The 54550-nt window shown below is 68.9% G+C and carries 58 protein-coding genes and 1 tRNA gene (2 of these 59 cut by a window edge); 38 read left to right on the top strand and 21 right to left on the bottom strand.

Going from position 1 to position 54550, the window contains the following annotated elements:
- The 5 genes from ACFVW6_RS07370 to ACFVW6_RS07350 all read left to right on the top strand — a co-directional run.
- Positions 1-113, top strand: partial view of an SDR family oxidoreductase gene (locus ACFVW6_RS07370; protein ID WP_355270825.1) — the 3' end only. The gene continues 664 nt to the left of window position 1, outside the view; the window shows 113 of its 777 coding nt (coding positions 665-777); its start codon lies beyond the left edge, outside the window; it ends in the stop codon at positions 111-113.
- 28 nt (positions 114-141) lie between these two features.
- Complete coding sequence (locus tag ACFVW6_RS07365; protein ID WP_378825227.1) at positions 142-1056, top strand: SDR family oxidoreductase; 915 nt, start codon at positions 142-144, stop codon at positions 1054-1056.
- A gap of 201 nt (positions 1057-1257) precedes the next feature.
- Positions 1258-2523, top strand: coding sequence for a hypothetical protein (locus ACFVW6_RS07360; RefSeq protein WP_378825229.1), 1266 nt, complete (start codon positions 1258-1260; stop codon positions 2521-2523).
- 11 nt (positions 2524-2534) lie between these two features.
- Complete coding sequence (locus tag ACFVW6_RS07355) at positions 2535-3050, top strand: ImmA/IrrE family metallo-endopeptidase (RefSeq protein ID WP_019044757.1); 516 nt, start codon at positions 2535-2537, stop codon at positions 3048-3050.
- A complete protein-coding gene (locus ACFVW6_RS07350) occupies positions 3047-4081 on the top strand; it encodes a hypothetical protein (RefSeq protein WP_378825231.1) in 1035 nt (344 codons plus the stop codon). Before ACFVW6_RS07355 ends, ACFVW6_RS07350 begins: the two co-directional genes overlap by 4 nt.
- A gap of 130 nt (positions 4082-4211) precedes the next feature.
- Here the strand turns inward: ACFVW6_RS07350 and ACFVW6_RS07345 are convergent, their stop codons facing one another.
- Complete coding sequence (locus ACFVW6_RS07345; protein ID WP_019044759.1) at positions 4212-4628, bottom strand: helix-turn-helix domain-containing protein; 417 nt, start codon at positions 4626-4628, stop codon at positions 4212-4214.
- Between the two features lie 365 nt (positions 4629-4993).
- The gene (locus ACFVW6_RS07340) at positions 4994-6157 is read right to left on the bottom strand and encodes a steroid 3-ketoacyl-CoA thiolase (RefSeq protein ID WP_355270832.1); all 1164 of its coding nucleotides are present in this window, start codon (positions 6155-6157) and stop codon (positions 4994-4996) included.
- Between the two features lie 132 nt (positions 6158-6289).
- Here ACFVW6_RS07340 and ACFVW6_RS07335 point away from each other — a divergent pair, with 132 nt between their 5' ends.
- A complete protein-coding gene (locus tag ACFVW6_RS07335; protein ID WP_355270834.1) occupies positions 6290-7588 on the top strand; it encodes a cytochrome P450 in 1299 nt (432 codons plus the stop codon).
- A 60-nt stretch (positions 7589-7648) separates the two neighbouring features.
- Here ACFVW6_RS07335 and ACFVW6_RS07330 read toward each other — a convergent pair whose 3' ends face one another.
- Genes ACFVW6_RS07330 through ACFVW6_RS07310 form a run of 5 tightly spaced genes read right to left on the bottom strand, consistent with a single transcriptional unit; the run spans position 7649 to position 12127 of the window.
- A complete protein-coding gene (locus tag ACFVW6_RS07330; RefSeq protein WP_378825236.1) occupies positions 7649-8071 on the bottom strand; it encodes a nuclear transport factor 2 family protein in 423 nt (140 codons plus the stop codon).
- Positions 8068-8958 (bottom strand): TIGR03619 family F420-dependent LLM class oxidoreductase, encoded by an 891-nt coding sequence (locus ACFVW6_RS07325; protein WP_378825238.1) that lies wholly within the window; start codon positions 8956-8958, stop codon positions 8068-8070. The genes ACFVW6_RS07330 and ACFVW6_RS07325 overlap by 4 nt, the downstream gene beginning before the upstream one ends.
- Positions 8955-10124, bottom strand: coding sequence for a thiolase domain-containing protein (locus tag ACFVW6_RS07320; protein ID WP_355270839.1), 1170 nt, complete (start codon positions 10122-10124; stop codon positions 8955-8957). The genes ACFVW6_RS07325 and ACFVW6_RS07320 overlap by 4 nt, the downstream gene beginning before the upstream one ends.
- Positions 10121-11146 carry a thiolase domain-containing protein gene (locus ACFVW6_RS07315; RefSeq protein WP_357346265.1) on the bottom strand — a complete coding sequence of 342 codons (1026 nt, stop codon included), beginning with the start codon at positions 11144-11146 and terminating at the stop codon, positions 10121-10123. The genes ACFVW6_RS07320 and ACFVW6_RS07315 overlap by 4 nt, the downstream gene beginning before the upstream one ends.
- Before the next feature lie 9 nt (positions 11147-11155).
- A complete protein-coding gene (locus ACFVW6_RS07310) occupies positions 11156-12127 on the bottom strand; it encodes a Zn-ribbon domain-containing OB-fold protein (RefSeq protein ID WP_378825242.1) in 972 nt (323 codons plus the stop codon).
- 61 nt (positions 12128-12188) lie between these two features.
- Here ACFVW6_RS07310 and ACFVW6_RS07305 point away from each other — a divergent pair, with 61 nt between their 5' ends.
- Positions 12189-13223, top strand: coding sequence for an LLM class F420-dependent oxidoreductase (locus tag ACFVW6_RS07305; RefSeq protein WP_378825244.1), 1035 nt, complete (start codon positions 12189-12191; stop codon positions 13221-13223).
- Between the two features lie 67 nt (positions 13224-13290).
- Positions 13291-14826: an acyl-CoA synthetase gene (locus tag ACFVW6_RS07300; protein ID WP_357346267.1), complete on the top strand. Its 1536-nt coding sequence runs from the start codon at positions 13291-13293 to the stop codon at positions 14824-14826.
- Between the two features lie 13 nt (positions 14827-14839).
- Here the strand turns inward: ACFVW6_RS07300 and ACFVW6_RS07295 are convergent, their stop codons facing one another.
- Positions 14840-15838, bottom strand: coding sequence for a sigma-70 family RNA polymerase sigma factor (locus ACFVW6_RS07295; RefSeq protein ID WP_378825247.1), 999 nt, complete (start codon positions 15836-15838; stop codon positions 14840-14842).
- A gap of 153 nt (positions 15839-15991) precedes the next feature.
- Between ACFVW6_RS07295 and ACFVW6_RS07290 the strand changes: the two genes are divergently transcribed.
- Entirely contained in the window at positions 15992-16408 is a 417-nt protein-coding gene (locus ACFVW6_RS07290) for a VOC family protein (protein ID WP_355270848.1), read from the top strand.
- Positions 16409-16460: 52 nt separating this feature from the next.
- Here ACFVW6_RS07290 and ACFVW6_RS07285 read toward each other — a convergent pair whose 3' ends face one another.
- Complete coding sequence (locus tag ACFVW6_RS07285; RefSeq protein WP_355270850.1) at positions 16461-17243, bottom strand: crotonase/enoyl-CoA hydratase family protein; 783 nt, start codon at positions 17241-17243, stop codon at positions 16461-16463.
- A gap of 60 nt (positions 17244-17303) precedes the next feature.
- On the opposite strand from ACFVW6_RS07285, the gene ACFVW6_RS07280 reads away from it, so the two are divergent.
- Positions 17304-18947: an acyl-CoA synthetase gene (locus tag ACFVW6_RS07280; RefSeq protein ID WP_378825251.1), complete on the top strand. Its 1644-nt coding sequence runs from the start codon at positions 17304-17306 to the stop codon at positions 18945-18947.
- A 60-nt stretch (positions 18948-19007) separates the two neighbouring features.
- Here the strand turns inward: ACFVW6_RS07280 and ACFVW6_RS07275 are convergent, their stop codons facing one another.
- A complete protein-coding gene (locus ACFVW6_RS07275) occupies positions 19008-20186 on the bottom strand; it encodes an FAD-dependent monooxygenase (protein ID WP_378825253.1) in 1179 nt (392 codons plus the stop codon).
- 99 nt (positions 20187-20285) lie between these two features.
- On the opposite strand from ACFVW6_RS07275, the gene ACFVW6_RS07270 reads away from it, so the two are divergent.
- Genes ACFVW6_RS07270 through ACFVW6_RS07260 form a run of 3 tightly spaced genes read left to right on the top strand, consistent with a single transcriptional unit; the run spans position 20286 to position 21490 of the window.
- The gene (locus tag ACFVW6_RS07270; RefSeq protein WP_378825255.1) at positions 20286-20891 is read left to right on the top strand and encodes a TetR family transcriptional regulator; all 606 of its coding nucleotides are present in this window, start codon (positions 20286-20288) and stop codon (positions 20889-20891) included.
- A 33-nt stretch (positions 20892-20924) separates the two neighbouring features.
- A complete protein-coding gene (locus ACFVW6_RS07265; RefSeq protein WP_189029939.1) occupies positions 20925-21122 on the top strand; it encodes a hypothetical protein in 198 nt (65 codons plus the stop codon).
- Positions 21119-21490, top strand: coding sequence for a type II toxin-antitoxin system death-on-curing family toxin (locus tag ACFVW6_RS07260; protein WP_378825257.1), 372 nt, complete (start codon positions 21119-21121; stop codon positions 21488-21490). The genes ACFVW6_RS07265 and ACFVW6_RS07260 overlap by 4 nt, the downstream gene beginning before the upstream one ends.
- Positions 21491-21565: 75 nt before the next feature.
- On the opposite strand, the gene ACFVW6_RS07255 is transcribed toward ACFVW6_RS07260, so the two are convergent.
- Together ACFVW6_RS07255 and ACFVW6_RS07250 are read right to left on the bottom strand one after the other, a co-directional pair.
- On the bottom strand, positions 21566-22663 hold the full coding sequence (locus ACFVW6_RS07255) for an acyl-CoA dehydrogenase family protein (protein WP_378825260.1): 1098 nt from the start codon (positions 22661-22663) through the stop codon (positions 21566-21568).
- 22 nt (positions 22664-22685) lie between these two features.
- Positions 22686-23879, bottom strand: coding sequence for an acyl-CoA dehydrogenase family protein (locus tag ACFVW6_RS07250; RefSeq protein ID WP_378825263.1), 1194 nt, complete (start codon positions 23877-23879; stop codon positions 22686-22688).
- 188 nt (positions 23880-24067) lie between these two features.
- Between ACFVW6_RS07250 and ACFVW6_RS07245 the strand changes: the two genes are divergently transcribed.
- The 12 genes from ACFVW6_RS07245 (at position 24068) to ACFVW6_RS07190 (ending at position 35610) form a co-directional block, all read left to right on the top strand.
- Positions 24068-24256, top strand: coding sequence for a ferredoxin (locus ACFVW6_RS07245; RefSeq protein ID WP_019044780.1), 189 nt, complete (start codon positions 24068-24070; stop codon positions 24254-24256).
- Positions 24257-24299: 43 nt separating this feature from the next.
- Complete coding sequence (locus ACFVW6_RS07240; protein ID WP_355270861.1) at positions 24300-25202, top strand: 3-oxoacyl-ACP reductase; 903 nt, start codon at positions 24300-24302, stop codon at positions 25200-25202.
- Between the two features lie 324 nt (positions 25203-25526).
- Positions 25527-26291: an ABC transporter permease gene (locus tag ACFVW6_RS07235; RefSeq protein WP_355271716.1), complete on the top strand. Its 765-nt coding sequence runs from the start codon at positions 25527-25529 to the stop codon at positions 26289-26291.
- A gap of 5 nt (positions 26292-26296) precedes the next feature.
- Positions 26297-27148: an ABC transporter permease gene (locus tag ACFVW6_RS07230; RefSeq protein WP_355270863.1), complete on the top strand. Its 852-nt coding sequence runs from the start codon at positions 26297-26299 to the stop codon at positions 27146-27148.
- Positions 27149-27152: 4 nt separating this feature from the next.
- Entirely contained in the window at positions 27153-28358 is a 1206-nt protein-coding gene (locus ACFVW6_RS07225) for an MCE family protein (RefSeq protein ID WP_378825267.1), read from the top strand.
- Positions 28355-29383 carry an MCE family protein gene (locus tag ACFVW6_RS07220; protein ID WP_378825269.1) on the top strand — a complete coding sequence of 343 codons (1029 nt, stop codon included), beginning with the start codon at positions 28355-28357 and terminating at the stop codon, positions 29381-29383. The genes ACFVW6_RS07225 and ACFVW6_RS07220 overlap by 4 nt, the downstream gene beginning before the upstream one ends.
- A complete protein-coding gene (locus ACFVW6_RS07215; RefSeq protein WP_355270868.1) occupies positions 29376-30443 on the top strand; it encodes an MCE family protein in 1068 nt (355 codons plus the stop codon). The genes ACFVW6_RS07220 and ACFVW6_RS07215 overlap by 8 nt, the downstream gene beginning before the upstream one ends.
- Complete coding sequence (locus ACFVW6_RS07210) at positions 30440-31705, top strand: MCE family protein (protein ID WP_378825271.1); 1266 nt, start codon at positions 30440-30442, stop codon at positions 31703-31705. Before ACFVW6_RS07215 ends, ACFVW6_RS07210 begins: the two co-directional genes overlap by 4 nt.
- Positions 31702-32928 (top strand): MCE family protein, encoded by a 1227-nt coding sequence (locus ACFVW6_RS07205; RefSeq protein ID WP_378825273.1) that lies wholly within the window; start codon positions 31702-31704, stop codon positions 32926-32928. Before ACFVW6_RS07210 ends, ACFVW6_RS07205 begins: the two co-directional genes overlap by 4 nt.
- The gene (locus ACFVW6_RS07200; RefSeq protein ID WP_355270873.1) at positions 32925-34328 is read left to right on the top strand and encodes an MlaD family protein; all 1404 of its coding nucleotides are present in this window, start codon (positions 32925-32927) and stop codon (positions 34326-34328) included. Before ACFVW6_RS07205 ends, ACFVW6_RS07200 begins: the two co-directional genes overlap by 4 nt.
- Positions 34325-35125 (top strand): hypothetical protein, encoded by an 801-nt coding sequence (locus ACFVW6_RS07195; RefSeq protein WP_378825275.1) that lies wholly within the window; start codon positions 34325-34327, stop codon positions 35123-35125. Before ACFVW6_RS07200 ends, ACFVW6_RS07195 begins: the two co-directional genes overlap by 4 nt.
- Complete coding sequence (locus ACFVW6_RS07190) at positions 35122-35610, top strand: h domain protein (RefSeq protein WP_378825277.1); 489 nt, start codon at positions 35122-35124, stop codon at positions 35608-35610. Before ACFVW6_RS07195 ends, ACFVW6_RS07190 begins: the two co-directional genes overlap by 4 nt.
- A gap of 39 nt (positions 35611-35649) precedes the next feature.
- Here ACFVW6_RS07190 and ACFVW6_RS07185 read toward each other — a convergent pair whose 3' ends face one another.
- From ACFVW6_RS07185 to ACFVW6_RS07170, 4 genes are all read right to left on the bottom strand, one after another.
- A complete protein-coding gene (locus tag ACFVW6_RS07185; RefSeq protein WP_378825280.1) occupies positions 35650-37101 on the bottom strand; it encodes an ATP-binding protein in 1452 nt (483 codons plus the stop codon).
- Entirely contained in the window at positions 37098-37814 is a 717-nt protein-coding gene (locus tag ACFVW6_RS07180) for a response regulator transcription factor (RefSeq protein ID WP_355270880.1), read from the bottom strand. Before ACFVW6_RS07180 ends, ACFVW6_RS07185 begins: the two co-directional genes overlap by 4 nt.
- 67 nt (positions 37815-37881) lie before the next feature.
- Entirely contained in the window at positions 37882-39417 is a 1536-nt protein-coding gene (locus ACFVW6_RS07175; protein ID WP_355270882.1) for a trehalose-6-phosphate synthase, read from the bottom strand.
- Between the two features lie 66 nt (positions 39418-39483).
- Entirely contained in the window at positions 39484-39642 is a 159-nt protein-coding gene (locus ACFVW6_RS07170) for a hypothetical protein (protein ID WP_019044795.1), read from the bottom strand.
- A gap of 172 nt (positions 39643-39814) precedes the next feature.
- Between ACFVW6_RS07170 and ACFVW6_RS07165 the strand changes: the two genes are divergently transcribed.
- The 3 genes from ACFVW6_RS07165 to ACFVW6_RS07155 all read left to right on the top strand — a co-directional run bounded on the left by ACFVW6_RS07165 (position 39815) and on the right by ACFVW6_RS07155 (position 41204).
- Positions 39815-40648 carry an alpha/beta hydrolase gene (locus ACFVW6_RS07165; RefSeq protein WP_355270883.1) on the top strand — a complete coding sequence of 278 codons (834 nt, stop codon included), beginning with the start codon at positions 39815-39817 and terminating at the stop codon, positions 40646-40648.
- 120 nt (positions 40649-40768) lie between these two features.
- Positions 40769-41005, top strand: a complete 237-nt coding sequence (locus ACFVW6_RS07160) for an MbtH family protein (RefSeq protein ID WP_022565839.1) — start codon at positions 40769-40771, stop codon at positions 41003-41005.
- 124 nt (positions 41006-41129) lie between these two features.
- Positions 41130-41204, top strand: a tRNA-Thr gene (locus ACFVW6_RS07155).
- Between the two features lie 19 nt (positions 41205-41223).
- Here ACFVW6_RS07155 and ACFVW6_RS07150 read toward each other — a convergent pair.
- Entirely contained in the window at positions 41224-42579 is a 1356-nt protein-coding gene (locus tag ACFVW6_RS07150; protein WP_378825284.1) for a tectonin domain-containing protein, read from the bottom strand.
- Between the two features lie 284 nt (positions 42580-42863).
- Here ACFVW6_RS07150 and ACFVW6_RS07145 point away from each other — a divergent pair, with 284 nt between their 5' ends.
- The 4 genes from ACFVW6_RS07145 (at position 42864) to ACFVW6_RS07130 (ending at position 45121) form a co-directional block, all read left to right on the top strand.
- Positions 42864-43085 (top strand): hypothetical protein, encoded by a 222-nt coding sequence (locus ACFVW6_RS07145; protein ID WP_378825286.1) that lies wholly within the window; start codon positions 42864-42866, stop codon positions 43083-43085.
- A gap of 206 nt (positions 43086-43291) precedes the next feature.
- Positions 43292-43702, top strand: coding sequence for a DUF4189 domain-containing protein (locus tag ACFVW6_RS07140; RefSeq protein WP_355270887.1), 411 nt, complete (start codon positions 43292-43294; stop codon positions 43700-43702).
- Positions 43703-43832: 130 nt separating this feature from the next.
- Positions 43833-44051 (top strand): hypothetical protein, encoded by a 219-nt coding sequence (locus ACFVW6_RS07135; protein ID WP_355270888.1) that lies wholly within the window; start codon positions 43833-43835, stop codon positions 44049-44051.
- 137 nt (positions 44052-44188) lie between these two features.
- Positions 44189-45121 (top strand): SMP-30/gluconolactonase/LRE family protein, encoded by a 933-nt coding sequence (locus ACFVW6_RS07130; RefSeq protein ID WP_378825290.1) that lies wholly within the window; start codon positions 44189-44191, stop codon positions 45119-45121.
- 14 nt (positions 45122-45135) lie between these two features.
- Here ACFVW6_RS07130 and ACFVW6_RS07125 read toward each other — a convergent pair whose 3' ends face one another.
- Together ACFVW6_RS07125 and ACFVW6_RS07120 are read right to left on the bottom strand one after the other, a co-directional pair.
- Positions 45136-45561, bottom strand: a complete 426-nt coding sequence (locus tag ACFVW6_RS07125) for an HIT family protein (RefSeq protein WP_357346286.1) — start codon at positions 45559-45561, stop codon at positions 45136-45138.
- Positions 45562-45575: 14 nt separating this feature from the next.
- Entirely contained in the window at positions 45576-45953 is a 378-nt protein-coding gene (locus ACFVW6_RS07120; protein WP_355270903.1) for a PH domain-containing protein, read from the bottom strand.
- Positions 45954-46169: 216 nt separating this feature from the next.
- On the opposite strand from ACFVW6_RS07120, the gene purD reads away from it, so the two are divergent.
- Positions 46170-47444, top strand: coding sequence for a phosphoribosylamine--glycine ligase (gene purD / locus ACFVW6_RS07115; RefSeq protein ID WP_355270904.1), 1275 nt, complete (start codon positions 46170-46172; stop codon positions 47442-47444).
- A 10-nt stretch (positions 47445-47454) separates the two neighbouring features.
- Here the strand turns inward: purD and ACFVW6_RS07110 are convergent, their stop codons facing one another.
- Together ACFVW6_RS07110 and ACFVW6_RS07105 are read right to left on the bottom strand one after the other, a co-directional pair.
- Complete coding sequence (locus tag ACFVW6_RS07110) at positions 47455-48270, bottom strand: HEAT repeat domain-containing protein (RefSeq protein WP_378825293.1); 816 nt, start codon at positions 48268-48270, stop codon at positions 47455-47457.
- 89 nt (positions 48271-48359) lie between these two features.
- The gene (locus ACFVW6_RS07105) at positions 48360-49262 is read right to left on the bottom strand and encodes a M23 family metallopeptidase (protein ID WP_387791035.1); all 903 of its coding nucleotides are present in this window, start codon (positions 49260-49262) and stop codon (positions 48360-48362) included.
- A 520-nt stretch (positions 49263-49782) separates the two neighbouring features.
- Here ACFVW6_RS07105 and ACFVW6_RS07100 point away from each other — a divergent pair.
- The 5 genes from ACFVW6_RS07100 to ACFVW6_RS07080 all read left to right on the top strand — a co-directional run.
- Positions 49783-50898, top strand: coding sequence for a pyridoxal phosphate-dependent aminotransferase (locus ACFVW6_RS07100; protein WP_378825718.1), 1116 nt, complete (start codon positions 49783-49785; stop codon positions 50896-50898).
- 156 nt (positions 50899-51054) lie between these two features.
- Positions 51055-51708, top strand: coding sequence for a TetR/AcrR family transcriptional regulator (locus tag ACFVW6_RS07095; protein ID WP_218718730.1), 654 nt, complete (start codon positions 51055-51057; stop codon positions 51706-51708).
- Between the two features lie 6 nt (positions 51709-51714).
- Positions 51715-53136 (top strand): adenylosuccinate lyase, encoded by a 1422-nt coding sequence (purB, locus tag ACFVW6_RS07090; protein WP_357346290.1) that lies wholly within the window; start codon positions 51715-51717, stop codon positions 53134-53136.
- A gap of 96 nt (positions 53137-53232) precedes the next feature.
- Positions 53233-53655, top strand: coding sequence for an HIT family protein (locus ACFVW6_RS07085; RefSeq protein WP_378825300.1), 423 nt, complete (start codon positions 53233-53235; stop codon positions 53653-53655).
- Between the two features lie 164 nt (positions 53656-53819).
- Positions 53820-54550: the 5' portion of an alpha/beta hydrolase family protein gene (locus tag ACFVW6_RS07080; protein WP_355270922.1), read on the top strand. 202 nt of this gene lie beyond the right edge of the window; only the first 731 of its 933 coding nucleotides appear in the window; the start codon lies at positions 53820-53822; its stop codon lies off the right edge, out of view.

Here is a 54550-nt window from a genome sequence, read left to right as displayed (position 1 = left end):
CCGCGCTGTTCCTGGCCTCCCCGCTGGCCGCGCACGTCAGCGGCGCCACCCTGCTCGTCCACGGCGGCGGCGAACGCCCGGCCTTCCTGGACGCCGCCAACGCCAACCACTAGACCCACCGATAGACACAGGAGCTTTCACATGGACGACCAGCAGTTGATCTGCGCGGGCCGCACCGTCATCGTCACCGGCGCAGGCCGCGGGATCGGCCGCGCGCACGCGCTGGCCTTCGCCGCGGCGGGCGCGAAGGTGGTGGTCAACGATGTCGGCACCGCGCTCGACGGCGCCGCGACCACCGAGACCCCGGCCCAGCAGGTGGTCGACGAGATCGTCGCCGCCGGTGGCGAGGCCGTCGCCAACTACGACGACGTCGCCGACTGGGACGGCGCCCGCAACATGATCCGGCAGGCCATCGACACCTTCGGTGGCCTGGACGTGCTGGTCAACAACGCCGGCTTCGTGCGCGACCGGATGCTGGTCAACCTGGGCGAGGACGAGTGGGACGCGGTGGTCCGCGTGCACCTCAAGGGCCACTTCGCCACCATGCGGCACGCGGCCGAGTACTGGCGCGGCGAGGCCAAGGCCGGTCGTCCGGTCGACGCCCGCGTCATCAACACCAGCTCCGGCGCCGGTCTGCAGGGCAGCGTCGGCCAGGGCAACTACGGCGCGGCCAAGGCGGGCATCGCCGGTCTCACCCTCACCGCCTCGGCCGAGTTCGGCCGCTACGGCGTGACCGTGAACGCCATCGCGCCCGCCGCCCGCACCCGGATGACCGAGACGGTCTTCGCCGACACCATGGCCGCCCCCGACGCGGGCTTCGACGCCATGGCGCCGGAGAACATCTCCCCGCTCGTCGTGTGGCTCGGCAGCACCGAGTCGGCGGGCGTGACCGGCCGGATGTTCGAGGTCGAGGGCGGAAAGGTGGCGCTCGCGCAGGGCTGGCGCCACGGCGCCCCGGTCGACCGCGGTGCCCGCTGGAACCCCGCCGAGCTGGGTCCGGTGGTGGCCGAACTGATCGAGAAGAGCACTCCGCCGGAGCCGGTGTACGGCGCATAGCAAACTCTATGAGCGCAGGCCGGGGAAACCTCCCCGGCCTGCGCTTATGGCATGTCACACACGTTCAGGGGGCTGGACGACTCTTGCTCTCTTCTGCGTGGAATCAGGGGTGGGTTTACTATGGGCTACTGTTCGTCGATCCCGGAATGTGTCGCGACCGGGGGTAATGCTGCGCTGAAAAACTAAGGGGATGACAAGCGCATGGCCGTTGGTCGCATCTTGCGCGTACTTGCCGCTGCGAGCGTGCTGGCCGGTTCCGCTCTACTGGGGCCGGCGGTAGTCGCCGTCGCCGCACCGGAGAAACCGCCGACCCCCGCCGCGCAGGCGCCCGGGAGCGGCAGCAGCGGCCAGGACGACAACGGTCCCAGCAACGGTGGTCAGAACACCGGCAAGCCCACCGAACTGCGCCTCCCCAGCGGTTCCGGTGCCGGCACGCAGGGCAACGACAACGGTCAGAGCGGCACCCCCGGCGAGGCCGACGGCACCAACGCGAATGGCCCGGCCGATCCGCAGCACCCCGCGGGTGCGCCGGTCGCCGGCGAGGGTGAGTGGCAGCCGCTGACCATCCCCGGCCAGGTCGCCCAGGACATCCCCAAGAAGGAAGTCGCCGGTTCCGGTTCTGCCGCGGGTTCCGCGGCCGCCGGTTCGGCGGCGGGTTCGGCGGCCGCGGGCACGGGCTCGGCCGGTCTCGGCCTGCTGCTCGGTTCCGGTTCGGCGGGTGTCGGCGCGATTCTCGGCACCGGTTCGGCGGGCGTCGCCGCGGTCCTCGGTACCGGTTCGGCGGGCGCGGGCGCGGTCCTCGCGACCGGTTCGGCCGGTGCGGCCGCGGTGCTCGGTACGGGTTCGGCCGGTGCGGCCGCGGTGCTCGGCACCGGTTCGGCCGCCGTCGGCTCGGCCGCGGCGGGCACCGGGTCCGCCACCCTCGGCCTCGGCTCCGCCCTGCTCGGTACCGGTTCGGCGGCGGTGGGCTCGGCCGGTATCGGCTCGGCCGCCGTCGGCTCCGCGGGCGTCGGTTCGGCCGCGGTCGGTTCGGCTGCCGTCGGTTCCGCCGCGGTCGGTTCCGCCTCCCCGCTGCTGTTGTTGCTGCTGCTCCAGGTCCCTTCCGTCCCGGCCGCGCCTGCCCTGCCCTCGATCGCGATTCCACCCGCGCCCGGCGCGCCGTCGGTCTCCGCCCCGAATATCGCTGTGGCGGCACCGGTTCCGGCGGCGGCTCCGCCCGCCGTCGAAGCGCCCGCCGCGCCGCCCGCGGCCGCCGCGCCGGCGCCCGCGGCCAAGCCGAACCCCGAGTTCAAGCCGACCAGCGACAACAGCGGTCTGCCCGAACCGAAGCTGCTGTCGGTGATCGGCGGCCTGATCGCGTTGACCCTGGCCGGAACCGGTTCGGGCGCAGTGAGTTTCCAAGGTGCCGCGGCCGCCCAAGCACGGGTGAACGCGGCGCGTGCCGAATTCTTCGGACCGAGGTCGTGAGGGGATCTTCGATGAGCAAGAGCAAGACCCAGAGCACCTCCCGGTCTTATCGCCGCGTGGCCGCCGCCGTCGACGCGGTGTGCGCGGTCGCCGCCGACTCCGACGCGACCACCCTCGATGAGGTGGTCGCGGCGATCTCGCTGGAGCGGCAGCGCGAAATCGAGATCACCAGCGCGCAATTGGGCCCGGGCGTGTGCGGCCAGCGCCGGTTCTACCCGGAACGCGACATCATCGTCCTGGCCGACGCCCTGCCGAGCCGGGATCACACCCTCGCGCACGAACTCGGCCACATCGTCTTCGACCACGAAGGTGCCCCCGCGGTGGAGACGACGCTCGAGGTCAGCGACGACCTGATCGCCTACATGCTCAGTCAGCGCGCCCACGCGCAGATCGTCGACGACGGCGCCGACGATCTCGCCGAGTGGGAGGCCGAGACCTTCGCGGCCATGCTCATGACCCGGCTGCGCGTCTTCAACAACCGGGGCGCAGGCGTCTCGGTCCTTCGATTCGATGAGGCACTCGGATGACACTCTGGTTGACAGCCCTGCTGGTCTGGGTTGCCGCGGGTGCGCGAGTGGGTCGCGTGCTGGTGAAGCCCGCGACGACCGCCCGCGTCGCCATCGTCGTCGCGGTCGCCGCTGTCGCGCTCGCGTCGACCGTCGCGATTCCCGATATCGCGGTGGCCGTCGACAATCTGTTGCCCGGCGGGGTGCGTAGCGGGTGGTTGTCCACCGGCATCGTGGCTTCGGCGTGGATTCTGTTCACCACCGCCACCTCGGTGGTCGCCTCGGCCGCGTGGCCGGTGGTCTCGCGGCGCAATCTGCGCCAGATCGCGATGGTGGTCTACGGCATCGGCGCGCTCGCCATCGCGATCACGCTGGGGTGGTCGTTCACCTTCGGCTGGATCGTGGTCGCGCTCGGCGCGGTGTTCATCGTGACCACCGGTCTGCGCAATCTGGATTGGACCACCCTGGGTCGCGGCATCGCGATCTACACGGCGGGAACGGCTTTGGTCGCCGTGCTCGCGGTCGCCAACGCCGGCCGCGCCTTCCAGCACGCCGAGCCGTCCCCGCCCGGCGAGCCGACCTGGGGCTGGCAGGCCTGGGAGATCGCGAGCCTGCTGATCGCGTTCGGCGCGGTGTCGATCGTGGTCGAGTTGTGGTGGCGGGCCCGGATTCTGCTGCGCCGGATCCGGCCGTTGCACAAGCTGATGGTCGGCCGCTTCCCCGATGTGGTCGCGCCCGAGCAGAACGCCACGTCGACACAGCTCAAGGCGTCCGACCACGTGGCCCAGGTGATGGACGCGCTGTACCTGCTCTCCGGCAGCGGCATCGTCATCCCGGCGGCGGGCGAGCCGCCCGCGTCGGTACCGGAGCGGGCCGCGGTCGTCGCCGAGTGGGTGCGAGATCCGTTGGGGGACTTGTTCGTCGACGCGCGCTGGATCGCGCCCCCGCCCGGGGTGAGTCCGCGCGGCTGGGTGCTGGCGATCGCGTCCGAGTACGACTCGGTGGTCGCCGCTGCCGGCTCCGCGCCGAAGAGCGCCGCCGCTTCGAGCTGAAACGAGTACAGAGAACGGGCCTGAGCTGGTGGATCACACCGTCTCAGGCCCGTTCACTGTGCACGTATCCGTCTGTCACGGCCGGTCCCAGGACACCATCAGGTGCGTCAGGCCGACCGCTCTGTGGTTCCTATTCCGTTCCGTCCGGCGGAATTTCGGGCAAACCTTCGCTCGCCCGCAACTTCTCCGCCATGGAGGTGAGCAAATTCTGTGATTCTTCCGAGAGGTCGAATGCCCTGCTGGACAGTCGACGCAGCCCGTAGCCCTGCAGCTGCGCGAGCAGCTCCAGGTCGTGATCGATCTTGGCCGCGTAGATGTCGTTGAAGAAGTAGTCAGGCTTGACCTTGAAGAACTTCGCCAGGGCGGCCACCGTCTCGTCGGACGGGTTCGTTCGTTGTCCCGACCGCAGCTGCGAGAGATACGGCTTCGAGATCGGATGCCCGGAGGCAGTCAGCGCAGCCGCAACCTCTGCGTTGGTGTGCGGCTTGCGCCCCGGGGGATGCACGGTTTCGAACAGCTTGTTCAGCCGCGCCGCGAAATCAGCCATTGTGAGCCGCCCAATTCCCTTCACTGTACTAACAGTCGTTATCTCGGATACGTATCATTGATATTAGCGGCTCAGTAACTGAAAACCTACGCCTGATTCAGGATTTCTCTACGGTTTCCGACGCTCACCTGCGTGCAGGGGCCGCGACGGTCGCGTTTGCGGGTCACGCCAACGACTCTTGTGGAGCCGGAGGGTGCCCGGGTTCGTGCCCGTCGCGGGGTTCTTCAACCTTAGGTCGATGGTAGCCCAAAGTTAGCTGATGTCTCATGTTCCCCCTCGCCCCCTGGATTGTGTGGCGTACGACACGTTCCGGGCGCCCTGGGATGAATGTTCAACCTGGGCGCCCGGTTTCGGTGATCGTCAGTCTACAGGCGTTCGATGATCGTTCCGGTGGCGAGTGCGCCGCCTGCGCACATGAGCACCATGGCCGTGCCCTTGCCCGTTCGCTCCAGCTCGTGCAAAGCCGTCGTGATGAGCCGGGAGCCGGTGGAGCCGACCGGATGCCCGATTGCGATCGCACCGCCGTTGACATTTACCCGGTCCATGTCCGGCTGATGTACAGAAGCCCACGAAAGTGCGACGGAGGCGAATGCTTCATTGATCTCGAAAAGGTCGATATCCGAAATCTTCATTCCGGAGCGCTCGAGTAGCCGGGTGCACGCCTGCACCGGGCCGTCGAGGTGGAACTCCGGCTCCGCGCCGACGAGCACCTGGGTGCGGATGCGGGCCCGCGGGCGCAAACCCTTGTCGCGCGCGACGGTTTCGTCCATCAGCAGCACGGCGGCGGAGCCGTCGGAGATCTGCGACGAGGTGCCCGCGGTGTGGATGCCGTCGGCGACGACCGGCTTGAGCGCGGCCAGGCCCTCGAGCGTGGTGGCCCGCAGGCCCTGGTCCCTGGTCATCTCGAACTTCTCGCCGGTGGCGTTGCCCTCGCTGTCGAGCACCGGCGCCGAGACCGGGAGCACCTCGCGGTCGAAGCGGCCCTCGGCCCACGCCTGCGCGGCCAATTGCTGTGAGCGCAAACCGAATCCGTCGATATCGGCGCGGGTGATGCCGCGCCTGCGGGCGATTCGCTCGGCGGCGCCGAACTGGTCGGGCAGGTCGATCGACCACGACGCGGGCCGACGCGGGCCCGCCTCGGTGCCGACGTTCGCGCCCAGCGGCACCCGGCTCATGGCCTCGACGCCACACGCCATGCCGACGTCGATCGCGCCGGTCGCGATGAGGCCGGCGATGAGGTGGTTGGCCTGCTGGGCCGAGCCGCACTGGGCGTCGATGGTGGTGGCGCCGGTCTGCCAGGGCAGGCCCGCGTGCAGCCACGCCACCCGGGTGACGTTGTTGGACTGCTCGCCCGCCTGGGTGACGCAGCCGCCGATCACCTGCTCGACCTCGGCCGGATCGATGCCGGCCCGGTCGAGCAGCCCGCGCTGTGCCAGGCCGAGCAGTTCGGCCGCGTGCAGTCCCGAAAGCTGTCCGCGGCGCTTACCGATCGGAGTACGCACGGCCTCGACGATGACGGGTGTGCCCATCTGATTCTCCCTCGTAACTGCAACAAGTTCTGTTCCTGTGCCCAGGGTAAAACCGCGTGGTTCTTCCGTCACGGCAACCCCTGTGCTTGAATGATTGTAGAACGTGTTTCAGTTTGTCGAAGGAGACATCTGGTGGTAGATCCGCGCACCGAACACGCCGGCCCCGGTCACGCGACGGGTACCCGGCCGAACCTGCCGGACGGGTTCGACGTCACCGACCCCGATATCTACGCCGAGCGTGTCCCGGTGGAGGAGTTCGCCGAGCTGCGGCGGGCCGCCCCCATCTGGTGGAATGCGCAGTCGCCCGACGTCGGCGGTTTCCATGACGACGGCTTCTGGGTGGTGAGCAAGCACGCCGACGTGAAGGAAGTGTCGCGACGCAGCGATGTGTTCTCCACCTACGAGAACACCGCGATCCCGCGCTTCAACGACGACATCCAGCGCGAGCAGATCGAGCTGCAGCGATTCGTCATCCTCAACAAGGACGCGCCGGAGCACACCAAGCTCCGCAAGCTGATCGCCAAGGGCTTCACCCCGCGCGCGGTCAACGGCCTGCGCGCCGAGCTGTCGGACCGGGCCGAGAAGATCGTCAAGGCCGCCGCCGAGGCGGGCTCGGGCGACTTCGTCACCCAGGTCGCCTGTGAGTTGCCGCTGCAGGCGATCGCCGAGCTGATCGGCGTGCCGCAGGAAGACCGGATGAAGGTCTTCGAGTGGTCCAACGACATGACCGGCTACGACGATCCCGACAATGTCGACATCGATCCGGTCGCCGCGTCGATGGAACTGCTGGGCTACTCGTACCAGATGGCCGAGGCGCGCAAGGCCAACCCGACCGACGACCTGGTCACCACGCTGATCGAGGCCGACGTCGACGGCGAGGCGCTCACCCCGGAGGAGTTCGGCTTCTTCGTCATCCTGCTCGCGGTCGCCGGTAACGAGACCACGCGCAACGCCATCAGCCACGGCATGGTCGCCTTCATGGAGAACCCCGACCAGTGGGAGCTCTTCAAGAAGGAGCGCCCGTCCACCGCGGTGGACGAGATCATCCGCTGGGCGACCCCGGTCACCTCCTTCCAGCGCACCGCGCTCGAGGACACCGAGCTCGGCGGCGTGCAGATCAAGAAGGGGCAGCGTCTGGTGATGCTGTACCGCTCGGCCAACTTCGACGAGGACGTCTTCGAGAACCCGGAGAAGTTCGACATCATGCGGGCCGACAACCAGCACCTGGCCTTCGGCGGCACCGGCGCGCACTTCTGCGTCGGCGCGAACCTGGCCCGGCTCGAGGTCGACCTGATCTTCAACGCGATCGCCGACCACCTGCCCGACATCACCAAGGTCGCCGACCCCAAGCGCCTGCGCTCGGGCTGGCTCAACGGCATCAAGGAACTGCCGGTCGACTACAAGACCTCCGGGTGCCCGGTAGCGCACTGATATCCCGGAAACGAAACAGCCCCGGACCGAAAGGTCCGGGGCTGTTCTCGTCGGTGCGGTTCAGGAAACCTTGCGGGTGGTGGCCATGGCGCGGTCCACCTCCCAGAACGCGCGCAGGGCGGCGATCTTGCCCTCGGCGTCGACCTTGTAGGTGAACACGCCCTCGGCATCGATCACGTGACCCGCCATGGTGGTGCGGATCCGGCCGGTGAAGGCGATCTCGCTGCCGCAGGCGAAGGAGTCCTCGAAGAGGAACTCGATCGACTCGGTCAGCGCGATGGCCTTGTCCCAGAACGCGCCGATCGCCTCGTGGCCGCGATGGCCGACGCCCTCGGGGTCGAAACCCGAAGGGCCGACCGGGTCTTCGACGATCCCGTCGGTCGCGAACAGGGCGACCCAGGCCGCCCGGTCCCTGGCCCGCACCGCGGCCTGGGAGGCCAGGCCCGCCGCGCGTGCCGAACGATCGACCACTGTCTCGCTCATGCCTCGTCCTTCCCGATGATGGGGTCGGCGATGTACTTCGCGGCGAACTTGCGCAGCGAGTCCTGCTTGGCCGCCAGCTCGCCGTCGAAGCCGATGCCGTCGGACAGCCACGGCACCACGATGGTGTCGGTGACGCCGGCGTCGGCCAGGTCCTGGTAGCCGTCGCGGCCGAACTTGTCGATGCACACGGCCTGGATCTCGAACGGCACGTCGGACCGGTCGTACTCCGCGCGCAGCTCGCGCAGGCTGGCGATGGTGGTGACCAGGTCGTCGAACTTCATCATCGCCGAGGTCCAGCCGTCACCGATCTTGGCGGCCCGGCGCAGCGCCGGGCCGGTGTGCCCGCCGACGTAGAACGGCACCCGCTCGCTCGGCGCCGGGCTGATCTGCAACTCGTCGAAGTCGAAGAACTCGCCGTGGTACTCGACCATGCCGCCGTCGAGCACCAGCCGGATGATCTCGATCATCTCGTCGACCCGGGCGCCGCGGCGGGCGTAGGGAACCCCGCACCACTCGAATTCCTCCGGGGCCCAGCCGATCCCGATGCCGAAGCCGAAGCGGTTGCCCGACATGTTGGCGATCGAGCCGACCTGACGGGCCAGCAGCAGCGGATTGCGCGAGCCGAGCTTGAGGACGTTGGTGTAGAACCGCAGCGTCGTGGTCACCGCGGCCATCGAGGCCGCGGCGATCAACGGGTCGACCCACGGCGTCTCCGGACCCCAGAACCGGCTGCCGTCCGGGGTGTACGGGTAGTCGGCCGCCTGGGACTTCATGTAGAACAGCGAGTCGGGCAGGCCGATCGAGGCGAATCCGCATTCTTCGGCCGTCTTGGCCAGCTCGGTGAGCTGGTCGAGCGGGCTCAGTGCGACACCGAGGGTGAACTTCATTCCGGTCGCTCGCTTCCCACGACCCACATCGAGAAGTACTGGGAGCCACCGCCGTACGCGTGGCCCATCGCCTTGCGGGCGTTCTCGACCTGGTAGTCGCCCGCGCGGCCCATGACCTGCTTGGCCGCTTCGGCGAAGCGGATCAGGCCGGAGGCGCCGATCGGGTTGGAGGAGAGCACGCCGCCCGACGGGTTCACCGGAATCCGGCCGCCGATCTCGGTCTCGCCCTTGTCGGTGAGCTTCCAGCCGTCGCCCTCGGCCGCGAAGCCCAGGTTCTCCAGCCACATCGGCTCGAACCAGGAGAACGGCACGTAGATCTCGGCGACGTCGATCTCCTCGAGCGGGTCGGTGATCCCGGCCGACTTCCACAGCGCGGCGGCCGCGTCCCGGCCCGCCTGCGGATTCACCTGGTCGCGGCCCGCGAAGGTGGTCGGCTCGGTGCGCATCGCGGTGCCGTGCACCCAGGCGACCTTCTTGCCTTGGGCCTCCACCACCGCGGCGGCCTCGGCGTTGCCGATCACCAGGGCGCAGGCGCCGTCGGAGGACGGGCAGGTCTCGTCGAACCGGATCGGGTCCCACAGCATCTGCGAGGCCAGCACCGATTCCATGGTGATGTCGGGCTGGTGCAGATGGGCGAGCGGGTTCTTGGCGCCGTTGCGCCGGTCCTTCACCGCGACCATCGCGCCGATGTGCGCCGGGGCGTTGGAGCGGCGGATGTAGGAGCGCACGTGCGGGGCGAAGTAGCCGCCCGCGCCCGCGCCGACCGGCATGGTGAACGGCACCGGAATCGACAACGCCCACATGGCATTCGACTCCGACTGCTTCTCCCACGCGATCGCGAGCACCTTGCCGTGCACGCCCGCCTGCACCAGGTTGGCGGCCACGACACCGGTGGAGCCGCCGACCGAACCGGCGGTGTGCACGCGCAGCAGCGGCTTGCCGACGGCACCGAGGGCCTCGGCGAGATACAGCTCCGGCATCATGACGCCCTCGAAGTAGTCGGGCGCCTTGCCGACGACGACGGCGTCGATGTCGTCGATGGTCAGGCCCGCGTCGTCGAGCGCGCGATCGATCGCCTCACGGCACATGCCCGCCATGGACACGTCCGCACGCTTCGTCACGTGATGAGTTTGGCCGGTGCCGAGCACCGCCGCGGGGAAGCTCATCGTGCCTCCGATTCCAGAACGGCGACCAGGTTCTGCTGCAGCGCGGGGCCGCTGGTCGCATGAGCGAGGGTCCGGTTCGCGCCGCCGGAGATGATCGCGGTGGCGGCATTGCCGATCCGCTCCAGACCGGCCGCGAACATCGGGTTGGCGGCGAGTGCGCCGCCGGACGGGTTGATCGTGGTCCCGGCGGGCAGGCCGATGGCCTCGGCCAGGATCAGCTGCTGATGACTGAACGGCGCGTGCAGCTCGGCCAGGTCGAAGCCGGTGGTGTCGCCCCGGGTGGCCGCCGCGGCCGCCGCGGTCGCCGACGGCGCGCGGGTGAGGTCGCGTCCGCCGAGCGCCTGGGCATCGATGTTGTGCGCGATTCCGGTGATCCACGCCGGGCGCTCGCACAGCTCCCGGGCCCGATCGCCGACCGCGAGCACGATCGCGGCGGCACCGTCGGTCACCGGCGCGATGTCGTGGGCGCGCAGCGGATCGGCGACATACGGCGCGGCCAGCAGCGCGTCGATGTCACCGCCTGCGACGGCGGCCATCTCCTGCTCGGTCCAGCGGCCCGCGTCCAGCCCGGCCCTGGCCTGCAGACCCGCGATCGACACGGCGTCCGGCCACAGCGGCCCGACCAGGTACGGATCGAGCTGCATGGTCAGCACCTGCTGGATGGACGCCGCGGCCGAGGACTTGCCGAAGCCGTAGACGAGCGCGGTCTCGGCCTGGCCGGACAGCAGCTTCACCCACGCCTCGTACAGCGCCCAGGCCGCGTCCATCTCGACGTGCGACTCGTTGATCGGCGGCACGGCGCCGATCGCGTCGACCGCGGAGATGAACGAGAAGGCGCGGCCGGCCAGGAAGTCCGACGACCCGGAGCACCAGAAGTCGATATCGGACTTGGTGATGCCGAGATCGGCGTAGAGCTGCTGGAAGCACGGCACGAGCATCTCGACGCCGTTGGTGGTGCCGAAGGTCTCCGGCACGTGCGGTGCGTGGGCGAATCCCACCACCGCGATTTCTGGTGTACTCAACGTCGCCTCTCAGAGGTGGTGCTGGTAGGACTCGTACGGGGCATCTGGCTCGCCGGACGGCCGGAAGTGATCGATATTGGCCAGCGCGTGGCCCCATTCCTCGCGGGGTTTCCACACCGCCTCGACCCGCATACCCATCCGCACCTCCGCGGCATCGCAGCCGAGAACCAGGTGCAGGAACGGGATGTCGGCGCCGTCGAGTAGCACGTAGGCGGCCACATACGGCGGCTTGATGCGCTGGCCGAGGAACGGCACGTTGACGATGCAGAAGGTGGTCACCGTGCCCCGGTCGGGCAGTTCCACCAGATCGTCGGTGGGCGTACCGTCGGTCGGGTTGGCCCCGCGCGGCGGGAAGTACACCTTGCCACCGGCCTCGGACCGGCCGCCGATCAGTTTGCCTTCGGCCAGACCGCGCAGGTAGACGCTCTCCTGAGGGGACGCGGTGTGCTTGTAGCTCAGATCGACGGGGGTGGTCAGCACGGTCACCGGCTCGGCGGGGTCGCCGGCGGGTGCCGCCTGCTCGACGGTCTCGCCCGGCTCGAAGCAGGCGATATCGGTGATGCTGCCGGTCGGCTCGTCGGCCCACCGGACACGCACCCGCATTCCGGTGTGCACTTGCGCGGGGTCGGTCACGTCCAGCGCGTGCAGCAGTGCCGTGTCGGCACCGTCGAGCTGGATCAACGCCCATGCGAACGGGCGGTCGAACGGCTGTCCTTGCAGCGGTTCGGCCACCCACGTCCACGACTGCACCGTGCCGGTCGGCGCGACCTCGATCAGCTCGGCCAGCGGGGCCGAGGTGATCGGGTCGTATTCCTGCGCCGGCACCAATACCCGGCCGTCACTGCCGCGCACGCCGAGTATCCGGCGGTCGCGCAGTCCGGTCAGGAAGGCGCCGATGATGGGTCCGACGGACCTGGTGTAGTCGAACTGCACCCGAAGGGGTGCACTCAATACTTCCACTGCGGTATTCCCCTGGGTCACGATATCGAGTAGAACAGGTTCTTATTCTGCTGGCAAGGATTCGCCGGAAAGGGCGTCGGTCATGAAATTCGGACTGCAACTCGGTTACTGGGGTGCGCAGCCGCCCGCCAACGCAGGCGAGCTGGTGATCGCGGCCGAGGAAGCGGGCTTCGACGCGGTGTTCGCGGCCGAGTCGTGGGGCTCGGACGCCTTCACGCCGCTGGCCTGGTGGGGTTCGTCGACCGAGCGGGTTCGCCTCGGCACCTCGGTCGCGCAGCTCTCGGCCCGCACGCCCGCCGCGGCGGCGATGCACGCGCTCACCCTCGATCACCTCAGCGGCGGCCGGGCCATTCTCGGCCTCGGCGTCTCCGGGCCGCAGGTGGTGGAGGGCTGGTACGGGCAGCCGTTCGCGCAGCCGCTGCGCCGCACCCGCGAGTACGTCGACATCGTGCGCCAGGTGCTGGCCCGCGAGGCCCCGGTGACCTCGGACAGCAAGTACTACGGCCTGCCCTACGCCGGTCCCGGCGCCACCGGCATGGGCAAGCCGCTCAAGCCGATCGTGCATCCGCTGCGCGCCGACCTGCCGATCTGGCTGGGTGCGGAGGGTCCGAAGAACGTCGCCCAGACCGCCGAGATCGCCGACGGCTGGCTCGCGATCTACTACGCCCCGCGCCTGGCCGGCATGTACAACGAGTGGCTCGACGAGGGTTTCGCGCGGCCGGGCGCCCGGCGCAGCAGGGCCGATTTCGAGATCGCCGCCAGCGCGCAGGTGGTCCTCACCGACGACCCGGCCGCCGAGATCGAGCGGATGCGCTGGGTGACCTCGCTCTACATCGGTGGCATGGGCGCGCCGGAGCTGAATTTCCACGCGCAGGTCTACAAGCGGATGGGGTACAGCGCCGAGGTCGACGAGATCTCCGCGCTGTTCCAGGCGGGCCGCAAGGCCGAGGCCGCCGCCGCGGTGCCCGACGAGCTGATCACCGACACCGCGATCTTCGGCGACGAGGCGCACGTCCGCACGCGACTGAAGGAATGGGAGGACGCCGGCGTGACGATGATGCTGATCTCGGTTTCCGACGCCGAACAACTTCGTCGGCTTCAGGCTCTTGTAACCTAGCGGCCGTCCGAATTTCGTGGCTGCAAACCCCTTGCCCACTAGTAGAACAGGTTCTAAATTCGATGGGGTGAGCAGCCAGCAGACAACGGAAGTCCTCGGACTGTGGAATATCGCCGCGGCCGATCCCGAGCGGATCGCCGTCGTCGACCCGGACGGCAGGGAGATCACCTATCGAGAATTGGCCACCCTCGCCAACCGCTACGCCAACGGACTACGCGGCATCGGATTGCGCACCGGCGACGTGGTCGTCAGCATGCTGCACAACGGTGTGGAGGCGATCGCCGCGTACTTCGCCGCCTACCAGGCGGGGCTGTACATCGTCGCGGTGAACTGGCACCTCACCGCGCCGGAGATCGCCTACATCCTCGGCGACAGCGAGGCCGCGGCCTTCCTGGCCAGTGAGCGGTTCGCCGCCACCGCCGCCGAGGCCGCCGATCTCGCGAATCTGCCCGCCGACGCCCGCTTCTCGGCGGGCACCATCGAGGGCTTCCGCCCGGTGTCGTGGCTCGGTGCCGCCGACACCGGCCGCCCCGACGAGCGCTCGGTCGGCGCGCCGATGCTCTACACCTCGGGCACGACCGGCCGCCCCAAGGGCGTCCGCCGCCCGCTGACCGGCGCCGATCCCGACCAGGTCCCCGCGCCGAACAAGGCCTTCTTCGCCCTGTTCGAGCTCGCGCCCTACGACGAGCACGTGCACATCTGCGGCTCGCCGCTCTACCACACGGCCGTGCTGAACTTCTCGACCATCTCGATCCAGATGGGCCACAAGCTGGTGCTGATGGATCGCTGGGACGCCGAGGACATGCTCGCGCTGATCGAGCGGCACAAGGTGACACACAGCCACATGGTGCCCACCCAGTTCCATCGCCTGCTCGCCCTGCCCGAGGACGTGCGCGCCCGCTACGACGTGTCCTCGCTGCGCAGCATGGTGCACGGCGCCGCGCCGTGCCCGCAGGCGACCAAGCGGCAGATGCTCGAGTGGTGGGGTCCGGTCGTCACCGAGTACTACGCGGCCACCGAGGGCGGCGGCACGGTGATCAACGGGACCGAGTGGCTGAACAAGCCCGGCTCGGTCGGCAAGGCCTGGCCGTGGTCGGTCATCAAGATCCTCGACGAGACCGACGGCTCCGAACTGCCCGCGGGCAAAGAGGGCATGGTCTACATGAAGATGGGCGCGTCCAGCTTCGAGTACCACCACGCCAAGGAGAAGACCGAGGAGTCGCGCGTCGGTGACCTGTTCACCGTCGGCGACATCGGCTACCTCGACGAGGACGGCTACCTGTTCCTCTGCGACCGCCGCTCCGACCTGATCCTGTCCGGTGGCGTGAACATCTACCCGGCCGAGATCGAGGGTGTGCTGATGAGCCACCCGAAGGTGGCCGACGTGGCGGTTCTCGGTGTGCCCGACCCGGATTGGGGTCAGCAGGTCAAGGCGTTCGTGCAGCCGGTCGACGGCGCCGCCGGCGACGACGCGCTCACCGCCGAGATCCTCGAGTTCGCGGCCGGTCAGCTCGCCAAGTACAAGCTGCCCCGCACGGTGGAATACCGCGCGGAGCTGCCCCGCGATCCCAACGGCAAGCTGTACAAGCGCCGCCTGCTCTGAAAGATGTTCCCGCTCAGACGGCTTCGCGCCACTCCGGCGCGAGCCCGAAGAGCGGGAACAACTTCTCGGTGTCGAGGAAGAAGTTCAGGCCCGAGATGGTGTCGCCCTCGAGCTCGAGCACGGTGATCGACCACGGCACCCACACGCCGGGCTCCCCACTGGGCTTGTAGTGGCCGAAGGCGGGCAGGCCGTTGGCGCCGTCCAGCGGCACCATGCGCGAATCGCGGCACGCGCTGCCCGTGCTGAGCATGAACGCGGCCACATTCTCCGGCCCGGAGATCCAGAGATCGAAAGGCGGCATCGACAGCGCCACATCGGCTTTGAGCAGCGTGGTGAGCGCGTCCATGTCGTAGGCCTCGAACGCCTTCACGAAATCGTCGACCAGCTTGCGCTGCTCGGGATCGGTCTCGTCGAAACCGTCGGTGACGGTCGGCTGGACCTTCGACATGGTGGCGCGGGCCCGTTGCAGCGCGCTGTTCACCGACGCGGGCGACATCATCAGCGCCTCGGCGGTCTCACCCGCGGAGAAGCGCAGCACCTCACGCATGATCAGGATGGCGCGCTGGGTCGCCGGCAGATGCTGGCAGGCCGCCACGAACGCCAGGCGCAGCGTGTCCTTGGCCGAGGCGTGCTCGGCCGGGTCGGCGCCGAAGGCGAGCGCGTTCGGGATCGGCTCGATCCACACGTAGTCGGGCTGCGGCGCGGGCAGCGGGGAATCCGGGCGACCTGGACCGTTGAGGTCCATCGGTCTGGCCCGGCTCTGCGGCCGGTCGAGCATGTCCAGACAGATATTGGTGGCGATCTTGTACAGCCACGAGCGCAGACTCGCGCGGCCCTCGAACGAATCGTAGGAGCGCCAGGCGCGGGTGAAGGTCTCCTGTACCGCGTCCTCGGCCTCGAACGAGGAGCCGAGCATGCGGTAGGCGTACGCGCACAATTCGCGCCGGTGGGTTTCGAATTCGGCCAGGACTTCGGGGTCGGGGCCGGTGGTAGCGGTTGTGGCGTCGCTCATAGTTTCCCACGATGCCACAGGGGTCCGACACTCGACAGAGGAGAAAACGGACCATCGAAATTTCGCGAACTTCACCGCCGGTCGATGAATCGGCGGGCCGCGCGGCGTCTACATGAACGAGACCGCAACGACGTTCCCGAAAGGCTGACACCCATGAGCAGCAAGATGATCTTCATCAACCTCCCCGTCGCCGACCTCGACCGCTCGAAGAGCTTCTACGAGGCGCTCGGCTGGAAGGTCAACGAGGATTTCACCGATCAGAACGCGTCGTGCATCGTCATCGACGACAACATCTGCCTGATGCTGCTGACCAAGCCCTTCTTCTCGACCTTCAGCACCCGCCCGATCGCCGACACGATCAACACCGCCGCCGCCGGCTACGCGCTGTCGCTGGCCAGTGCGGCCGAGGTCGACGCGCTGACCGACGCCGCCGTCGCCGCGGGCGCCACCGAGGAGAAGAACGAGGACAAGCGGGCGCAGGAGGCCCAGGTGGGGATGCACGGTCGGACGTTCATCGACCCCGACGGCCACCAGTGGGAGCCGTTCTACATGAACTACCCGGGCGCGTAGGCATCCGGCGGAACAGGGCGCGAGGCGGCTGCCCGCGCCCTGTTCGCGGTGACTACTGCCCGGTGAAGTTCGGCTTGCGCTTCTCCGCGAAGGCGCGCGGCCCTTCCTTGGCATCGGCGGACCGGAACACCTCCATGCCGATCTTCGCCTCGATCGGGAACGCCTCGTTCTCCGGCATCGCCTCGGTGTCGCGCAGCGTGCGCAGCATCGCCTGGACGGCGAGCGGGCCGTTGGCGGCGATCTGGCCCGCCAGCGCCAGGGCCTTGTCGAGGGCGGTCCCGTCGGGGACGACGTGGCCGATCAGGCCGATCTCCTTGGCCTCGGCGGCGGTGATGTGCCGTCCGGTCAGCAGCAGGTCAGCGGCCACGGTGTAGGGGATCTGCCGGGCCAGCCGCACCGCGGAACCGCCGAGCGGGAACAGGCCCCAGCGGGCCTCGGAGACGCCGAACTTGGCGCTTTCCCCGGCCACGCGCAGGTCGGTGCCCTGCAGGATCTCGGTGCCGCCGGCGATGGCCGGGCCCTCGACCGCCGCGATCAGGGGCTTGCTCAGTCGCCGCCCCTTCAGCAGCGCGGGGAGGTAGGCCGGGTCCCAGGTGCCCTCGGTGGCGGTGTCGCCCGGATGCTGCGAGCTCATCGCCTTCAGGTCCATCCCCGCGCAGAAGGCCCCGCCCGCGCCGGTGAGGATCGCGACGCGGATATCGGGATCGCTGTCCACCTGGTCCCAGGCGTCGCGCATGATCGCCATCATCTCGCCCGAGAGGGCGTTGCGAGCCTCCGGCCGGTTCATCGTGACGATGAGGACGTGGTCTCGCTTCTCGACCAGACAGTGGGCCATTTCGATATCTCCTGACGTTCGAGCTTGTCAGAAACAGTAACACGTTCTATTTTTGTCTTTGTGAGCTACAACATAGCCGATCTCGTCGAACACGCCGTCGACCTGATGCCCGACCGGATCGTGCTGGTCGGCGAACATCGCGAGTCGACCTACGCCGAACTGGAGGAGCGGGCCAACAAACTGGCCCACTACCTGCTGGAACAGGGTGTGAAACCCGGCGACAAAGTCGGAATCTACTCCCGGAACACCGTCGAAGCCGTCGAGGCGATGGTGGCGATCTTCAAGGCGCGGGCGGTGATGATCAACGTCAACTACCGCTACGTCGAGAACGAGTTGCTGCACATCTTCGACAACTCCGACATGGTCGCGCTGATCCACGAGCGCCGCTACACCGACAAGGTCGCCGCGGTCCGCTCGAAGGTGCCCGGCCTGAAGACGGTGCTCGTCGTCGAGGACGGCACCGAGGGACCGACCGCGCCCGACACGGTGGAGTACGAAGCGGCGCTGGCCGCCTCCTCCGGTGAGCGCGACTTCGGCGAGCGCTCGCCCGACGACATCTACATGCTCTACACCGGCGGCACCACCGGCCTGCCCAAGGGCGTGATGTGGCGGCACGAGGACGTGTGGCGGGTGCTCGGCGCCGGCATCAACTTCATCACCGGTGAGTACACCAAGGACGAGTGGGAGCTGGCCAAGATCGGCGCGGCCAACCCGCAGATGGTGCGTTTCCCGATCCCGCCGATGATCCACGGCGGCGCGCAGTGGGCCACCTTCCACAGCCTGTTCGGCGGCGGCAAGGCCGTGATGATCCCCGAGTTCAGCGGGCACGGTGTCTGGCAGGCCGTCGACAAGCACAAGATCAACCTGATCTTCATCACCGGTGACGCGATGGCCCGGCCGATGCTCGACGCGCTGGAGGAGGGCAACCCGGAAACCGGTGAGCCCTACGACCTCTCGTCGCTGTACGTGCTCGCCAGCAGCGCGGCGCTGTTCTCGCCGCCGCTCAAGGACAAGTTCCTCGAGCTGCTGCCCAACCGCCTGCTCACCGACTCCATCGGTTCCTCGGAGACCGGCTTCGGCGGTCTGGCGACGATCGCCAAGGGGCAGACCCACACCGGCGGTCCGCGGGTGAAGATCGACGCGGCCACCCAGGTGCTCGACGAGGAAGGCAACCCGGTCGAGCCGGGCTCCGGCGTCGTCGGCCTGCTGGCGCGCAGTGGCCACATCCCGCTCGGCTACTACAAGGACGAGGTCAAGTCGGCCGCGACGTTCAAGGAGTTCAACGGGATTCGCTACGCGATCCCCGGCGACTTCGCGCGCGTCGAGGAGGACGGCACCGTCACCATGCTCGGCCGTGGTTCGGTGAGCATCAACAGCGGTGGCGAGAAGATCTACCCCGAAGAGGTCGAGGGCGCGCTCAAGGCGCATCCGGAGATCTTCGACGCGCTGGTGGTCGGCGTCGAGGACGAGCGCTGGGGCCAGCGGGTCGTCGCGGTGGTGCAGTGTCGCGGTGCGAACCGGCCGACACTGGCCGAACTGAAGCCGGTGCTGACCCAGGAGATCGCGTCCTACAAGCTGCCCCGCAGCCTGTGGTTCGTCGACGAGATCAAGCGCTCGCCCGCGGGCAAGCCGGACTACCGGTGGGCCAAGTCGCAGACCGACGAGCGGCCTGCCGACGAGCACGCCGACGCGGGCTCCGCGTAGGTAATCGACAGCACCAGGGGCCCTTCCGGCAATGTCGCCGGGAGGGCCCCTTCGTGTGCGTCAGCGGTTGGCGAGTTCGGCGAGCTGGTAGGCCAGCTTGCCGCGGACCGCGGGGATGCCGGTGAGCAGGCGCAGCGCGGAGTTGCGCGCGGTGCGGGCCGGGCTCGACTGCAGGGTGGCCATCCGGGTCATCCGGTCGGTGAACGCGACGACGTCCAGCGCGATCGGCCTGCGCACGGTCTCGTACTCGTCGAGCAGTGCGTCCGGTTCGCCGGCGACCACCTTCGCCAGCAGCCGGGCGAGCAGCGCGGCGTCTTGAATGCCGGTGTTCATGCCCTGGCCGCCCGCCGGGCTGTGCACGTGGGCGGCGTCGCCCGCGAGCAGGATCCGGCCCGCGCGGTAGTGGTCGGCGACGCGGTGGTGCACGCGGAAGCGTGAGCTCCACAGCACCTCGTCGACGCGCACCTCGCCCGCCGGGCCCCTGGCGTCGAGGAGGGTCTGGATGTCGTCGCGCGTCGGGTGCTCGGGGGCCTCGTCGACGGTGGCGACGACGCGGTAGCGCTCCTCGGCGGGGTCGGGCAGCGGGGCGACCACGGTGACGCCCTCGGGCGAAAGGTGCAGCGAGACTTCCGAACGCGGGGTCGGCCAGCTCATCCGGACATCGGCCAGGACGAACGAGGCGGGGTAGGTGTCGCCGGTGAAACCGATGCCCGCCTGGTCACGCACCGCGCTGTGCATGCCGTCGGCGCCGATCACGTAGTCGGCGGTGATGGTGCCGGTCGTGTCGTCCGCGGTGCGGTATTCGACGGTGACGTGGCCGTTCTCGTCGGCGACCCGCGCGACGGTGACCGGGCGGTGGACGGTGCCGCCCAGCGCGTGCAGCCGGTCGAGCAGCACCTGCTCGGTGACGTCCTGCGGGATCATCAGGGTGTAGGGGTAGGCGGTCGGCAGGTCGCCGAACTCGATGGTGGCCAACGTCTTCGGGCCGTCGTGCACCTTGAAGGTGGGGACCTGGATGCCGCGGGCGAGCAGTTCCTTCGCGATGCCGAGTTCGTCGAGGACCTCCAGGGTCCTGGCGTGCACGACCGCGGCGCGGGAGGTGTTGGCGCCCTCGCTGAGGCGATCGAGCAGGACATGGTCGACGCCGGCTTCGGCGAGCACGATCGCGGCGGTGAGACCGGCGGGGCCCGCGCCGACGATGACGACGGACGTGGCTTCGGGCAGTGGGGTGGCGGACATTGCGACTCCTGGTCAACGCTTGTTTGCCAACGCTTGTAGGCATAACGGTAAACCGGGCCGTCGATGAAAGTCAACAGTTGTTGGCCTACACTTGTTGGCATGACTTCCGCCGACCAGGAGACCCCGGCCCGCCGCTCGGACGCCACCCGCGCCGCCATCCTCGCCGCCGCGCGTGCCCGCTTCGCCGCCGACGGCTACGCGAAGGCGACCATCCGCGCCATCGCCGCCGACGCCGCGATCGATCCGTCGATGGTCATGCGCTACTTCGGCAGCAAGGACGGCCTCTTCGCCGCCGCCGCCCAGATCGACCTGGACCTGCCCGATCTGGGCGCCGCCGACCCGGACACCATGGGGGAGCTGCTGATCCGCCGCTTCCTCACCATCTGGGAGGACAACGACAACACCGTCCTGCTGATCCTGCTGCGCTCCTCGATCACCGACGACGCGGTCGCCGCCCGCTTCCGCGAGGTCTTCGCCCAGCAGGTCCTGCCCGCCGTCCTGCGCTTCGGCACCCCCGCCGACGCCCCCCGCCGCGCCGCCCTCATCGTCACCCAGCTGCTCGGCCTGGCCCTGTGCCGCTACGTCCTGCGCATCCCCCCGGTAGTCGACCTGACCCCGCACCAGATCACCACCGACATCGCCCCCACCCTCCAGCGCTACCTGACCTCGGAACCCGGCTCCGCCGATCGGTCCGAAATGTCGTAGAACCAGCTGGTACCGCGCGGTACCATCGGGCCTATGGCTGGTCTCAATGTGCGATTCACCGACGAGGAGCTGGACGCGCTCAGGCAGCGCGCCGAGGCCGAGGGCCGAAGCATGCAGCAGTTCGCGCACGATGCGGTCGTCGCCGCCATCAACGAGCGGTCGCGATTGTTCAACGAGGCGGCGGACCATGTGCTCCGGGTCAGCGAAGAGCTGAACCGGCGGTTGGCGTGATCCACTATCTGACGCTGCCGGAGCTGCTGAGCTTGGCGGAGCGGCTCGGTACGCCGGATGTCCGTGATTACGGGCTGCTCGATTCCGCCTCGGCACGGCCCCAGTCGAGTGTGTTCGGGCAGGACGCCTATCCCGATCTGTGGCAGAAGGCCGCCGCGCTGATGGAATCGCTCGCCCGCAACCACGGCTTGGTGGACGGAAACAAGCGCCTCGCCTGGTACGCGACCTGGGTATTCCTGCATCTCAACGGATGTCCGCTGGACGAGGCTTTCGATATCGATCGCGCCGAGGAGTTCGTGCTCGCGGTGTGCCAGGGCCGGCTCGATGTGCCTGCCATCGCCAAGGAACTCGTCCGCTTCGCGCGATAGACGTGGGTGGTGAACGCGGCAGGGCCCGTGCGGATCGGGGGAACGATCCGCACGGGCCCTGCTGTGTGCGAGCGGCTAGCCCGCCAGTTCCGCGCCGAGGGCGAGGAGGTGGGGAGTGGCGCCGCCGAGGGCGAATTCGTTGTGCTTGGCGGCGGTGAAGTAGTTGTGGGTGATGTGGTCGCGGTCGATGCCGAGGCCGCCGTGGACGTGGACGACGGTGTGGGCGACCTTGTGGCCCGCGTCGGCCGCCCAGAACTTGGCGATGTGGATGGACTCGGTGGCGGGCAGGCCTTCGGCCACGCGCCAGGCGGCCTGGGTGACCGTCAGGCGCAGGCCGCCGATGTCGATGGAGGCGTCGGCCAGGCGCTGGGCGACGGACTGGAACGAGCCGATCGGCTTGCCGAACTGCTCGCGGGTGCGGGTGTGCTCGGCGGTCAGCTCGAGCGCGCGCTCCAGGGTGCCCAGTTGCAGGGCCGACAGGCCGAGCCAGGCGTGCTCGCGCAGCCAGGTGAGGACGTCGGCGCCGGACTCGATGGAGCCGAGCAGCGTGGCCGGGGTGGCCGCGAGTTCGACGACGAACTCGGGGCTCAGGTCGACGACCTGCTGGGCGATGCGGGCGACCGACGCGTCGTCCGGGTCGACCACGAAGACGCCGACACCGTTGGAGGTGATGGCGGGCACCAGGATGCGCTCGGCCCGATCGGCGAAGGCGACGGTGGTCGCGGTACCGGTCAGGGTCCAGGCCGCGCCCGCGGGCTCGGCGACGATGCCCGGCGCGGCGGTGGTCGCGCGCAGTTCCTCGGCGAGCGCCGCGGTCAGCACGATCTCGCCCGCGCCCGCCCGCGCGGCCAGCTGCCGCTGGTCGGCGTCGCCGAACGTCGCCAGCGCGCCCGCGCCGACGACGATCGACCACAGGTAGGGCACCGCGGCGACGACGCGGCCGAGCTCACGCAGGATCGCGGTCTGCTCGAGCATGCCGAAATCGCTGCCGCCCAGCTCTTCCGGCAGGGCCGCGGCCAGCACGCCGGTCTCGGCGAGCGACTTCCAGAGCTGCTCGTCGTAGCGGCCCGCGGTGTCGAGCTCGCGCAGCCGGTCGGCGGTGACGAGCTTGGCGCAGATCTCGCCGGTCAGCCGGGCGAGATCGGTCTGGGCTTCGGTGGGAGTGAAATCCATGAGGGGATACCGGCTTTCGGGATCAGCGGGCGGACGCGGGCTGGCGCAGGGCGGTCATGGCGATGATGTCGCGCTGCACCTCGTTGGTGCCGCCGCCGAAGGTGAGGATGAGCGCGGCCCGGTGCATCCGCTCCAGCCTGCCGAGCATCACCGCGCCGGGGGAGTCCTGGCGCAGGTAGCCGTGCGAGCCGACGACCTCCATCAGCAGCCGATAGGCCTCGGTGGCCAGCTCGGTGCCGTAGACCTTGCACGCGGAGGCGTCCCACGGCTTGGGCGCCGCTTCGCCGCCCTGGTCGGCGCGGCTGGCGATCTCCCAGTTCAGCAGCTTGAGGTACTCGACCTTGGCGTAGACGCGCGCCAGATTCAGGCGCACCCACTCCTGGTCGATCACCCGCTTGCCGTCGGAGGCGGTGGTCTCACGCGCCCACTGCACCGTCTGGTTGACCGCGAGCGAGAGCGGCCCGGCCGAGGTCAGCGCGACGCGCTCGTGGTTGAGCTGGTTGGTGATCAGCGACCAGCCGCCGTTCTCCGGCCCGACCATCGAGGAGGCGGGCACCCGCACGTCCTGGTAGTAGGTGGCGCTGGTGTCGGGCCCGGCCATCGTGTGCACCGGCGTCCAGGAGAAGCCGTCGACATCGGTGGGCACGATGAACATCGAGATGCCCTTGTGCTTCTTGGCCGTCGGGTCGGTGCGCACCGCCAGCCAGATGTAATCGGCGTAGGCGATGAGGCTGGTCCACATCTTCTGGCCGTTGATGACGAAGTCGTCGCCGTCGCGCACCGCGGCGGTGCGCAGCGAGGCCAGGTCGGTGCCTGCGCCCGGCTCGGAGTAGCCGATGGCGAAGTGCAGCTCGCCCGAGGCGATCTTGGGCAGGAAGAACTTCTTCTGCTCCTCGGTGCCGTACTGCATGATCGTCGGCGCGACCGAGTTCAGGGTGAGGAACGGGACGGGCGCGCCCGCGATGGCGGCTTCCTCGACGAAGATCAGCTGATCCATCGTCGTGCGGTCCTGGCCGCCGTATTCCTTGGGCCAGCTCAGCGTCAGCCAGCCGTCCTTGCCCATCTGGCGGACGACGTCGCGGTAGACAGTGCCCTCGCCATACTCGCCGGTCTGCAGGCTCAGCGCCGCGCGTCGTTCCGGCGTCATCAGCTGGGCGAAATACTCGCGCAGCTCGGCGCGCAATTCTTCCTGCTGCGGCGTATACGCGACGCGCATGGTTCCTACCTCGGTCTCAGCTGCGAAAACGGACGTCGGCGGGGCGCAGGGGATGGGCCCCGCCGAAACCGATCATTGCATATGAACTGGAACATGTTCCAGTATTGACAGTGAATCGACAGCTGTTCCGCCTCGCGGGCCGTGCTGTCTGGGTTAGTGTCGCGGAGACCGCGTGGAAGGAAGTTCTCATGAAGATCATCGTCGATTTCGACCGGTGCGAAGCGAATGGCGTATGCGTAGGAATCGCCCCTGACATGTTTGAACTCGATGACGACGACAACCTGCACGTGCTCGAGGGCGATGTGGCCGACGATCGCGTCGCCGATGTCGAGGAAGCGGTGGCGCAGTGTCCCAAGGCCGCGCTGCGGTTGGCATGATCCGGTCTTGTCGGATAGTGAAACACGTTCTAAAGTCGGCCCGATGAGTGTGATGCAGACTTCACTGGACGGCCGAGTCGCGATCGTGACCGGCGCAGGCGCCGGTCTCGGCCGGGCCGAGGCCCTCGCGCTGGCCGCGGCGGGCGCGGCGGTGGTCGTCAACGACCTCACCGAGGACGCCGCCGCCGAGACCATCGCCGCGATTCGCGAGCTGGGCGGCAAGGCGGAGTTCGTCGGCGGCAGCATCGCCGAGCGCTCGACCGCCGACGCGCTGATCGCGACCGCCCAGGAATCCCTCGGCGGCCTCGACATCGTCGTCAACAACGCGGGCATCACCCGCGACCGCATGCTGTTCAACATGTCCGACGAGGACTTCGACGCGGTGATCGCCGTGCACCTGCGCGGCCACTTCCTGCTCTCGCGCAACGCGGGCGCCTACTGGCGCGCGGCATCCAAGGCCGCCGGCGCGCCGGTCTATGGCCGGCTGGTCAACACCTCCTCGGAGGCGGGCCTGCTCGGACCGGAGGGCCAGGCCAACTACGGCGCCGCGAAGGCGGGCATCACCGCGCTGACGCTGTCGGCCGCGCGTGGCCTGTCCCGCTTCGGCGTGCGGTCCAACGCGATCTGCCCCCGGGCCAGGACCGCGATGACCGAGGCCGTGTTCTCCGAGGCGCCCGAGGGGTCGGTCGACCCGCTCGCGCCCGAGCATGTGGCCAAGCTCGTCGCCTACCTCGCCTCGCCCGCCGCCGACGCGGTGAACGGTCAGGTCTTCGTCGTCTACGGCCCGATGGTCGCCCTGATGGCGGCTCCCGAGGTGGAGGCTCGCTTCGACGCCGCGGGCGCCGAATGGGCCGAGGAAGACCTCGCCTCGACGCTGCACGGCTACTTTGCCGAGCGGCCCGCCGACCACACGTTCTCGGCCCGCGCGCTCCGCGATCTGGGCTGATCTTCCTTCCACCGATTTGCCGGGTGTTGGCTCGCCGCGCGCCACGACGGGCATGTCTGCCGAGTTGTGTTGATCACAGGTCCAGGTGTTGGTAGACATGAGCGTCGGGGTGTGTGGCGGCTCACAGGAGGTAAATGGCATTCGGTCAGGATTCGTTTCAGTTTCCTCGACATATTTCGCGAAAAAGTCCTGGTAATAGTCTCCCCAAACGGCAGACATCAACAGGAACATGTTCTAGTCTTTGGGCAGTCTTCAGATCGGGGTGGCGGTGAAGTACGGGTGCGCGGGCAGGTCTGCCCGCCCGTCGGACAAGGAGGAAACCGAGTGAACGACCTCCTTGCTGTGCCGTTGCGGGCAGTTGGCGGATTCTTCGAACTCGGCGCGAATGTGGCGCGAGCCGCGTTCCGCCGTCCCTTCCAGTGGCGCGAATTCGTCGACCAGTCATGGTTCGTCGCCCGCGTCTCGATCGTGCCGACATTGCTCGTCGCGATTCCGTTCACGGTGTTGGTGGTCTTCACCCTCAACATCCTGTTGCGCGAGATCGGCGCCGCCGACCTCAGTGGCGCGGCGGCCGCGTTCGGCGCCGTCACCCAGGTCGGACCGATCGTCACGGTGCTGATCGTGGCGGGTGCGGGCGCCACCGCGATCTGCGCTGACCTGGGCGCACGCACCATCCGCGAAGAGATCGACGCGATGATGGTGCTCGGCATCGACCCGATCGCCCGGCTGGTCGTCCCCCGCGTGCTCGCCTCGATGTTCGTCGCGCTGATGCTCAACAGCCTGGTCTGCACCGTCGGCATCGTCGGTGGCTTCATGTTCTCGGTGTTCCTGCAGGGCGTGAATCCGGGCGCCTTCGTCAACGGGATTCCGCTGCTCACGAATCTGCCCGAGTTGATCCTCTCGGAGGTCAAGGCCGGGCTGTTCGGATTGATCGCCGGAATGGTTGCCTGCTACCTCGGTTTGCAGGTGAAAGGCGGGCCGAAGAGTGTCGGTGACGCGGTGAACCAAACAGTCGTCTTCGCCTTCATGGCGCTGTTCGTGGTGAATGTCGTCGCCACCGCGATCGGCCTGAAATTCACGGTGCGGTGACCACGATGGCATTCGTTGTTCGCAGTAAGTTCCCCCGGACGGTTCGCCGTTTCGATCGCGCCTCGAAATCCCTGGATTCGCTGGGCGACAAGGCGATCTTCTTCGTCCAGGCGCTCGCCTCGGTGCCCAGGGCGCTGGTGCACTACCGCACCGAGACGATCCGGCTCATCGCCGAGATCAGCATGGGCTCCGGCGCGCTGGCCGTGATCGGCGGCACCGTCGTGATCGTCGGGTTCCTCACCCTCATGGCCGGTGGCACCATCGCGGTGCAGGGCTACAGCTCGCTCGGCAATATCGGTGTCGAGGCGCTGACCGGCTTCTTCGCCGCCTTCCTCAACGTCCGCATCGCGGCACCGGTGATCTCCGGTATCGGCCTGGCCGCCACCATCGGCGCAGGCGCGACCGCCCAGCTGGGCGCCATGCGGGTGGCCGAGGAGATCGACGCGCTCGAATCGATGGCGGTGCGCCCGGTTCCGTTCCTGGTCGGCACCCGGGTGCTGGCGGGCATGATCGCGATCGTCCCGCTCTACGCCCTGGCGGTGATCGCCTCCTTCGTCGCCAGCCGCTTCGCGACCGTGGTGATCTACGGGCAGTCGGCCGGTGTGTACGACCACTACTTCTCGACGTTCCTCATCCCGAGCGACATTCTCTGGTCCTTCGGGCAGGCGATCGTCATGGCGATGGCCGTGATGCTGATCCACACCTACTTCGGTTACAACGCCGCGGGCGGTCCGGTCGGCGTCGGCGTCGCGGTCGGCAACGCGGTGCGCGCCTCGCTGGTCGCGGTCGTCATGGTGACCCTGATGATCTCGCTGGCCATCTACGGCACCTCCAGCAACTTCCACCTCTCGGGATAGCGCGATGCATACATCACGGATCGTCGCCGCACTGCAGGGCGGGCTCGGGCGCAAGCTCGCCGCGCTCGCCCTGGTCGCCCTGCTCGTCGGGGCTGTGGCCTTCGCACTCGCGCTGTTCCAAGGCGCGTTCACCACCACCGCGGTGGTGCTGGTGGACACACCACGCACCGGCCTGGTGCTCGACCCCGATGCCAAGGTGAAGGTGCGCGGCGTCGAGATCGGCCGCGTCACCGACATCGCCCTGCACGACGAGGGCGCGCAGCTGCGGCTGGAAGTCGACCCCGATCAGCTGAAGCTGGTGCCCGCCAACGCTGGCGTCGACATCCGCTCGACCACCGTCTTCGGCGCCAAATACGTCAACTTCATCGTGCCCGAGCAGCCGGCCTCGACCGCGCTGGCCCCGGGCAGCACGGTGTCGGCCAGCGCGGTGACCGTCGAATTCAACACGCTGTTCCAGCACCTGTCCGATGTGCTCGCCCAGGTGGAGCCGGAGAAGCTGAACGCGACGCTGACCGCGCTCGGCACCGCGCTGGAGGGCCGCGGCGACAAGCTGGGCGAACTGCTGGTGAGCTCGGACCGCTACCTGCGCGAGATCAACCCCTACCTGCCGACGCTGCAACAGGATCTGGACAAGACGGCCCAGGTGTCCGACATCTACGCCGACGCGTCCGGCGCGCTGCTGCGCACCGTGGACAACGCCACGGTCACCTCGCGCACCCTGGCGGAGCTGCAAGCTCAGTTCGACGACGTGCTGGTGAACGTGATCGGCCTGTCCGACACCACGGGTGCGGTGCTGCGGGAGAACGAAACCAATATCGTCACCGCGCTCGACCTGCTGCGACCGACGACCAGCCTGCTGTTCGAATACGCGCCCGCGCTCGGCTGCCTCATCGACGGAATCGGTCCGATCATGCCGTTGGCCAACGAGGTATTCGGCGGTGTCCTGCCGGGTGTCGGCATGCACGCCTCCTTCATGCCCGGCCAGAAGCCCTACAGCTACCCCGAGGATCTGCCCAAGGTGAACGCGACCGGTGGACCGCACTGTGAGGGTGTGGTGACCCGGGTGCCGGACAGCCACGCGAACTACGTGGTGACCGATACCAGCGAGGGTGCGCCGTACACCCCGCGTACCGCGCCGCCCGCCCTGAACGACAGCGCACCAATGGTGTTCCAGCTCCTGCTGGACGGACTGCCGGGAGTGACACGGTGAAAAACACGGCGACGACGGTCAAGCTCGCGATCTTCTCCGTGGTGATGACACTGGTCTTCGCGGGCCTGGCGATCGTGCTCAGCCAAGCGCGGTTCTCCAGCGAGAACGGCTACAAGGCGGTCTTCACCAGCTCCTCGGGCATGGTGCCGGGGGCGAAGGTGCGCATCGCCGGCGTCCCGGTGGGCTCGGTGACCTCGGTGAAGGTCGGCGACGACGATCTCGCCCACGTCGAGTTCGACGTGGACACCAAGTACGCCGTGCTGTCGAGCACCCGCCTGGCGATCAAGTACGAGAACCTGGTCGGTGACCGGTATCTGGAACTGATGGAAGGTCCGGGCTCGGCCCGCGTGCTGCCCGAAGGGTCCACCATCGGCAAGGAGCAGACCGCGCCCGCATTGGACCTGGACCTGCTGCTCGGCGGTTTCAAGCCGCTGCTGCGTGGGCTAGACCCGGGCCAGGTCAACGACCTGACCTCGGCGCTGCTGCAGATCTTCCAGGGCCAGGGCGGCACGCTGGTCTCGCTGCTCAACAGCGGCGGCAACTTCTCCCGCACCCTCGCCGACCGCGACGCCCTGATCGGCAGCGTGATCGACAACCTGAACACGGTGCTGGCCACCATCGACGATCGCGACGAGCAGTTCACCACCACGATCGACGAATTGCAGCGCCTGGTCAGCGGATTGGCCGCCGAACGCGACCCGATCGGCGCCGCGCTCCCGCGGATCGCCGGTGCGACGAAGGAACTCAACGACTTGCTGACCACGGCACGTCCCGATCTGCGCAACACCATCGAGCAGACCGGCCGGCTGGCCACCAACCTCGACAACGGCTCCGACGAGCTCGAATGGGTGTTGGGGAAGCTGCCGGACACCTACAAGAAACTGATCCGCATCGGCTCCTACGGCGCGTTCCTGCAGCTCTACATCTGCGGCACCGTCCTGCTGGTAGACGGCCCGAACGGTCAGCCGATGGAAGTGCGAATCCCGGGTTCGCAGGCGAGCGGAAGGTGTACGCCGAATGAGTGAGAGCAAGTCGTCGGCCGCCACCATCGGCGTCGTCGGCATCGTGCTGGCGGTGACGATCTCGCTCGCCACGCTGCAGTACACCAAGCTGCCGTTCATCCGCTCCGGCGCGACGTTCACCGCGTTCTTCGCCGACGCGGGCGGGCTGGTGCCCGGCGACCCGGTGCATGTGGCCGGCGTGCGCTCCGGCGAAGTCGACGATGTGTCGCTCGATGGCCCGAAGGTGCTGGTGAAGTTCACCCTGGACGAGTCGATCGTGCTGGGCGAGAAGACCTCCGCCGCGATCAAGACCAACACGGTGCTCGGTCGCAAGTCCCTCGATGTGGTGCCGACCGGACCGGGTGCGTTGCGTACCTCGGACACCATCCCGCTCGACCGGACCACCTCGCCGTACTCGCTCAACGAGGCGCTCAGCGATCTCGGCGGGACCGTCCGCGATCTCGACATGGATCAGATCGACCAGACACTGGACGCCCTCTCGGCCGCCTTCGCCGACACTCCGGGCCCGCTGCGCAACGCCCTCGATGGCGTCACCGCGCTCTCGCGCAGCATCAACACCCGCGACCAGGCGCTCACCGATCTGCTCGGCCGGGCGCAGAACGTCACCGCGATCCTGGCCGACCGTAGTTCGCAGCTCAATGCGTTGCTGCTCGACGGCAACAACCTGCTCGGCGAGCTCGACAACCGCCGAGCCGCCATCAACCAGCTCATCGTCTACGTCGACGCGGTCGCCAAGCAGCTCTCCGGGCTGGTCGCCGACAACGAGGCGCAGATGAAACCGACACTGGACCGGCTGAATTCGGTGCTCGCCCTGTTGCAGCGCAACAAGGAGAACCTGACCCAGGCGCTCGAGAACGTCGGCCCCTACGCCTCGGCGCTGGGCGAGCAGGTCGGCAGCGGCCCGTGGTTCAACGCCTACGTGGTGAACGCGACGAGTACCACGCTGCGTCCGCTGGTCGACGCGCTGGTCTGGCCCGAGCATGTGCCGCAGGACCTGCTCGACTACCTCACCCATCCGGCGCCGCCGAGCATCGTGCCTTCCGAGGAGGACCCGCCGCGATGAACATCGCATCGAAAGTTCGTGGCGTGCCACGTTGGACGCTCGGGGTCGCCGTGGCGGTGATCGTCGCCTTGGTCGCGGTCGGGGTCTACTTCAGCCTCGGTATCGGGAAGACCAAGATCACCGCGGCCTTCACCTCGACCAACGGCCTGTACGCGGGTGACGAGGTGCGAATGCTGGGTGTGACGATCGGCAGGATCGATTCGATCGAGCCCGGCGAAGGCCGGGTGCAGGTGCGGATGTCCGTCGACGGCGACGTCGACCTGCCCGCCGACGCGCGCGCCGTGCTGATCGCGCCCTCGCTGGTGTCGGCCCGGTTCATCCAGCTGGCGCCCGCCTACGAGGGTGGTCCGAAGCTGGCCGACGGCGCGCAGATTCCGATCGAGCGCACCGCGGTGCCGGTGGAGTGGGACGACATCAAGGCCGAACTGTCCAATCTCGCGACGGCTCTCGGGCCCGTCGGGGACGACGAGCAGGGTTCCTTCGGGCGCTTCGTCAACACCGCGGCGGACAACCTCGACGGCAACGGCCAGAAGTTCCGCGACACCCTGCGGGAACTGTCGGCGACGCTGACCACGTTGTCCGACGGGCGAACCGACCTCTTCGGCACCATCCGCAACCTGCAGAAGTTCGTCGAGGTGCTCTCGGCGAGCAACGAGCAGATCGTGCAGTTCGGCGGCCGCCTGGCCTCGGTGGCCTCGGTCCTCGCCGGCGCGTCGGAGGAACTCGGCGCCGGCCTGGACAGCCTGGATGTGGCGCTCGCGGACGTGAAGCGCTTCCTCGACGGCAGCGGTGCCGAACTCACCGAAGGCGTCGAGCGATTGGCCGATGTCACCCAGATCCTGGCCGACAAGCGGCCGGAGATCGAACGGCTGCTGCATTCCGCGCCGACCGCGCTGGTGAACTTCTACCAGATCTACCAGCCGGCCCAGGGCGCGCTCAGCGGCTCGGTGGCACTGCCCAATACGGCCAATCCGTTGAGCTTCCTCTGCGGCTCCATCCGGGCGCTCGAGATGAACGACTCGGACCGGTCGGCGGACCTGTGCGCGGAATTCGTCGCCCCGGTGATCAGCTCGCTGGCGATGAACTACGCGCCGATCATGCTCAACCCGGTCCTCGGCACCACCGCCCTGCCCGGCCAGCTGACCTACAGCCCGCCGAGCTTGGAAGCGGAGGTTGACCCCGCGAAGGTGCCCCCGACGGCTGCGCCGATCACCGTGCCGAGCGGTCTCGCCGGACTCGCCGTTCCAGGAGGACAACGATGAGGCCCCAACGAATGCTCGCCGGGCTGGCGGTGGGCGTCGCCGTGACGCTCGGCGCGACCGGCTGTCAGTGGGACGGACTGAACTCACTGCCCATGCCGGGTTCCGAGGGCACCGCTCCCGGTTCGTACACCGTGCGCATCCAGATGCCCAATGTCACCACGCTGACCAGGAATTCGCCGGTGCGGGTGGACGATGTCGAGGTCGGCAACGTCACCGGCATCGAGGTCGAGGGCTGGCACGCGCTGGTCACGGTCTCGCTGAATCCCGACGTGAAACTGCCCGCCAACGCGGTCGCCAAGATCGGCCAGACCAGCCTCCTCGGCAGCAATCACCTCGAGCTGTCCGCGCCGACCGATATCCCCGCCCAGGGTCAGCTGCGCAACAACGACGTGATCCCGCTGGATCGGGCCGGTGCCTACCCGACGACCGAGCAGGTGCTGTCCTCGCTGTCGGTCGTGCTCAACGGCGGCGGCATCGCTCAGCTCGAGACGATCACCAGGGAGATGAACGCGGCGCTCAACGGCCGCGAGACCGAGATCGCCGACCTGCTGCCCCAGCTCAACGAGCTGACCACCGGTCTGGAAAAGCAGACCGGCAACATCATCGCCGCGATGGAGGGCCTGGACCGGGTGGCGGGCAGCTTCGCCGCCCAGAAGGACGTGCTCGCCCGCGCGCTCGACGAGATCCCCCCGGCGCTGACGGTGCTCGCCGACCGCACCGCCAACATCACCAGGGCGGTCACCGCGCTCGGCGAGCTCAGTGACGTGACCGAGCGGATCATCCAGACCAGTGGCGACGACCTGAAGGCCAACCTGGCCAGCCTCGGCCCGGTGCTGGAAACCCTGGCGAACACCGGCACCAACCTCATCGCGGCGATGGCCGTGCTGCCGACGTTCCCGTTCCCGATCAAGAACATCGACAACGCGATCAAGGGTGACTACCTCAATCTCTTCATCACCTTCGACCTGACCGGAAAGCGGCTGGACACCAACTGGCTCACCGGCACGCCGCTCGGTGGCCGCTTCGGCGGTGTCGAGGGTGTGCTCGGTACCTTCGCGCCGTCGACGTCGACCGACGCGGGCGACCCGACCAAGGTCCCGGCGGCGCCCGCGCCCAGCGCGGCACCGACGCCGACCCTGCCCGGCCTGCCGCCGATCCCGGGCCTGCCCTCCATTCCCGGCATCACCGTGCCGCTGCCCGGCCAGGAAGGAGCGGGTCGATGAAACTCACCAGGTTCGTCCATATTCAGCTCGCGATCTTCTCCGTCCTCACCGTGATCGGTCTCGTCGTGATGGGCGGGACGTACATCCAGATACCGGCGATGCTCGGGATCGGGCGCTACGGGGTGACGGTCCAGCTCGCCGCCACCGGCGGGCTGTATCCGACCGCGAACGTCTCCTACCGCGGCACCAATATCGGCAAGGTGGAGGCGGTCCGGCTCACCCCGGCCGGGGTCGAGGCAGATCTGTCGATCGACAGCGACTACAAGGTGCCGAAGGACTCGATCGCCTGGATCCGCAGTGTCTCGGCGATCGGTGAGCAGTACGTCGACCTGGTGCCCGAGCCCGGCGCGGGCTCCGGCGATCTGCGTGACGGCTCGGTGATCCCGGTGGAACGCACCAGGCTGCCCCAGGACGTCGGCTCGCTGCTCGACCAGACCGACAAGCTGCTCTCGACCGTCGCCGATACCCGGCTGCGCCAGGTGATCGACGAGGCGTTCAAGGCGTTCAACGGCGCGGGCCCGGACCTGCAGCGGTTCATCGACTCGGCGTCGCTGCTGTTGCAGCAGGCCGAGACCGATGTGGAACCGACCAAGAAGCTGCTCGATCAGATCGGCCCGCTGCTGGACACCCAGATCCAATCCGATGCCAATATCCGTTCCTGGACAGCGGATCTCGCTACCCTCACCGATCAACTTCGCGAGCACGATCCGACATTGCGAAACCTGTTGCACGACAGTCCTTCCGCGATGCAGAAGGTGAACGAGCAGTTCCAGAGTCTGCGCCCGACGCTGCCGTTGCTGGCGAGCAATCTGGTGAGTCTCGGCCAGGTCGGCGTGACGTATCACGCTGGTGTCGAACAACTCCTGGTCGTTTTCCCGCCGCTGATCGCGGCGTTCAAGACCATCCTGCGCGGACCGACCAAGTACGGCGCGATGGTCAACTTCATGACCGCGGTCCAGGACCCGCCCGCCTGCACCACCGGCTTCCTGCCCGCCGACCAGCGGCGCGAGCCGAGTGACTTCACCCCGATCGACACACCCCAGGGGCTGTACTGCAAGGTGGCACAGGATTCTCCGATCGAGGTGCGCGGCATCCGCAACAGCCCGTGCATGGAGAATCCAGGCGTTCGGGCGCCCACTCCCGAACTGTGCCGGACCGGGTACGTGCCCCTGGGCACCAACCCGCCGTTCGGCGCGCCGCAGCCGGTCGCACCGGCCTCGGCTCCGACCGGCGCGTCCACGGGCGGTGTGACCCCCGCCTCAGCGCGCCCCTATGATCCGTCCACAGGCACCTATCTGGGCACCGACGGACGTACGTACCGGCAAGGCGACATCGCTTCCGACGGCTCGGGCACTGTCCCGGCCAGCTGGCAGGCGATGTTGGAGGAGCAGCAACGATGAGTGACAACGACAACCGCCGCCCGCGCAGGCGGGCCGCACGGTCGGCCGGTCCGCCGGTCGACGAGCCGACGCAGGCCACGGTCAGCATCCGCAAGGACGACGCCGAGGTCACCGAGGTCGTGGCCGCCGCGGCGGCTCCGGCCGAGACCGTGCCGGTCGCCGACAAGGCCGTGCCGGCGGATGTCGTTCCGGCCGCCGCGGACAAGACCGTGGTCCTTCCCGTAGCCGACGAGACCGTCGTCCTGGACAAGGCCGTGGTCGCGGAGTCCGACGACGACCTCGACGACGACACCACCGACGAGGCCACGCCGACCGGCCGCGGGCGGATCCTCGCCCTCGCCGCCGCGGTCGTCCTGGTGCTCGCGCTGGTCGTCGGCGCCGGGTTCGCCGCCTTCGCGGTCCGCTCGGTCGACGCCGACGAGGACCTGCGCGCGGAGTACACCCAGACCGCCCGCCAGGCGGTCATCAACCTCACCACCATCCGCGCCGACTCCGCCAAGGAGGACATCGACCGCATCCTGTCGGTGGCCTCGGGCGAGTTCAAGACGGAATTCGACGGTCGCCTCGATCCGTTCATGGACGTGGTGAAGCAGGCCAAGGTGGTCTCGCACGGTGAGGTCGTCGAGTCGGGCATCGAGTCGGCCGACGACACGACCGCCAAGGTGCTCGTCGCCGCGAAGCAGACGGTGAGCAACAGCGGCTCGGCCGAGCCGCAGCAGCGTCAGTACCGGTTCCGGGTGACCGTCACCAAGGGCGATACCGGCATGACCGTCTCGAAGGTGGAGTTCGTCGGATGAGTGGGAACCGCGCAAAGATCGTTTTCGGCGGCCTCGGTGTCCTCGGCCTGATCGCCGCGGTGATCCTCGGCCTGAGCGGCTACCAGCTCTACCAGCACAGCCGCACCGAGCAGGCCCGCACCGACGCGCTGACCACGGCCGGCCGCACGGTGACCGCCATGTTCAGCTACGAGCCGGGCACGGTCGACACCGAGCTGCCCAAGGCCGCGGACAATCTCACCGAGGAGTTCCGCGCCGACTACCTGAAGCTGATCGAGCAGGCCATCGCGCCGGGCGCCAAGGAGAAGCAGCTCACCGTCAAGGCCACCGCCCAGGCCGAGGGTGTCGTCTCCGCCGACCCCGAGCACGTGGTGGTGTTGCTGTACCTGAACCAGCTGACCACCAGCAAGGATTCCCCGCAGGGCACCACCTCGGGCAGCCGGGTGCGGGTGTCGCTGGACAAGGCCGACAACCGCTGGCTGGTCGCCCAGGTCACGCCGGTCTGAGTCAGCGCGACACGGATGTTCCCGTCGGCCCGGCCTGATTCAGGCCGGGCCGCGGTCGTCGCGGGGCAGCCGGACCACGAAGGTCGCGCCGCCGCCCGGTGTCGGCCCGACCGTGACCTTGCCGCCGTGCGCGGCGACCAGCGCGGCCACGATGGACAGCCCGAGCCCGGTGCCGCCGCTGCTGCGGGTGCGTGAGGCGTCGGCGCGGTAGAAGCGTTCGAAGATCCGCGCCGATTCCGCCGCGGACAGCCCGGGGCCGGTATCGGCGACCTCGAGCAGCACCTCGTCGGCGGCGGGCGTGAGCCGCACGGTGATCGACGTACCGTCCGGCGTGTGCGTGCGGGCGTTGTTCAGCAGGTTGGTCAGGATCTGGCGCAGGCGGTGATCGTCGCCGAGGATCTCCAAGGTGCCGGTGCCGTCGGCGATCTCGAGGGTGATCGGCCGGTGCTCGCCCTCGGCGGCCGCCACCGCGCGGGCGCTGTGCACGGCGTCGCCCGCGATCGCGAGCAGGTCGACCGGCTTCAGGTCGACGGGGCGTTGCGCGTCGAGCCTGGCCAGCATCAGCAGGTCCTCCACCAGCAGGCCCATCCGCTGGGCCTCGTGTTCGATGCGGTTCATGAACATCGCCGGATCACCGGTCGCGCCCTGCCGGTACAGCTCGGCGAAGCCGCGGATGGTGGTGAGCGGGGTGCGCAGTTCGTGACTGGCGTCGGCGACGAAACGCCGCATCCTGGCCTCGGATTCGCGGGCGGCGGCCTCGGAGGCCTCGGTCGCGGCGAAGGCCTGCTGGATCTGGGTGAGCATGCTGTTGAGCGAGCGCGAGAGCCGGTCGACCTCGGTGTCGTTGCCGCGCACCGGAACCCGCCGATGCAGCTGACCTTCCGCGATCGCCGCCGCGGTGGCCTCGACCCGGCGCAGCGGCCGCAGGCTGCCGCGCACCACGAAGTAGGCGGCCACGGCCAGGGCGATCAGCACGATCGCGCCGACCACGACCTGCAGCACGACGAGCTTGCGCACCGTTTCGATGTCGTCGGTCAGCGGCCACGCGACCGTCGCCGACGCGCGGTGCCCGTTGACGGTCAGCACCCGCCACTGGTCGGTCGAGTCGCCCTGCGAGCCGACGGTGACCGGTTGCAGCGCGGGGGGATCGGGGAGATCGGGCTTGGCGTCGGTGCCGAAGACGTTGTCCAGGGTGATGTTCCGGGTGCCGTCGGTGCTCTCGGCCTCGAGGTAGTACCGGCCGGGCGGCTGCCGATCCGGCGACGGCGCCGGCAGGGCGGGCGCGGGCATCCCGACCCGGCGCTCCCATTCGATCGCGGCATCGGTCAACTGCTGGTCGGTGCGGTTCTGCAGCGAGTTCTCCATCGCCTTGGTGACGACGAAACCCGAAGCGACCAAACCGAATCCGGCCATCGCCACCAGCATCAGCACCAGCGTCACGCGCAGCGGGATCGCCGAGAACCGCCGGGCGACACGCGCGCGCAGGCTCATCGCGCGGCCGACTCCCGCATGACGTACCCGACGCCGCGCAGGGTGTGGATCAACCGCTGGTCCCCGGTGTCGACCTTCTTACGCAGATACGACACGTAGGTCTCCACCACGCCGACCTCGCCGCCGAAGTCGTAGCGCCACACGTGATCCAGGATGCGGGGTTTGCTGAGCACGCTGCCCGCGTTCACCATGAAATAGCGCAGCAGCGTGAACTCGGTGGGGGACAGGGCCACCGGCTCGCCCGCCTTCCACACCTCGTGGGTGTCGTCGTCGAGTTCGATGTCGGCGAAGCGCAGCCGGGTGCTGGCCTGCTCGGGCGCGGTGCGGCCGGAGCGGCGCAGGATCACCCGCAGCCGGGCCACCACTTCCTCGAGACTGAACGGCTTGGTGACGTAGTCGTCGGCGCCGAGGGTGAGACCGGTGATCTTGTCCTCGACCTCGTCGCGGGCGGTCAGGAACAGCACCGGCGCGTCGATGCCGTCGGCGCGCAACCGGCGCAGCAGGCCGAAGCCGTCCATGCCGGGCATCATCACGTCGACGATCAGCGCCTCCGGGCGGAACGCGCGGGCCTTGTCCAAGCCCTCCGCGCCGTCGCTCGCCGTCGCCACCTCGAAGCCCTGGTAGCGCAGGCTCACCGCCAGCAATTCGACGATCATCGGTTCGTCGTCGACGACGAGCACCCTGGCTTCGGGTGCTTCCGGCACACCACTCATGGATCTCATGGTCCACCACCCGGCTGGGAAGTGGCTGGACCCGCGCTGTGAGGTAGCTGTGAGCGCCTCAGTGCGATTCGCGGAAGACGTCCTCTTCCTCGCTGAGCAGGGCCGATCCGGCGACACTGCCCTGGGACAGGGCGTCGAGGAAGGCGCGGGCCCAGCGCTCGACGTCGTGGGTCAGCACCTGGCGGCGCATCGAGCGCATCCGGCGGCGCTTGGTGTCGCGGTCGTCGTCGAGCGCGCCGACGATGGCGTCCTTGACGCTGTCCAGGTCGTGCGGGTTGCACAGGTAGGACTGGCGCAGCTCGGCCGCGGCGCCGGTGAACTCGCTGAGCACCAGGGCGCCGTTGAGGTCGCTGTGGCAGGCCACGTACTCCTTGGCCACCAGGTTCATGCCGTCGCGCAGCGGCGTGACCAGCATGGCGTCGGCGGCGACGAAGAAGGCGATCAGCTCATCGCGGGGGATCGGGCGGTGCAGGTAGTGCACGACCGGGTAGCCGACCCGGGCGAACTCGCCGTTGATCCGGCCGACCTGGCGCTCGATGTCGCCGCGCATCTTGATGTAGCTCTGCACCCGTTCCCGGCTCGGTGTTGCCAGCTGCACCATCACCGTCTCGGCCGGGTCGACCCGGCCCTCTTCCAGGAGTTCCTGCAGCGCGTTGAGCCGGATGTCGATGCCCTTGGTGTAGTCCAGGCGGTCGACGCCGAGCATGATGTTCTTCGGATTGCCCAGTTCGGCGCGGATCTTGGCGGCCCGCTCGCGGACCGACCGGCGCCGGGAATGCTCGTCGAGCTCGGCGGAGTCGATCGAGATGGGGAACGCGCCGACGCGCACTGTGCGGAAGCCGACCTGCACGACGCCCAGCTTGGAGCGCACCCCGATGGTGCCGCGTGAGGTGGGCTGACCGGCCAGTCGCCGGGCCAGGTAGAGGAAGTTCTGCGCGCCGCCGGGGAGATGGAAGCCGATCAGGTCGGCCCCGAGCAGGCCCTCGACGATCTCGGTCCGCCACGGCATCTGCATGAACAGCTCGACCGGCGGGAACGGGATGTGCAGGAAGAATCCGATGGTGAGGTCGGGGCGCAGCATGCGCAGCATCTTCGGCACCAGCTGCAGCTGGTAGTCCTGCACCCAGACGGTGGCGCCCTCGGCGGCCACCTTGGCGGTCTCCTCCGCGAAGCGGCGGTTGACCTCGACATAGGCGGCCCACCAGGACCGGTCGTAGACCGGACGCACGATCACATCGTGGTACAGCGGCCACAGCGTGCCGTTGGAGAACCCCTCGTAGTAGTCCTCGACCTCCTGCGCCGTCAGCGGCACCGGATGCAGTTCCAGACCGTCTTCGATGATCGGCTCGACCTCGACGTCCGGGACGCCCGCCCAGCCGACCCACGCCCCCTTGTTGCTGCGCAGTACCGGTTCCAGGGCGGTCACCAGACCACCCGGGCTGCGCTTCCACCTGGTCGTTCCGTCGGGCAGGCGCTCGAGGTCGACCGGCAGCCGGTTCGCGACGACCACGAATCCCGAGCCCGCACCGCTGGGTGCGGCCGCGACGGGTTCGCTGTTCTCGGACGGACGGTCGTTGGACTGTTTATCGATCATTTGGTCCACTCACGCATCCTTTGCGCGTCGCAGGGTCCCGCTTTGAGATTGTGGTCGTCAGGAGGGTCAGCTGGGGCCGATGCCGAGCATCGACAGCAGCATCCGGCACTCGTCGGCGTCTTCGGCGTACGCCGCGACGACCCGCTGTGCCTGGCGAGCGGTCTCGTCGGCCAGTGGCTCGAGCTCGTCGTCGGCGATGTCGTTGGCGCTGCTCTTGGCGGCCATAGTGGTTCGTCCTCCCGGTTTCCAAACGCTCTGCGTGCGAGTAGTCAATACTATCGGTCGCCTGTGCACGGCCGATGAACTCCCGACCCGATCACCCCACCCCGGTGCAGGGTCGTGGCGGTCCCGTTACCGTGAGTGTCGGACAGCTCCACCCCGCAGAGAGGTTTGTTTCATGCCAGTGGCCACGGTGAACGGCATCGCACTGAACTATCAGGTCAAGGGCGACCGTACCAAGGGCACCGACGTCAAGGGCGGCGGTCCGCTGGTGGTGTTGATCATGGGCACCGGATCGCCGGGCCGGGTGTGGGAACTCCATCAGGTGCCCGCGCTGGTGGCGGCCGGGTACCGGGTGTGCACCTTCGACAACCGGGGTATCGCGCCGTCGTACGAGGCGGCCGGTGGCATGCGGATCGAGGAGCTGGTCGCCGACACCGCGGCGCTGATCGAGTTCCTCGGCGAGGGCCCGGCCCTGGTCGCGGGCACCTCGATGGGCGCGCGGGTGGCCCAGGAACTGGCCCTGGCCCGCCCCGACCTGGTCCGCAAGGCCGTGTTCATGGCCGGTCACGGCAGGCTGGACCAGTTCCAGAAGACGCTGTCGGCGGGCGAACAGGACCTCGACGCCGCCGGTGTGCAGCTGCCCGCCAAATTCGAGGCGGCGCTCACCGCGGTGATGAATCTGTCGCCGGCGACCATGTCCGACACCAATGCCGCCCGCGACTGGCTGGACCTGTTCGAGTTCACCGGCGGGCCCGCGACCCCGGGCATCCGCGCGCAGCGGGCGATGGACCACGAGTTCGAGCGGGTCGCCGCCTATCGCGCAATCACGGTGCCCTGTCTGGCAATTGGCTTCGCCGATGATAGGATGATTCCGCCTTATCTGTCGCGGGAAGTCGCCGACGCCATCCCCGGCGCCAGGTACCAGGAAATCCCGGACACCGGCCACTACGGCTACCTGGAACGCCCCGAGGCGGTCAACAAGATCCTCCTCGATTTCTTCGCGGTCTGACCGCCGAGGCTGAGGTAACCACCTACCAGTAACGTCAGCCTTGCTAGGGTCGACACAACGCCCGGGGCCTCGCACCCCGAAGCGATCCCGTACACAGCGCCAGTATCCAGTGAGGTGAAATTGAGCACCAACCCCTTCGACGACGAGGACGGCCGCTTCTTCGTTCTGGTCAACGACGAAGAGCAGCACTCCCTGTGGCCCGCTTTCGCGGAGGTCCCGGCGGGTTGGCGTGTCGTGTTCGGCGAAGAGAGCCGGGCCGCGTGCGTCGAGTACGTCGAGAAGAACTGGACCGACATGCGTCCCAAGAGCCTGCGTGACGCGATGGCCGCCGACGATGCGGCCCGCGCCCAGTCCTGAGCAGTAACACCGATACTGCGCCGGGACATCGCTGAGCGCGACGGCCGCGTGGCACCTCTACCGATGCCACGCGGCTGCCGCGTCCCGCTATGATGATCGCTGCCCTCCGGGGTTCAGCACACCCGCCTCCTTAGCTCAGTGGTAGAGCACTCGCCTTGTAAGCGAAAGGTCGTCAGTTCAATCCTGACAGGGGGCTCCACACGGGCCGTGGTCGGAGTTCACTCGCCGAAGGTCATGATCGAGTCCGCCGGCCCGCCGACCTTCGTCCAGATGTGCCCGGAGCCCGAATAGCGGGCCACCGCCTGCCGGTCCGGGGTCAGTCCGTAGACGGTGTCGCGGGTGACCACGAACTCGGCGCCGGGACCACCGATACGTTCCCACTTCTCCGGCTGACCGAGATAGCGGTAGATGTCACCGCCGGGTGCCCGGGTTGCCAGCAGGCCGTAGCCACCGCCGTAGAGCCTTGTCGCCGGGCCGCCGACCTTGGTCCAGTTCGTCCCGGAGCCCGTGTAGCGGTACACCGCCTGTTTGTCCGGGGTGAGCCCGTAGACGGTGTCGCGGGTGACCACGAACTCGGCGCCGGGGCCGCCGATCCGCTCCCAGCGTTCCGGGGAACCGAGGTAGCGGAAGATGCTCCCACCCGGGTTCACCGCGACCAACCCGAAGCCGCCGCCGTAGAGCTTGGTCGCCGGGCCGCCGATCCTGGTCCATTCGGTTCCGGAGCCGGTGTAGCGATACACCGCCTGCTTGTTCGGGGCCAACCGGTAGACGGCGTCGCGGGTGACCGCGAACGAGGCGCCGGGGCCGCCGATGTCTTCCCATCGACCACCGCCGAGGTAGCGGTGGAGCGGGCCGTCGGGTGACTTGGTGGCCAGCAGGCCGAACGGTCCGCCGAACAGTTTCGCCGTCGGTCCGCCGATCTTCGTCCAGGATGTCCCCGAGCCGCTGTAGCGATACACCGCCGACCGATCCGGCGTCAGCCCGACCACGCCTGCCGAACCCGCGGCTTCGAAGGTCAGCGAGTACCGGCCGGAATCGCCCTTGAATTCCAGCGTCTTGGTGACGACGCCGCCCGCCATGGCGGCGGTCAACTCCGCCCGGGTGAACGACAGTTCCTGTGGCCTCCCGATGCGTTCGTCCTGGTCGAGGCCGATGGCGGTCGGTGTCCCCATCGCCGTGTGCATGTCCCGGATCATCGCCGTGATTCGCTCCGGGCGGTCGAACGTGAAAGTGCCCGCGATCGATGCCGCCATTTCGCCCTGCACGAATCCCCGCAATGTGTCTGGGCTGCCGTCGTCGTTTTCCATCAGGCCGACGAGGAATACCACCTTTGCCGGATCCGTGAGATCGGCCGGGCGTCCGTCGATACCCCAGAACGACTGGGAAATTCCCGGGCCGTGCTTGGTTTCGTTCTTGTCGAAGTTCGTCCATACCCCGTATCGCGTGACATCGAAAGCCGGGGGCACGGTCGCGTAGTTCACCGCTGTCACCAGCGAGTAGATCTCGTCTGCCGGACTGAGCCCGTCGTCGGTCTCGTTGTGGCAGTGGACATCGCGAAGATAGATGTGGATCATGACTGTTCCTCCTGAGAGTGACTACTGGATGAGTCCGCCTCGGTGAGGGCCATTTTCCGGAGAATGGATTATGCGAGGGGCTCGGGAAAAATGCTTCCATCGGCCCCGCCTCGGTCGCTTCCGTGCTGTCACTGAGTGGGTGTGCGGCTACCACTGGTCCGGGCGCCGAGCGGCCGGTCGTGCCCCGGAAAGCAGGGGCGATCGATCCACTCCGAAACAGTGGCGTTTCTCACTAGGCTCACTCGCACGCCGAACACCGGCGTACCTGTTCGAGAGGGATCCTCGTGAAACGCTTTGCCATCCTCGCCGCCGCGGTCACCGCGATCGGCGCCGCTTCCGCCGGGCTCGCCACCGCGACTCCGGCGCAGTCCGCCCCCGATCAACTCGCGACGGCCCAGCCGGTTGTCCTGGTGACCGGCTCGGCGGTGATCGACCTGCTCTCCTTCCTCGCCGCAGGCTGCATCGGCAGCGCCCCGACCCTGCCCCCGCACTGCGTCGCGGACTGACCGCTCGATCCTGCTCGGGTCAGGCCCCCGGCCTGCGTCTCCGTGCGCGACGGGGGTCTGTCCATGCCCGGCCCGGTCCGTCGCATCGTTCTCGGGCGGGGTATTTGCCTTGACCCCAAGACTTTTGGGGCCACCTCGCGTCTATGTGCTGCGGTATCTTCCATGCGATCGCCGCACCAGCCGGCGCGCAGAGGAAGACGCTCCCCATGTTCAAGAAGTCCTTTGCGGCCGCCGTGCTCTCGATGAGCGCCGCTGCCGTCCTCGCGGCACCGCCCGCCACCGCCGACCCGGTCAACTGGGGCGCCGTTTCGCTCAGTGCGTGGGGCAACGTCTACGCGTTCTCGGTCAACCATCCGACGGAAGCCGACGCTGTTCGGGCCGCCGACCGGGCGTGCAAGGGTCAGGGCATCATCGACTGCCGGACGATAGTGACGTTCGCGGACGGCTGCGGCGCGGTCGTGACGAGTCCGCTCGCGATCGTCGCGGGGTTCCCGATCGTCGGCTTCGGTAAGGGGGCGAACCCGGGGGAGGCGATCGCGGACGCCACCCGCAATCTCCCCACCGGCACCGGAAGCGCCGGCTCGTTCGATCGCGACTACGCCTGCACCGTGCTCTGATCGAAAGGCCGTGTGACGGCAGGTCGTGCCCAAGAAAGCAGGGGCGATCGATCCACTCCGAAACAGTGGCGTTTCTCACTAGGCTCACTCGCACGCCGAACACCGGCGTACCTGTTCGAGAGGGATCCTCGTGAAACGCTTCGCCATCCTCGCCGCCGCGGTCACCGCGATCGGCGCCGCTTCCGCCGGGCTCGCCACCGCGAGCCCGGCGCAGCCCGCCCAGCCCGCGACCGCCCAGCCGGTCGTCCTGCAGACCGGCTCGGCCGTGATCGACCTGCTCGCCTACTTCGCCGCGGGTTGCTTCGGCAGCTGGAGCCCCGCCCCGCCCCCGCACTGCGTCACGCAGTAGCGGCGCGATCCCGGCCCCCGACCTGCGCCGACGCGCGGTCGGGGGCCTTTCCCGTTTCGGCTGGAATCCGGGAAGCGCGCTCGCGCGCGATCCGGTCGGCTTAGGGTGGGGGACCGGCGAGCAACCAGGAAGAGCCGATGCACATCTTTCGTCCGACGTCCCTGGCCACCGGCGTCTCGGCGGTCATCGCGGCGGCCACCGTCCTGATCGTGCCCGGCCGAGCCGCGGCCGCGCCCGAATCGTGTGCGCAGTGGACGACACGGACCATCGCGACCGGCTACGGCGTGCTGGAGAACCTCGCGTTCGACGGCCGTGGCAACGTTCTGCTGTCGGAGCAATCGGCCACCGGCGCGAGCGGATCGGTGCGGCGCCTGGCCGCCGACGGCACGACGTCGGTCGCCGTGGACGATGTCGACGGGCCCGGCGGCGTCCTCGTCGTCGGCGACACGGCCTATTTCACCACCGGAAACAGCGTCTCGGCCGCGCTGATGGGCCGCGCGGACGGGACAATTCGGGCACTCGACCTCGCCACCGGCGCGGTGACCACGGTCGCCACCGGCCTGACGATGCCGAACGGCCTGGCGCAACTGCCGAACGGCGATTTCATCGTCAGCAGGGACGTCGGCGCCGGCTCCATGACGCGAGTCTCCGCATCCGGCGCGACGGCGCCTTACGCGCCGTCGCTCACCTCCACCAACGGTCTGGCCTTCGACCGCGCGCGCGACCGCCTCGTCGTCTCGACGACCTTCGACCCGGCGACGGTGGTCACCTTCGTCGACTACGCCGATCCCGCCCGGCCGGCCCCGCAGACCGTCGTCCCCGGCTTCGGCCCGCTGAACTCGGCGGACGACCTGACCGTGGGGCCCGACGGCACCGCCTACGTGGCGCTCAACCTCGCGGGCCGGATCGAGCGGGTCGACCTGGATACCCGGCAGAGCTGCGCGATCGCCCACGGACTCCCGCTGTCCTCGTCGGTCCGCTTCGGCGCGGGCCCTGGCTGGAACCCCGACGCCCTGTACGTGACGAGCTTCCTGGGAACAGTCACCGAACTGACCCCACCCGGACCCTGAGCGCGCGGGCGTCCTCAGGCCGGGACGTTGGCCTCGTAGCCGAGTTTCCGGAGGGCGGCCTTGATCTTGGCCTGGGCCTCGTCGAGGGACTCGGGGGTGGGGGCGGTGTCGGCGCCGGAGATGTCGAAGTCGCCCATGGTGTAGGCGGGGAAGACGTGGGTGTGCAGGTGGGGGACTTCCAGGCCGGCGATGAGCAGGCCGGCGCGGGGTGCGTCGAAGGCGAGGCGGACGGCCTGGCCGATCTGCTGGGCGAGGCCGGTCATCCGCGCCATGACGGCGGGGTCGACGTCCTGCCACTGGTCGATCTCGGCGCGCGGCACGATGAGGGTGTGACCCTGGGTGACGGGGGCGATGGTGAGGAAGGCGACGAACTCGTCGTCCTCCCAGACGAAGCGGCCGGGAAGCTGTCCGGCGATGATCGCGCTGAAGACGGATGCCATAGCGGCGAGCCTAGCTAGATCGCCACGAAATGCGACAGGATGCCCTGCACCTCGTAGATGTCGACCTGGCGGTTGAACCGCTGCTTGACCGGCTCGTTCCCGCTGCCGATCCAGATGTAGAGCTCGGCGTCGAGGTCGAAGGTGCCCGCGGTCTCGACGGCGAAATGGGTGATCGAGCGGTACGGGATGGAGTGGTAGCTGACCTTGCGGCCGGTGACGCCCTGCTTGTCGACCAGGATCAGCCTGCGGTTGGTGAACAGCATCGCGTCGCGCACCAGGATGAAGGCCGAATAGACCTGCTCACCCTGGCCGAACAGCTTGGCGTACTCCTGCTGGGCGGCGGCCGGGTCGATCCGGCCCGCGTTGCCCATCATTCCGTCGAGTAGTCCCATGCCGTGCTCCCCTCGCGCGTTCCCCGGCCGCCGGGGACCCAGCATCATTGTCCCCCAAGCGAACCCGCTGTGGGTGGCGTGTGCGAGTGAATTCCCGGTGCCGGGAGCCGGCACGGATGGGCCGTCGCGGTCGGGCGGCCGCCGCCGGATATCCCGGCCGGGCAGCAAGCCGGGGCGTGCGAAGTACGTGCGAAGTGCGCGACTAATCTGTCACGCGTGCGCGTACTCGTCATCGGTTCCGGAGCCCGTGAACATGCCCTCGTCCTGGCGCTGCGCCGGGATCCGTCGGTGACGGCGGTGATCGCCGCCCCCGGTAATCCGGGCATCGGCCAGCACGCCCAGCTGCGTCCCGTCGATCCCTGCTCGGCCGAGGCCGTGGTCGCGCTGGCCACCGACGTCGCCGCCGACCTCGTGGTGATCGGGCCCGAGGTGCCGCTGGTGCTCGGGATCGCCGACGCCGTGCGGGCCGCCGGATTCCCGGTGTTCGGCCCGTCCGGTGACGCGGCGCGGATCGAGGGCTCCAAGGCGTTCGCCAAGGACGTGATGGCGGCGGCCGGGGTGCGGACCGCGCACAGCGAGATCGTCGACAACCCGGCCGACCTGGACGCCGCGCTCGACCGCTTCGGCCCCACCTGGGTGGTCAAGGACGACGGCCTCGCCGCCGGCAAGGGCGTCGTGGTGACCGACGACCGCCGCGCGGCCCGCGATCACGGCGCCGAGCTGCTCGAACAGGGGCACCCGGTGCTGCTGGAGTCCTTCCTGGACGGCCCGGAGGTGTCGCTGTTCTGCCTGGTCGACGGCGAGACCGTGGTCCCGCTGCTGCCCGCCCAGGACCACAAGCGCGTCGGTGACGGCGACTCCGGTCCCAACACCGGCGGCATGGGCGCCTACACCCCGCTGCCGTGGCTGCCCGAGGAGACGCTGACCGAGATCGTCGAGGACGTGGTGAAGCCGGTCGCGGCCGAGCTGGTCCGCCGGGGCAGCTCGTTCTCCGGCCTGCTGTACGCGGGCCTGGCCGTCGGCACCAACGGTCCCGCGGTCGTCGAATTCAACTGCCGCTTCGGCGATCCCGAGACCCAGGCCGTGCTGGCGCTGCTGGACAGCCCGTTCGCCGAGCTGCTGCACGCCACCGCCACCGGCCGCCTGGCCGAGGTCGAGCCCCCGCGCTGGAAGGACGGCTCGGCGATCACCGTCGTGCTGGCCGCCGAGAACTACCCGGCCCGTCCGCGCACCGGTGACGTGATCACCGGCGCCGAAGATGGTGCGCTGGAAGGCGACACGCTGGTGCTGCACGCGGGCACCGGGCAGCGCGAGGACAAGGCGCTGGTCTCCGCGGGCGGCCGCGTCCTCAACGTCGTCGGCGTCGGCGCCGACCTCGCCGAGGCCCGCGAACGCGCCTACGCCCGCCTGGCCCAGATCAAGCTGCCCGGCAGCCACTTCCGCACCGACATCGGCGCCACCGAGGTCGTCGTCCCGGAGCGCAAGGGGTAGTACCTCCACGTCATTCGAGCTGTTCCATCGCCGTGCGGACCCAGGTGCGAACCTGCTCGCTCTCGTCGTCGGCGTAGCGGGCGACGAGCGGCAGTGTGCCGTCGGCTTCCGCGAGGATGAGGGCTTGCACAGCCCACTGGCGGGTGCCTCGATCGGCGAGTGCGTCGACGGCGATCCGGATGGCTTCGGGTGTCTTCGATCGCCCGAGGTAGGGGAGCAGCGCGGCCCGTGGATTGTCGTCAGTCAGCTCGTGGAACAGTGCCAGGATCTCGGCATAGTTCTGCGGGCCCGCGATCTTGTCCAGTGCTTCTGCCGCCCACCACTGCACATCGGACGGCATGGGTGGATTCCGCCGCAGCTGGGCGATCAGTGCCGCGATCGCGTCCTGATCCCCGTACGCGGCCGGATCGGCGAGATTGTGCAGCAGATGAGCCCGGATACCCTCCCGGTGCCGTGTTTCGGGTCCCGGAATCTTCTCGTCCAGGGTGGCGAGCCAGTCCGTGTAGACCGGAATCGCCTGTGGGTCGGTCCCCGCGTAGTTGTCGAGGTCGGTGAGTCGATAGCAGCGAACTCCAACGGCGGCCAGGTCGTGGGCAAGCCGCAATTCGAAACCGCCGGTCCCGTCCCGAAACTGCGCCGGCACGTCGGCCAGCCAGTCGTCCCCCTCGGGCATCCCGGGATAATTCGATCCGGACCAGGTCGGCTTCGCCGGTTCCTCCGCCTCCTGCACGCGGGCCTTCGCTCGTGCCGCGGCGGCGGCCTCGGCGATGTCTTCGGTGCCCGACTCGATTCGATTGATCTGCTCGCGAAGCCGTCGCAGATTCAATTCTCGATCGTGGTTGTGCGTCATTGTCGGTCGTAGGAGAGGCGAATCATCAAGGGGCGTGCGGCGATTCTGGTCCGGAGTGGTTTCGGTCAGGTGAGTTGGAGGCCGTGCATGGCGAGCCAGGCCTGGGGGTCGACGTGGTTGCCGTTCTGGACTATTTCGAAGTGCAGGTGGGGGCCGGTGGAGTCGCCGCGGTTGCCGATGCGGGCGATCTGCATGCCCGCGGGGACGCGTTCACCGGGGGAGACGAAGAAGTCGTACATGTGGCCGTAGATGCTGATGGTGCCGTCGTCGTGGCGGATGCGGACCCACAGGCCGAAGCCCTGGGCGGGCCCCGCTTCGACGACCGTGCCGTCGGCGACGGCGTAGATGGGGCTGCCGATGGGGGCGGCGATGTCGATGCCGCGGTGCATGGTGCCCCAGCGGGAGCCGAAACCCGAGGTGAACGCGCCCTTCGCGGGCAGGCTGAAGCCGCCGATGGAGGGGGTCGACCCGGGCGTCACGACGCCGGGGACCACCGGCGCCCGCGTCCCCATCCAGTCCTGCCACTCGCCGGAGGCCGCGGCCGCCGCCTCGGCCTTCGCGCGCTCGAGGGTGGCGCGGGCCGCCGCCGCGACCACCGCCGCCTCGCGCCGCTTCTCGCCGTTGGCGATGGCCGCGAGCAGGCGCGTCGTCGACTGCGGATTCGGCGCGAGCTCCGGGACGTAGGCGATCGCGACGCGCTGCGCCTCACCCGGGGCCAGCGGGCCGCCTTCGATGTCGCTGCCGATCCGCCCGTCCGCCGCGACGAACACCGCGACGATCGCCACGCCCGCGATCAACACGCGCTGCTCGATCAGTGTCCGCCGCACCAGATCCCGGCTCGGCCGCCGCTCCCACAGCGACTCGGCCCGCGCCCTGGGGCGCAGCCAGAACACCGTGCGGACATCGCCGTCGCGCAGTTCCCCGGCGATCTCACCGACCGTCGGATGCTCGCCGAGCCAGGTCGTCACGCGCTCGCGCACACCGACTTTCGCCGGCAATTGCGCACGCCAATTCGCCCGCAGCACACGGCCGTTGATGCCGACGACGCGCTTGCTCGCGGTCGTCTCCGAGTTGTCTTCGGCACCAAGGGATTCCGGAGACGCGGAGTCCGTGCCGTCAGGTCGGTCGCCGACCGATGGGTCCCCCGCAGGCTCGCGGCTTTCCCCGACCGCGGAACCGGCGAGGTCCGCGGCGGCCCGCTCGCGAGTCCCGCCCGCTGCGGCCTCGGCATCGTCCTCGACCGGCGACGCGGCGGCACGATCGACCGTGTCCGCCTTCGCCCGCCGCACTCGCCCCGCCGTCCTTACCCACTCCATGGTGCCCCCGCGGCCCTGCCCCGACGCGGCCTGACCCGCTGCGCCGGTGGCTGCGTATTCGCTGTCGGAGCCATTGTGCCGACCATATCTGTCAACGCCCGCAATCGGGTGCTCTACCGTCAGTCGGGTGTCCAGAGAATCGCGCCGGTCGACCATTCCCCCCTTCTACGTGATGGATGTGTGGAAGGCGGCCGCGGAACGGGCCAGGTCGCACGGGGACGTGCTGGTGCTGGCGGCGGGGCAGCCATCGACCAAGGCGCCCGCGCCGGTGTTGCGGGCGACCAAGGCGGCGATCGACGACGAGCTGCTCGGATACACCGAGACGTTCGGGATCCTGCCGCTGCGGGAGGCGATCGCGGAGCACCACCGGCGGACCTACGGGTACGACGTGCACCCGGACGAAGTCGTGGTGACCACGGGCTCGTCGGGGGCGTTCACGCTGATCTTCCTGGCCGCGTTCGACGCGGGCGACACCGTGGTGGTGGCCCGGCCGGGCTATCCCGCCTACCGGAACACGCTCACCGCGCTCGGCTGCGAGGTCGTCGAACTCGACTGCGGCCCGCAGACCCGGTTCCAGCCGACGGTGGCGATGCTCAAGGCCCTGCCCGAGCCGCCCGCGGGCCTGGTGGTGGCGAGCCCGGCCAACCCGACCGGCACGATGATCGACCCGGCCGAGCTCGCCGCGCTGGCGCGCTGGTGCGAGCAGCACGGCACCCTGCTGATCTCCGACGAGATCTACCACGGCATCACCTTCGACGACGCGACGCCGACCGCGTCGGCCTGGGAGACCTCCCGGCAGGCGGTGGTGATCGGCTCGGTGTCGAAGTACTTCTCGATGACCGGCTGGCGGCTGGGCTGGATGCTGGCCCCGGCCGACCTGCGCCCGGCGCTACAGCGGCTGGCCTCGAACATGACGGTGTGCCCGCCCGCCATCTCCCAGTACGCCGCCGTGCACGCGTTCGGCGCGGAAGCCAAGGATGAGCTGGACGGCCACGTGCGCCGGTACGCGCGCAACCGCGCGCTGCTACTGGAGGGGCTGCCGAGTATCGGCATCACCGAACTCGCCCCCGCCGACGGCGCGTTTTACGCCTATGCCGATATCGGTCATCTGACCAACGATTCCCGGGCCTGGTGCGCCGAGGTACTCGAGCACACCGGCGTCGCGCTGGCACCCGGTCTCGACTTCGACACCGTGCACGGCATTCGCACGGTTCGCTTCTCCTTCGCGGGCTCGGGCGACGACATCGCCGCAGCACTGGACCGGTTGGGAAGGTTCCTGAAGGGTTGATCGGCACCGCTGTCAACAGTGATGTGCGACAACAACTTTGCCTAGTACGAACACTTCCGTGCCGGGATACGGTAAAACTCAGTTATCCCGATTTCCCGCGTTTCCCCGATGACGATTGCGCACGGTTGAACTGATGATGACTGGCACGATGGCACGGTGACCACCGCGACGACCCCGAAAGGCGAACGGCGTCGCCAGGCCCTGGTGGCGGCGGCGGCTGAACTGTTGCTCGAAGGCGGCTTCGACGCTGTACGACATCGCTCGGTGGCGTCGCGGGCCGATCTTCCGCTCGCCTCGACCACCTACTACTTCGAATCCCTGGAAGATCTGATCGCCAGGGCCGTGGAATTCAGCGGCGCGATCGAGCTCGACGCGATGCGTCGCCGGGTCGGTGAGGTCAGCCATCGCAGGCGCGGTACCGACGCGACCGTCGACCTCGTTCTCGACCTGCTGGTCGGCCCCGACGACAGCGATCTGGACGCGCGCGGTCAGCTGATCGCCCGCTACGAGCGCTCGGTCGCCTCGGCTCGTCATCCCGAGTTACGCGAGGTCCAGCTCCGACTACGCACGCAGCTCGAAGAACTGCTCGCCGACGTGCTGCGCCGCTCCGATCGAGTGGTGCGCCCCGAGCAGTTGCGCAGGCTGGTCGCGGTGGTGGACGGAGCCGTGGTCGCCGCGCTGATCGAGGGTCACCCGGAGCCGAGGCGGCCCGCACGGGCGGGTCTGCTGGAGATGATCGACATCGTCGCCCCGCCGGTGGTGCCCAACATGATGCCCCAGCAGCTGGAACGGGCGCGGCAACTAGACTGAGTGTTCGTGAGCCTTGTCCCGAACGTCCTCGCCACCCGATACGCCAGCCCGGAGCTCGTCGCGCTCTGGTCGCCCGAGAACAAGATCGTGCTCGAGCGCAAGCTGTGGCTCGAGGTGCTGCGGGCGCAGTCGGCACTCGGCATCGATGTCCCCGCGGGTGTGCTCGACGACTACGAGCGCGTGCTCGAGCACGTCGACCTGGCCTCGATCGCCGAGCGTGAGCGGGTCACCCGCCACGACGTGAAGGCGCGCATCGAGGAGTTCAACGCGCTGGCCGGGCACGAGCACGTGCACAAGGGCATGACCAGCCGCGACCTCACCGAGAACGTCGAGCAGCTGCAGATCCGGCTCTCGCTCGAGCACGTCTACGACCACGGTGTCGCCATCGCGGCCCGGCTGGCCGAGCGCGCCGCCGAGTACCAGACGCTGGTGATGGCGGGCCGCTCGCACAATGTCGCCGCGCAGGCCACGACGCTGGGCAAGCGGTTCGCCTCGGCCGCCGACGAGGTGCTCGTCGCGCTGACCCGGCTGCGCGAGCTGATCGACCGCTACCCGCTGCGCGGCATCAAGGGCCCGATGGGCACCGCTCAGGACATGCTCGACCTGCTCGACGGTGACGCGGGCAAGCTCGCCGCGCTCGAGCAGCAGGTGGCCACGCACCTGGGCTTCGCGAAGGTCTTCACCAGCGTCGGCCAGGTGTACCCGCGCTCGCTGGACCACGACGTGCTCTCGGCGCTGGTGCAGCTGGGTGCTGGCCCGTCGTCGTTCGCGCACACCATCCGGCTGATGGCGGGCCACGAGCTGGTCACCGAGGGCTTCCAGCCCGGCCAGGTCGGGTCGTCGGCGATGCCGCACAAGATGAATACCCGCTCCTGCGAGCGCGTCAACGGCCTGCAGGTGGTGCTGCGCGGCTACGGCTCGATGGCGGCCGAGCTCGCCGGCGCGCAGTGGAACGAGGGTGACGTGTTCTGCTCGGTGGTGCGCCGCGTCGCGCTGCCGGACGCGTTCTTCGCCATCGACGGCCAGATGGAGACCTTCCTGACCGTGCTCGCCGAGTTCGGCGCCTACCCGGCGGTGGTCGCCCGCGAGCTGGACCGGTACCTGCCGTTCCTGGCCACCACCCGCATCCTGATGGCGGCGGTGCGGGCCGGGGTCGGCCGGGAGACCGCGCACGAGGTCATCAAGGAGCACGCCGTCGCGGTAGCGCTGGCCATGCGCGAGCAGGGCCGCGAGCCCGACCTGCTCGACCGGCTCGCCGCCGACGACCGGATGCCGCTGGACCGCGCCGCGCTCGACGCCGCGCTGGCCGACAAGTCCGCGTTCATCGGCGCCGCGTCCGATCAGGTCGCCGAGGTCGTCGCCCAGGTGCAGAAGCTGGTCGAGGCCAATCCGGCGGCCGCGCGCTACACGCCGTCGCCGATTCTCTGAGTCCCGGTGCGGATCAGCCCGCCGCTGTCGCTGGGGCAGCACCGGCGGCGGGCGATCGCACGGCGGGTCCGTGCGGTGTTTCGCTACCGTACTCGGGTGAATCCGTACACGATCTTCGCCGACATCATCGCCGGGCAGGCCCCCTCCTCCAAGGTCTACGAGGACGATGATGTGCTGGCGTTCATGGACATCCGTCCGGTGACGCCGGGCCATGTGCTGGTGGTGCCGAAGGCGGCCGCGCCGAGCCTGGCCGAGCTCGATCCCGCCCTCGGCGGCAAGCTGTTCCAGGTCGGGCAGCGGATCGCCGCCGCGTTGCGGTCCAGTGAGGTGGCCGCCGACGGGGTGAATTTCTTTCTCGCCGACGGGGTCACGGCCGGGCAGGAAGTCTTCCACGTGCACCTGCACGTGATCCCGCGGACGCCGGGCGACGGTTTCGGGCTGCGGGCCCGGCCGACGTCGCCCGCCCGCGCCGATCTCGATTACCTGGCCGGGTCGATTCGCGGCGCGCTGTCCCGCTGACCTGCCTTTTCGGGCGAACCGGGCATTGCATACCGGTAAGTTTGCTGAAGAAACGCCCGAAACGCCGAATGCTTCCAGTTCGTTCACCTCTGGGTTACTTTGGACTGTCATTGGCATGCGGTTATGGAGGGTGGATCGTGCGTCGTACAGGTGTTGCTGCTGCAGTGCTGGCTTTCGCCATCGCGGTGATCGGACCCACGGTGGTGCACCCAGCCCCCGCAGCCGCCGCGCAGATCATCGGGGTGAACAACCTCAGCCCCACCCGCACGGCGATCACCGTCGCCTCGCCCGCGATGGGCCGTAATGTCGACCTGCAGGTCCTGCACCCGGCGGGCGGCGGCTCCCGCCCCACGTACTACCTGCTCGACGGCCTCGATCCCGGCGTCGGCCAGAGCACCTGGACCAACGCGACCGACGCCGAGGCCTTCTTCCGGAACAAGAACGTCAACGTGGTGATGCCGACCGGCGGGCAGGCCAGCTACTACTCCGACTGGATCTCCGACGACCCGCGCTTCGGCCGGTACAAGTGGGAGACCTTCCTGACCCAGGAGCTGCCCGGACTGATCGACGCGGAGTTCGGTGGCAACGGCGTCAACGGCATCGGCGGCCTGTCCATGGGCGGTAACGCGGCCTACATCCTGGCCGCGCGGCACCCCGGTCTGTACCGGGCCGTCGCCGGCTACAGCGCGTGTCCCGACAGCGCGATGGCGGCCGGCGCGATCATGTTCTCCATCGCCAACCGCGGCGGCAACCCGCTCAACATGTGGGGCGCGCCCGGCAGCCCCGAGTGGGCCTCGCACGACCCGGCCCTGATGCTCGAGGGGCTGCGTGGCAAGGCGCTCTACATGTCCACCGGCACCGGCATTCCCGGCCCGCACGAGGCCGAACTGAAGCC

It is taken from the genome of Nocardia sp. NPDC058244, assembly GCF_042882065.1.
In the GTDB taxonomy this organism is placed as follows: Bacteria; Actinomycetota; Actinomycetes; order Mycobacteriales; family Mycobacteriaceae; genus Nocardia.
This window is presented reverse-complemented; position numbering and strand designations above follow the sequence as displayed.

What these genes read in the sequence shown, in the direction of transcription:
- ACFVW6_RS07365 (WP_378825227.1), top strand. Translation starts at nt 142, where the DNA reads ATGGACGACCAGCAGTTGATCTGCGCGGGCCGCACCGTCATCGTCACC.
- ACFVW6_RS07360 (WP_378825229.1), top strand. Translation starts at nt 1,258, where the DNA reads ATGGCCGTTGGTCGCATCTTGCGCGTACTTGCCGCTGCGAGCGTGCTG.
- ACFVW6_RS07355 (WP_019044757.1), top strand. Translation starts at nt 2,535, where the DNA reads ATGAGCAAGAGCAAGACCCAGAGCACCTCCCGGTCTTATCGCCGCGTG.
- ACFVW6_RS07350 (WP_378825231.1), top strand. Translation starts at nt 3,047, where the DNA reads ATGACACTCTGGTTGACAGCCCTGCTGGTCTGGGTTGCCGCGGGTGCG.
- ACFVW6_RS07345 (WP_019044759.1), bottom strand. Translation starts at nt 4,628, where the DNA reads ATGGCTGATTTCGCGGCGCGGCTGAACAAGCTGTTCGAAACCGTGCAT.
- ACFVW6_RS07340 (WP_355270832.1), bottom strand. Translation starts at nt 6,157, where the DNA reads ATGGGCACACCCGTCATCGTCGAGGCCGTGCGTACTCCGATCGGTAAG.
- ACFVW6_RS07330 (WP_378825236.1), bottom strand. Translation starts at nt 8,071, where the DNA reads ATGAGCGAGACAGTGGTCGATCGTTCGGCACGCGCGGCGGGCCTGGCC.
- ACFVW6_RS07325 (WP_378825238.1), bottom strand. Translation starts at nt 8,958, where the DNA reads ATGAAGTTCACCCTCGGTGTCGCACTGAGCCCGCTCGACCAGCTCACC.
- ACFVW6_RS07320 (WP_355270839.1), bottom strand. Translation starts at nt 10,124, where the DNA reads ATGAGCTTCCCCGCGGCGGTGCTCGGCACCGGCCAAACTCATCACGTG.
- ACFVW6_RS07305 (WP_378825244.1), top strand. Translation starts at nt 12,189, where the DNA reads ATGAAATTCGGACTGCAACTCGGTTACTGGGGTGCGCAGCCGCCCGCC.
- ACFVW6_RS07295 (WP_378825247.1), bottom strand. Translation starts at nt 15,838, where the DNA reads ATGAGCGACGCCACAACCGCTACCACCGGCCCCGACCCCGAAGTCCTG.
- ACFVW6_RS07290 (WP_355270848.1), top strand. Translation starts at nt 15,992, where the DNA reads ATGAGCAGCAAGATGATCTTCATCAACCTCCCCGTCGCCGACCTCGAC.
- ACFVW6_RS07285 (WP_355270850.1), bottom strand. Translation starts at nt 17,243, where the DNA reads ATGGCCCACTGTCTGGTCGAGAAGCGAGACCACGTCCTCATCGTCACG.
- ACFVW6_RS07275 (WP_378825253.1), bottom strand. Translation starts at nt 20,186, where the DNA reads ATGTCCGCCACCCCACTGCCCGAAGCCACGTCCGTCGTCATCGTCGGC.
- ACFVW6_RS07270 (WP_378825255.1), top strand. Translation starts at nt 20,286, where the DNA reads ATGACTTCCGCCGACCAGGAGACCCCGGCCCGCCGCTCGGACGCCACC.
- ACFVW6_RS07265 (WP_189029939.1), top strand. Translation starts at nt 20,925, where the DNA reads ATGGCTGGTCTCAATGTGCGATTCACCGACGAGGAGCTGGACGCGCTC.
- ACFVW6_RS07255 (WP_378825260.1), bottom strand. Translation starts at nt 22,663, where the DNA reads ATGGATTTCACTCCCACCGAAGCCCAGACCGATCTCGCCCGGCTGACC.
- ACFVW6_RS07250 (WP_378825263.1), bottom strand. Translation starts at nt 23,879, where the DNA reads ATGCGCGTCGCGTATACGCCGCAGCAGGAAGAATTGCGCGCCGAGCTG.
- ACFVW6_RS07245 (WP_019044780.1), top strand. Translation starts at nt 24,068, where the DNA reads ATGAAGATCATCGTCGATTTCGACCGGTGCGAAGCGAATGGCGTATGC.
- ACFVW6_RS07240 (WP_355270861.1), top strand. Translation starts at nt 24,300, where the DNA reads ATGAGTGTGATGCAGACTTCACTGGACGGCCGAGTCGCGATCGTGACC.
- ACFVW6_RS07230 (WP_355270863.1), top strand. Translation starts at nt 26,297, where the DNA reads ATGGCATTCGTTGTTCGCAGTAAGTTCCCCCGGACGGTTCGCCGTTTC.
- ACFVW6_RS07225 (WP_378825267.1), top strand. Translation starts at nt 27,153, where the DNA reads ATGCATACATCACGGATCGTCGCCGCACTGCAGGGCGGGCTCGGGCGC.
- ACFVW6_RS07215 (WP_355270868.1), top strand. Translation starts at nt 29,376, where the DNA reads ATGAGTGAGAGCAAGTCGTCGGCCGCCACCATCGGCGTCGTCGGCATC.
- ACFVW6_RS07210 (WP_378825271.1), top strand. Translation starts at nt 30,440, where the DNA reads ATGAACATCGCATCGAAAGTTCGTGGCGTGCCACGTTGGACGCTCGGG.
- ACFVW6_RS07205 (WP_378825273.1), top strand. Translation starts at nt 31,702, where the DNA reads ATGAGGCCCCAACGAATGCTCGCCGGGCTGGCGGTGGGCGTCGCCGTG.
- ACFVW6_RS07200 (WP_355270873.1), top strand. Translation starts at nt 32,925, where the DNA reads ATGAAACTCACCAGGTTCGTCCATATTCAGCTCGCGATCTTCTCCGTC.
- ACFVW6_RS07195 (WP_378825275.1), top strand. Translation starts at nt 34,325, where the DNA reads ATGAGTGACAACGACAACCGCCGCCCGCGCAGGCGGGCCGCACGGTCG.
- ACFVW6_RS07190 (WP_378825277.1), top strand. Translation starts at nt 35,122, where the DNA reads ATGAGTGGGAACCGCGCAAAGATCGTTTTCGGCGGCCTCGGTGTCCTC.
- ACFVW6_RS07185 (WP_378825280.1), bottom strand. Translation starts at nt 37,101, where the DNA reads ATGAGCCTGCGCGCGCGTGTCGCCCGGCGGTTCTCGGCGATCCCGCTG.
- ACFVW6_RS07180 (WP_355270880.1), bottom strand. Translation starts at nt 37,814, where the DNA reads ATGAGTGGTGTGCCGGAAGCACCCGAAGCCAGGGTGCTCGTCGTCGAC.
- ACFVW6_RS07175 (WP_355270882.1), bottom strand. Translation starts at nt 39,417, where the DNA reads ATGATCGATAAACAGTCCAACGACCGTCCGTCCGAGAACAGCGAACCC.
- ACFVW6_RS07170 (WP_019044795.1), bottom strand. Translation starts at nt 39,642, where the DNA reads ATGGCCGCCAAGAGCAGCGCCAACGACATCGCCGACGACGAGCTCGAG.
- ACFVW6_RS07165 (WP_355270883.1), top strand. Translation starts at nt 39,815, where the DNA reads ATGCCAGTGGCCACGGTGAACGGCATCGCACTGAACTATCAGGTCAAG.
- ACFVW6_RS07150 (WP_378825284.1), bottom strand. Translation starts at nt 42,579, where the DNA reads ATGATCCACATCTATCTTCGCGATGTCCACTGCCACAACGAGACCGAC.
- ACFVW6_RS07140 (WP_355270887.1), top strand. Translation starts at nt 43,292, where the DNA reads ATGTTCAAGAAGTCCTTTGCGGCCGCCGTGCTCTCGATGAGCGCCGCT.
- ACFVW6_RS07130 (WP_378825290.1), top strand. Translation starts at nt 44,189, where the DNA reads ATGCACATCTTTCGTCCGACGTCCCTGGCCACCGGCGTCTCGGCGGTC.
- ACFVW6_RS07125 (WP_357346286.1), bottom strand. Translation starts at nt 45,561, where the DNA reads ATGGCATCCGTCTTCAGCGCGATCATCGCCGGACAGCTTCCCGGCCGC.
- ACFVW6_RS07120 (WP_355270903.1), bottom strand. Translation starts at nt 45,953, where the DNA reads ATGGGACTACTCGACGGAATGATGGGCAACGCGGGCCGGATCGACCCG.
- ACFVW6_RS07100 (WP_378825718.1), top strand. Translation starts at nt 49,783, where the DNA reads ATGGATGTGTGGAAGGCGGCCGCGGAACGGGCCAGGTCGCACGGGGAC.